General features: G+C 70.8%; 46 protein-coding genes, 1 tRNA gene and 1 pseudogene (1 of these 48 cut by a window edge). 24 read left to right on the plus strand and 24 right to left on the minus strand.

What is annotated here, in order from left to right:
* On the plus strand, positions 1-795 hold the 3' portion of the coding sequence (locus ACFYQ6_RS27435) for a 4-(cytidine 5'-diphospho)-2-C-methyl-D-erythritol kinase (RefSeq protein WP_361575304.1). The gene continues 105 nt to the left of window position 1, outside the view; 795 of the gene's 900 nt are visible here — the last part of the coding sequence; the start codon falls outside the window, past its left edge; the stop codon is at positions 793-795.
* A gap of 73 nt (positions 796-868) precedes the next feature.
* Positions 869-2182 carry an acyltransferase gene (locus ACFYQ6_RS27440; protein ID WP_388765429.1) on the plus strand — a complete coding sequence of 438 codons (1314 nt, stop codon included), beginning with the start codon at positions 869-871 and terminating at the stop codon, positions 2180-2182.
* Positions 2183-2197: 15 nt separating this feature from the next.
* On the opposite strand, the gene ACFYQ6_RS27445 is transcribed toward ACFYQ6_RS27440, so the two are convergent.
* Positions 2198-2851, minus strand: a complete 654-nt coding sequence (locus ACFYQ6_RS27445) for a lipoprotein (RefSeq protein WP_388765432.1) — start codon at positions 2849-2851, stop codon at positions 2198-2200.
* Between the two features lie 147 nt (positions 2852-2998).
* On the opposite strand from ACFYQ6_RS27445, the gene ACFYQ6_RS27450 reads away from it, so the two are divergent.
* The 5 genes from ACFYQ6_RS27450 to ACFYQ6_RS27470 all read left to right on the plus strand — a co-directional run bounded on the left by ACFYQ6_RS27450 (position 2999) and on the right by ACFYQ6_RS27470 (position 11787).
* The gene (locus ACFYQ6_RS27450) at positions 2999-4816 is read left to right on the plus strand and encodes an ABC-F family ATP-binding cassette domain-containing protein (RefSeq protein ID WP_388765433.1); all 1818 of its coding nucleotides are present in this window, start codon (positions 2999-3001) and stop codon (positions 4814-4816) included.
* Positions 4817-4878: 62 nt separating this feature from the next.
* Complete coding sequence (locus tag ACFYQ6_RS27455) at positions 4879-6735, plus strand: PQQ-binding-like beta-propeller repeat protein (protein ID WP_361575292.1); 1857 nt, start codon at positions 4879-4881, stop codon at positions 6733-6735.
* Positions 6736-7069: 334 nt separating this feature from the next.
* The gene (locus ACFYQ6_RS27460; RefSeq protein WP_361575289.1) at positions 7070-8887 is read left to right on the plus strand and encodes a PQQ-binding-like beta-propeller repeat protein; all 1818 of its coding nucleotides are present in this window, start codon (positions 7070-7072) and stop codon (positions 8885-8887) included.
* Positions 8888-8945: 58 nt separating this feature from the next.
* Positions 8946-10847, plus strand: a complete 1902-nt coding sequence (locus ACFYQ6_RS27465; RefSeq protein WP_361575286.1) for a PQQ-binding-like beta-propeller repeat protein — start codon at positions 8946-8948, stop codon at positions 10845-10847.
* A 247-nt stretch (positions 10848-11094) separates the two neighbouring features.
* Complete coding sequence (locus tag ACFYQ6_RS27470; RefSeq protein ID WP_361575283.1) at positions 11095-11787, plus strand: LuxR C-terminal-related transcriptional regulator; 693 nt, start codon at positions 11095-11097, stop codon at positions 11785-11787.
* A gap of 53 nt (positions 11788-11840) precedes the next feature.
* Here the strand turns inward: ACFYQ6_RS27470 and ACFYQ6_RS27475 are convergent, their stop codons facing one another.
* Both ACFYQ6_RS27475 and ACFYQ6_RS27480 read right to left on the minus strand, forming a co-directional pair.
* On the minus strand, positions 11841-12128 hold the full coding sequence (locus ACFYQ6_RS27475; RefSeq protein WP_361575280.1) for a hypothetical protein: 288 nt from the start codon (positions 12126-12128) through the stop codon (positions 11841-11843).
* Positions 12129-12142: 14 nt separating this feature from the next.
* Positions 12143-13813 carry a sodium:solute symporter family protein gene (locus tag ACFYQ6_RS27480; protein WP_361575277.1) on the minus strand — a complete coding sequence of 557 codons (1671 nt, stop codon included), beginning with the start codon at positions 13811-13813 and terminating at the stop codon, positions 12143-12145.
* 237 nt (positions 13814-14050) lie between these two features.
* Here ACFYQ6_RS27480 and galT point away from each other — a divergent pair, with 237 nt between their 5' ends.
* Genes galT through galK form a run of 3 tightly spaced genes read left to right on the plus strand, consistent with a single transcriptional unit; the run spans position 14051 to position 17246 of the window.
* On the plus strand, positions 14051-15094 hold the full coding sequence (gene galT / locus ACFYQ6_RS27485; RefSeq protein WP_361575274.1) for a galactose-1-phosphate uridylyltransferase: 1044 nt from the start codon (positions 14051-14053) through the stop codon (positions 15092-15094).
* The gene (gene galE, locus ACFYQ6_RS27490) at positions 15091-16074 is read left to right on the plus strand and encodes a UDP-glucose 4-epimerase GalE (protein ID WP_388765436.1); all 984 of its coding nucleotides are present in this window, start codon (positions 15091-15093) and stop codon (positions 16072-16074) included. The genes galT and galE overlap by 4 nt, the downstream gene beginning before the upstream one ends.
* The gene (gene galK, locus ACFYQ6_RS27495) at positions 16071-17246 is read left to right on the plus strand and encodes a galactokinase (protein WP_361575268.1); all 1176 of its coding nucleotides are present in this window, start codon (positions 16071-16073) and stop codon (positions 17244-17246) included. The genes galE and galK overlap by 4 nt, the downstream gene beginning before the upstream one ends.
* Here galK and ACFYQ6_RS27500 read toward each other — a convergent pair.
* A pseudogene (locus ACFYQ6_RS27500) lies at positions 17236-17685 on the minus strand (GNAT family N-acetyltransferase); the annotation flags it as partial. The gene galK and the pseudogene ACFYQ6_RS27500 overlap by 11 nt on opposite strands.
* A gap of 267 nt (positions 17686-17952) precedes the next feature.
* Between ACFYQ6_RS27500 and ACFYQ6_RS27505 the strand changes: the two are divergent.
* Positions 17953-18750, plus strand: coding sequence for a LuxR C-terminal-related transcriptional regulator (locus ACFYQ6_RS27505; protein ID WP_388765439.1), 798 nt, complete (start codon positions 17953-17955; stop codon positions 18748-18750).
* On the opposite strand, the gene ACFYQ6_RS27510 is transcribed toward ACFYQ6_RS27505, so the two are convergent.
* Positions 18709-19206: a MarR family transcriptional regulator gene (locus tag ACFYQ6_RS27510; RefSeq protein WP_356742348.1), complete on the minus strand. Its 498-nt coding sequence runs from the start codon at positions 19204-19206 to the stop codon at positions 18709-18711. The two genes, ACFYQ6_RS27505 and ACFYQ6_RS27510, sit on opposite strands and share 42 nt — an antisense overlap.
* Before the next feature lie 88 nt (positions 19207-19294).
* Between ACFYQ6_RS27510 and ACFYQ6_RS27515 the strand changes: the two genes are divergently transcribed.
* Positions 19295-20095: a trans-aconitate 2-methyltransferase gene (locus tag ACFYQ6_RS27515; RefSeq protein ID WP_361575261.1), complete on the plus strand. Its 801-nt coding sequence runs from the start codon at positions 19295-19297 to the stop codon at positions 20093-20095.
* Positions 20096-20111: 16 nt separating this feature from the next.
* On the opposite strand, the gene ACFYQ6_RS27520 is transcribed toward ACFYQ6_RS27515, so the two are convergent.
* From ACFYQ6_RS27520 to ACFYQ6_RS27530, 3 genes are all read right to left on the minus strand, one after another.
* On the minus strand, positions 20112-20714 hold the full coding sequence (locus ACFYQ6_RS27520) for a Uma2 family endonuclease (protein WP_361575781.1): 603 nt from the start codon (positions 20712-20714) through the stop codon (positions 20112-20114).
* 103 nt (positions 20715-20817) lie between these two features.
* A complete protein-coding gene (locus ACFYQ6_RS27525) occupies positions 20818-21504 on the minus strand; it encodes a TetR/AcrR family transcriptional regulator (protein ID WP_361575258.1) in 687 nt (228 codons plus the stop codon).
* Positions 21501-22487, minus strand: coding sequence for an acyl-CoA desaturase (locus tag ACFYQ6_RS27530; RefSeq protein WP_388765441.1), 987 nt, complete (start codon positions 22485-22487; stop codon positions 21501-21503). The genes ACFYQ6_RS27525 and ACFYQ6_RS27530 overlap by 4 nt, the downstream gene beginning before the upstream one ends.
* Positions 22488-22802: 315 nt before the next feature.
* Between ACFYQ6_RS27530 and ppc the strand changes: the two genes are divergently transcribed.
* Positions 22803-25532, plus strand: a complete 2730-nt coding sequence (ppc, locus tag ACFYQ6_RS27535) for a phosphoenolpyruvate carboxylase (RefSeq protein WP_361575253.1) — start codon at positions 22803-22805, stop codon at positions 25530-25532.
* Positions 25533-25559: 27 nt separating this feature from the next.
* Here ppc and ACFYQ6_RS27540 read toward each other — a convergent pair whose 3' ends face one another.
* From ACFYQ6_RS27540 to ACFYQ6_RS27570, 7 genes are all read right to left on the minus strand, one after another.
* Positions 25560-26030: a hypothetical protein gene (locus ACFYQ6_RS27540; protein WP_388765443.1), complete on the minus strand. Its 471-nt coding sequence runs from the start codon at positions 26028-26030 to the stop codon at positions 25560-25562.
* A 75-nt stretch (positions 26031-26105) separates the two neighbouring features.
* Entirely contained in the window at positions 26106-26699 is a 594-nt protein-coding gene (pth, locus tag ACFYQ6_RS27545) for an aminoacyl-tRNA hydrolase (protein ID WP_361575247.1), read from the minus strand.
* Between the two features lie 111 nt (positions 26700-26810).
* Positions 26811-27398, minus strand: coding sequence for a 50S ribosomal protein L25/general stress protein Ctc (locus ACFYQ6_RS27550; RefSeq protein ID WP_361575244.1), 588 nt, complete (start codon positions 27396-27398; stop codon positions 26811-26813).
* A 259-nt stretch (positions 27399-27657) separates the two neighbouring features.
* The gene (locus ACFYQ6_RS27555) at positions 27658-28635 is read right to left on the minus strand and encodes a ribose-phosphate diphosphokinase (RefSeq protein ID WP_145809032.1); all 978 of its coding nucleotides are present in this window, start codon (positions 28633-28635) and stop codon (positions 27658-27660) included.
* Positions 28636-28753: 118 nt separating this feature from the next.
* Positions 28754-30202 (minus strand): bifunctional UDP-N-acetylglucosamine diphosphorylase/glucosamine-1-phosphate N-acetyltransferase GlmU, encoded by a 1449-nt coding sequence (gene glmU / locus ACFYQ6_RS27560; RefSeq protein WP_361575241.1) that lies wholly within the window; start codon positions 30200-30202, stop codon positions 28754-28756.
* A gap of 107 nt (positions 30203-30309) precedes the next feature.
* Positions 30310-30381: transfer RNA gene (locus ACFYQ6_RS27565), tRNA-Gln, on the minus strand.
* 15 nt (positions 30382-30396) lie between these two features.
* The gene (locus tag ACFYQ6_RS27570; RefSeq protein WP_388765445.1) at positions 30397-31260 is read right to left on the minus strand and encodes a hypothetical protein; all 864 of its coding nucleotides are present in this window, start codon (positions 31258-31260) and stop codon (positions 30397-30399) included.
* Between the two features lie 155 nt (positions 31261-31415).
* Here ACFYQ6_RS27570 and ACFYQ6_RS27575 point away from each other — a divergent pair, with 155 nt between their 5' ends.
* Positions 31416-32732 (plus strand): sensor histidine kinase, encoded by a 1317-nt coding sequence (locus ACFYQ6_RS27575; protein WP_388765447.1) that lies wholly within the window; start codon positions 31416-31418, stop codon positions 32730-32732.
* A gap of 147 nt (positions 32733-32879) precedes the next feature.
* Here ACFYQ6_RS27575 and ACFYQ6_RS27580 read toward each other — a convergent pair whose 3' ends face one another.
* Together ACFYQ6_RS27580 and ACFYQ6_RS27585 are read right to left on the minus strand one after the other, a co-directional pair.
* Entirely contained in the window at positions 32880-33398 is a 519-nt protein-coding gene (locus ACFYQ6_RS27580; protein WP_388765449.1) for an SUKH-3 domain-containing protein, read from the minus strand.
* Between the two features lie 10 nt (positions 33399-33408).
* Entirely contained in the window at positions 33409-33930 is a 522-nt protein-coding gene (locus ACFYQ6_RS27585; RefSeq protein WP_388765450.1) for a YwqJ-related putative deaminase, read from the minus strand.
* Between the two features lie 238 nt (positions 33931-34168).
* Here ACFYQ6_RS27585 and ACFYQ6_RS27590 point away from each other — a divergent pair, with 238 nt between their 5' ends.
* The 3 genes from ACFYQ6_RS27590 to ACFYQ6_RS27600 all read left to right on the plus strand — a co-directional run bounded on the left by ACFYQ6_RS27590 (position 34169) and on the right by ACFYQ6_RS27600 (position 38772).
* Positions 34169-35146 (plus strand): SMI1/KNR4 family protein, encoded by a 978-nt coding sequence (locus ACFYQ6_RS27590; protein WP_388765556.1) that lies wholly within the window; start codon positions 34169-34171, stop codon positions 35144-35146.
* Between the two features lie 5 nt (positions 35147-35151).
* On the plus strand, positions 35152-37686 hold the full coding sequence (locus tag ACFYQ6_RS27595) for an SUKH-4 family immunity protein (RefSeq protein ID WP_388765558.1): 2535 nt from the start codon (positions 35152-35154) through the stop codon (positions 37684-37686).
* A 189-nt stretch (positions 37687-37875) separates the two neighbouring features.
* Positions 37876-38772, plus strand: coding sequence for a cellulose-binding protein (locus ACFYQ6_RS27600; RefSeq protein ID WP_361575225.1), 897 nt, complete (start codon positions 37876-37878; stop codon positions 38770-38772).
* A 174-nt stretch (positions 38773-38946) separates the two neighbouring features.
* Here the strand turns inward: ACFYQ6_RS27600 and ACFYQ6_RS27605 are convergent, their stop codons facing one another.
* Complete coding sequence (locus ACFYQ6_RS27605; protein WP_361575223.1) at positions 38947-40392, minus strand: NCS2 family permease; 1446 nt, start codon at positions 40390-40392, stop codon at positions 38947-38949.
* Positions 40393-40723: 331 nt separating this feature from the next.
* On the opposite strand from ACFYQ6_RS27605, the gene ACFYQ6_RS27610 reads away from it, so the two are divergent.
* Positions 40724-41338, plus strand: a complete 615-nt coding sequence (locus tag ACFYQ6_RS27610) for a helix-turn-helix transcriptional regulator (protein ID WP_361575220.1) — start codon at positions 40724-40726, stop codon at positions 41336-41338.
* 25 nt (positions 41339-41363) lie between these two features.
* Here the strand turns inward: ACFYQ6_RS27610 and ACFYQ6_RS27615 are convergent, their stop codons facing one another.
* Positions 41364-42980, minus strand: a complete 1617-nt coding sequence (locus ACFYQ6_RS27615) for an MFS transporter (RefSeq protein ID WP_361575217.1) — start codon at positions 42978-42980, stop codon at positions 41364-41366.
* A 339-nt stretch (positions 42981-43319) separates the two neighbouring features.
* Between ACFYQ6_RS27615 and ACFYQ6_RS27620 the strand changes: the two genes are divergently transcribed.
* The gene (locus ACFYQ6_RS27620) at positions 43320-44108 is read left to right on the plus strand and encodes an ABC transporter ATP-binding protein (protein ID WP_361575214.1); all 789 of its coding nucleotides are present in this window, start codon (positions 43320-43322) and stop codon (positions 44106-44108) included.
* Complete coding sequence (locus tag ACFYQ6_RS27625; RefSeq protein WP_361575211.1) at positions 44105-46687, plus strand: FtsX-like permease family protein; 2583 nt, start codon at positions 44105-44107, stop codon at positions 46685-46687. Before ACFYQ6_RS27620 ends, ACFYQ6_RS27625 begins: the two co-directional genes overlap by 4 nt.
* Before the next feature lie 83 nt (positions 46688-46770).
* Here the strand turns inward: ACFYQ6_RS27625 and ACFYQ6_RS27630 are convergent, their stop codons facing one another.
* On the minus strand, positions 46771-47145 hold the full coding sequence (locus ACFYQ6_RS27630) for a type II toxin-antitoxin system VapC family toxin (protein ID WP_388765453.1): 375 nt from the start codon (positions 47143-47145) through the stop codon (positions 46771-46773).
* A complete protein-coding gene (locus tag ACFYQ6_RS27635; RefSeq protein ID WP_361575205.1) occupies positions 47145-47387 on the minus strand; it encodes a type II toxin-antitoxin system prevent-host-death family antitoxin in 243 nt (80 codons plus the stop codon). The genes ACFYQ6_RS27630 and ACFYQ6_RS27635 overlap by 1 nt, the downstream gene beginning before the upstream one ends.
* A 181-nt stretch (positions 47388-47568) precedes the next feature.
* Between ACFYQ6_RS27635 and mfd the strand changes: the two genes are divergently transcribed.
* Positions 47569-51099, plus strand: a complete 3531-nt coding sequence (mfd, locus tag ACFYQ6_RS27640; RefSeq protein WP_361575202.1) for a transcription-repair coupling factor — start codon at positions 47569-47571, stop codon at positions 51097-51099.
* On the opposite strand, the gene ACFYQ6_RS27645 is transcribed toward mfd, so the two are convergent.
* On the minus strand, positions 51077-51682 hold the full coding sequence (locus ACFYQ6_RS27645) for a TetR/AcrR family transcriptional regulator (RefSeq protein WP_361575199.1): 606 nt from the start codon (positions 51680-51682) through the stop codon (positions 51077-51079). The genes mfd and ACFYQ6_RS27645 overlap by 23 nt on opposite strands.
* A gap of 102 nt (positions 51683-51784) precedes the next feature.
* On the opposite strand from ACFYQ6_RS27645, the gene ACFYQ6_RS27650 reads away from it, so the two are divergent.
* A complete protein-coding gene (locus ACFYQ6_RS27650) occupies positions 51785-52651 on the plus strand; it encodes a hypothetical protein (protein WP_388765455.1) in 867 nt (288 codons plus the stop codon).
* A gap of 262 nt (positions 52652-52913) precedes the next feature.
* Here ACFYQ6_RS27650 and ACFYQ6_RS27655 read toward each other — a convergent pair whose 3' ends face one another.
* Entirely contained in the window at positions 52914-53645 is a 732-nt protein-coding gene (locus ACFYQ6_RS27655; protein WP_356742526.1) for an HNH endonuclease family protein, read from the minus strand.
* A 176-nt stretch (positions 53646-53821) separates the two neighbouring features.
* On the opposite strand from ACFYQ6_RS27655, the gene ACFYQ6_RS27660 reads away from it, so the two are divergent.
* Entirely contained in the window at positions 53822-54148 is a 327-nt protein-coding gene (locus ACFYQ6_RS27660) for a hypothetical protein (protein WP_361575776.1), read from the plus strand.
* A gap of 120 nt (positions 54149-54268) precedes the next feature.
* Entirely contained in the window at positions 54269-55021 is a 753-nt protein-coding gene (locus tag ACFYQ6_RS27665) for an N-acetyltransferase (protein WP_388765457.1), read from the plus strand.
* Positions 55022-55217: 196 nt separating this feature from the next.
* Here the strand turns inward: ACFYQ6_RS27665 and ACFYQ6_RS27670 are convergent, their stop codons facing one another.
* Positions 55218-56030, minus strand: a complete 813-nt coding sequence (locus tag ACFYQ6_RS27670; protein ID WP_361575190.1) for a DUF4190 domain-containing protein — start codon at positions 56028-56030, stop codon at positions 55218-55220.
* Between the last annotated feature and the right edge of the window lie 209 nt (positions 56031-56239).

Consider the following 56239-nt stretch of genomic DNA (forward strand, 5'->3'; position numbering starts at 1 on the left):
GCCGTCGGCCTGTACGACGAGGTCACCGTCACCCCCGCCGACGAGCTGCGCGTCACCTGCTCGGGGCCGGACGCGGACCAGGTCCCGCTGGACACCACGAACCTCGCCGCCCGCGCCGCGATCGCCCTGGCCGCCCGGCACGGCATCGAACCCGCCGTGCACATCCACATCGCCAAGGACATCCCCGTCGCGGGCGGCATGGCGGGCGGCAGCGCCGACGGCGCCGGAGCCCTGCTGGCCTGCGACGCCCTGTGGTCCACCGGCGCCACGCAGGACGAACTCCTCGCGATCTGCGCCGAGCTGGGCAGCGACGTGCCGTTCAGCCTCGTCGGCGGAGCCGCACTCGGGGTCGGCCGCGGCGAGCAGCTGACCCCCCTGGAGGTCGGCGGCACCTTCCACTGGGTCTTCGCCGTCGCCGACGGCGGACTCTCCACCCCGGCGGTCTACGGCGAGTTCGACCGCCTCACCGCGGGGACCGACGTCCCCGAACCCGCCCCGTCCACCGCCCTCCTGGCCGCCCTGCGCTCCGGCGACACCACCGCGCTCGCGGACGCCCTCGCCAACGACCTCCAGCCGGCCGCGCTCTCCCTGCGCCCCTCGCTGGCCGGCACCCTCGCCGCGGGCACCGCGGCCGGGGCCCTGGCCGCACTCGTCTCGGGATCCGGGCCGACCACGGCGTTCCTGGTGTCCGACGCCGAGTCCGCGCACAAGGTCGCCGACGCGCTGCTCACCTCCGGCACCTGCCGCGAGGCACGCACCGCCGTGTCCCCGGCACCGGGCGCCACCCTCGTCTGACCGCCGGTACTCAGACGGGAATTGAGTACGGTCGCGCTGCCGCCCTCCGGGGGTCCGGCGCGACCGTGGGCTCATGGGATCACCTGTTCGTGAACTGGCCGAGGCCACGCCCGCCACCCGGGACCGCTACATCGATCTGCTGCGCGTCGCCTCGCTCGGCACGGTCGTCCTCGGCCACTGGCTGATGGCCGCCGTCACCACCGAGGGCGTCGGCAACCTCCTCGCGGTCGTACCGGGGCTCCAACTCCTCACCTGGGCCCTCCAGATCATGCCGGTGTTCTTCTTCGTCGGCGGCTTCTCCCACGCGCTGTCCTACCGCTCCCTGCTCCGCAGGCGGCCGGAGGGCTCCACGGGGTCCGTGTACCCGTCCTTCCTGCGGGCCCGGCTGCAACGGCTCCTGCGGCCGACCATGGTCTTCGTCCTGGTGTGGGGCGCCGCCGCGCTCACCGTCCAGCTCCTCGGCGGTGGCGGCGGACTGACCGGGGTGACCCTGCGGCTGGTGACCCAGCCCCTCTGGTTCATCGGGATCTACCTGGCGATGGTCGCGTTCACCCCCGCCCTGCTGAAGCTGCACGACCGCTACGGCTGGGGCGCGTTCGCCGCGCTCGCGGGCGCCGCGGCCGCCGTGGACCTGCTGCGCTTCGCCGCGGGTGTCCCGTACGTCGAGTTCCTCAACTTCGCCTTCGTCTGGCTCGCGGTGCACCAGCTCGGGTTCCTGCGCGCCGACGCGCGCATCCGCAGGCCCGCGCTCCTCGCCGGGGCCGGCCTGGCCGCCGCCGTCGCGCTGGTGGCCCTCGGCCCGTATCCGCTGTCCATGGTCGGCATGCCGGGCGAGCGGATCAGCAACATGGCACCTCCCACGCTCGCCCTGCTCGGGCACGGCCTGTGGCTGGTGGGCGCGGTCGAGCTGCTGCGGGCCCCCGGCGCCCGGCTGGTCGCCCGGCCCCGCGTCTGGCGCGCGGTCGTGGCCGCCAACGGCCTGGCGATGACCGCGTTCCTCTGGCACCTCACCGCGATGCTCGGCGTGTACGGCGCGATGATCGCCCTCGGTCTGCCCCTGCCCGAACCGGCCACCGGCGCCTGGTGGGCGCAGGTGCCGGTGCGGATCGTGGCCGCGGTGGCGCTCACCGCGGCCCTGGTCGCGGCCTTCCGTACGTTCGAGCGGCCCGTCAGGGTCGTCCCCGGCCGGGCCGCGATCGGCGCGGGTGCCGTCTCGGCGATCGGCGTGACCCTCGCCCTGTTCGGCGTGCTGGGCCTGTCGATGGTCGGATACGCGGGCCTGCTGGAGGGCCGCACGGCCCTGTTGATCGCCGTGCATGTCAGCGCCCCCGCGGCCGTGGCCATGGCACTCGGCGGCTGGCTGCTGGTGGAGCGGGCGGGACGGTGACCGGTCGCGTGCTCCTCAGCCCAGCTTCAGCGTCTTCCTCGCCAGCTCGTACGCCGGGAGCATCTCCTCGTGCTCCTGGGAGTCCATCCCGCCCAGGTGCACCACGACCGGGCCGTCAGGGGTCGCCACGGCGAAGGCCCGCTCCGTCTTCCGCTCGTCCAGGAGTTCGATTTCCACCGTGTAGGTGACCTCCGCCGCCGCCACCGACCCCGCTTCGGTCTCCTCGTACGAGGCCCCGGTCGCGTTCGGGTCGCCCGCCACGAAGTCCTCCAGTGCCGCACGAGGGGCCGTGCCGGAGCCCTTGTCCTGCCAGACGCGCAGGTAGCCGAGGTTCCCCGCCGGCTTGGCGTCGATCTCGCAGACCATCGTGGCCGAGCCCTGCTGCCCCAGCTCCGCGAGCTCGGATCCGGGATCCACCTCCACGGCCTGCGGCTTCCAGTCCGCCGCCAGGTCGAAGGTCACCGGCAGCTCGCAGGCCGAACCGGGGGCGCCGATCGTGACGCCCTTCTCCGGAGCCGTGCCCTCCGCGGCCTGCGAAGGGGCGCTGTCCCCGTTCTTGGCGGTGTCCGTGCCGGTGTCCGTGCCCTCGCCGGACGACGAGGAGCAGCCGGTCAGCACCGCCGCCGCCAGGACCGCCGGGACCAGAGTCCGTATCGCGTGCCGCATCATGAAGTCCCCACCCCGTACATGTTCCGAACCGCTCCGACCTGGGGTTACTCCCCATGATCGATCGCCGCACGTTATCGCACCCCACGCGGCGACTACTCTGGGACGTCGAGCGGTCCCCGACGCAGGGATCCCCGAGGCAGGAGTGAAATGGCCGTCAATCTGGTCAATGTCGAGCAGGTCAGCAAGGTGTACGGCACCCGTGCCCTGCTCGACGGTGTATCCCTCGGGGTGTCCGAGGGCGACCGGATCGGCGTCGTCGGCCGCAACGGCGACGGCAAGACGACGCTCATCCGGATGCTGGCCAAGCTGGAGGAGGCCGACACCGGCCGGGTCACCCACAACGGCGGGCTGCGCCTCGGCGTCCTCACCCAGCACGACTCGCTGGACCCGGAGGCCACGATCCGGCACGAGGTGATCGGCGACCTCGAGGACCACGAGTGGGCGGGCAGCGCCAAGATCCGCGATGTGCTGACCGGCCTCTTCGGCGGCCTCGCGCTCCCCGGCTTCGAGCACGGCCTCGACACCGTCATCGCCCCGCTCTCCGGCGGCGAGCGGCGCCGGATCGCGCTGGCGAAGCTCCTGATCGCCGAGCAGGACCTGATCGTGCTCGACGAGCCGACCAACCACCTCGACGTCGAGGGCATCTCCTGGCTGGCCGGGCACCTGCGCGCCCGGCGCTCCGCACTCGTCTGCGTCACCCACGACCGGTGGTTCCTGGACCAGGTCTGCACCCGCATGTGGGACGTCCAGCGGGGCAGCGTCCATGAGTACGAGGGCGGCTACAGCGACTACGTGTTCGCGCGGGCCGAGCGGGAGCGCATCGCCGCCACCGAGGAGTCCAAGCGGCAGAACCTGATGCGCAAGGAGCTGGCCTGGCTGCGGCGCGGTGCCCCCGCCCGTACGTCCAAGCCGCGCTACCGCATCGAGGCCGCCAACGAGCTGATCGCCGACGTGCCGCCCCCGCGCGACACCAGCGAGCTGATGAAGTTCGCCAACGCCCGGCTCGGCAAGACCGTCTTCGACCTGGAGGGCGTGACCGTCCAGGCCGGCCCCAAGACCCTGCTCACGCACCTCACCTGGCAGCTCGGCCCCGGCGACCGCATCGGCCTCGTCGGCGTCAACGGAGCGGGCAAGACCTCGCTGCTGAGGGCGCTCGCGGAGGCGTCCCGAAGCCAGGGCGACGTACAGCCGGCCGACGGGAAGATCGTCGTCGGCAAGACCGTCAAGCTCGCCTACCTCTCCCAGGAGGTCGCCGAGCTCGACAAGAACCTCCGGGTCCTCGAAGCCGTCCAGCAGGTGCGCGACCGGGTCGACCTCGGCAAGGGCCGCGAGATGACGGCCGGCCAGCTGTGCGAGCAGTTCGGCTTCGCCAAGGAGAAGCAGTGGACCCCGGTCGGTGACCTCTCCGGTGGCGAGCGGCGCCGGCTCCAGATCCTGCGTCTGCTGATGGACGAGCCCAACGTCCTCTTCCTCGACGAGCCCACCAACGACCTGGACATCGAGACCCTGACCCAGCTGGAGGACCTCCTCGACGGCTGGCCCGGATCGATGATCGTGATCTCCCACGACCGGTTCTTCATCGAGCGCACCACGGACAAGGTGATGGCGCTCCTCGGCGACCGCGCGCTGCGGATGCTGCCGCGTGGCATCGACGAGTACATCGAGCGCAGGCAGCGCATGGAGGAGACGGCCACCCCCGCCTCCGCCGCGGCGGCCTCCGCGCCGAAGGCCGCTCCCGCCGAGTCCGTCTCGCCGCAGGCGGCGCGTGCGGCGAAGAAGGAGCTGCAGAAGGTCGAGCGGCAGCTCGACAAGATGTCGACGAAGGAGACGTCGCTGCACGCGCAGATCGCCGACAACGCCACCGACTTCGAGAAGGTCGCCAAGCTCGACGCCGAACTGCGCGAACTGGTGGCCGAGCGCGACGTGTTGGAGATGCGCTGGCTGGAGCTGGCCGAGGACGCGTGATCCGCGTGAAGTGATCGCTGCCCGCAGGGAGTGATCGCTGTTGTCCGTGGGGCGGGTGGTGCATGGGTGGTACAAAGAAGCCCTGCCCGCTCCAGGGCACCGGACGCGAACGCACGAAGGGGGACGTGCTGATGACCCAGCCGCCCGGCCAGCAGCAACCGCCGCGGGGAGGCTTCGGGGCTCCGTACGATCCCCCGCCGGGCACGCAGCCGCCTCCCCCTCCGCAGCCCGGCAACGGCCCGCAGTCCCAGCCGAACGGGCCCTGGACGCAGCCGGATCCGCAGCAGCCCGGTCCGTACGGACAGCAGCCCGGCCCGTACACCCCGGCGTATCCGCAGCAGCCCGGACCGTACGCACAGCAGCCGCAGCAGCCCCAGCCGTACCCGCAGCAACCCGGCCCGTACGGACAGCAGGCGGGTTACGGCTACCCGCCCCAGCCGCCGACCGTCGCGGCGCCCCCGGCCACGGGAGGGCCCGGCAGCGGCGGGGGCCGCCGCAAGGGCAGAGCCCGCGTGCTCATCGGCGCCGCCCTCGCCGTGCTGCTGCTCGCCGGCGGCGGGATCTGGCTGGCCACAGGCGACGGCGGCGGCGGGAAGAAGCCCGTCGCGGGTCCGAGCGACGACGGGAAGAAGCCCACCGCCTCACCCACATCCGACGACGAGACGTTCGCCGGGCCGACCGCCGCCGAGCTCAACGCCGGGCGCAAGCCGGGCGAGGCGAAGGTGGCCTGGATCCAGGAGAACGGGGTCGACCTCCCGCAGTACGGCGAGGAGACGCACGGCCCCTGGTTCGCCGGGGACGTCATCGCCAAGGGCATGTACCGCAAGGTGAGCGGCTACGCGGTGGACGACGGGGCCGAGCAGTGGAGCCTGCGGCTGCCCACCGACCTCTGCGCCTCACCCACCGCCCCCACGGCCGACGGCAAGGTCGTCGTCGGCATCGAGGACAACGTCTCGGAGTCGGAGGCGTCCTGCTCCGTCCTGCAGATGATCGACCTGCGCACCGGCAAGGCGGGCTGGAAGAAGACCGTCGACCGTTCCGCCCTGCAGGACGGGCTCTCGCACGTCGCCATGTCCATCAGCGGTGACACGGTCACCTTCGGGCGCGACACCGCGTCGAACGCCTTCCGGGTCAGCGACGGCAAGGAACTCTTCGGCAAGCGTGAAGGCGTCTGCCAGCCCTTCGCGTTCACCGGCGGCGAGCGGATGCTCGCGGCCGTCAGCTGCCAGGCCGAACCCGCCGACCCGGTCCGCCAGCAGGTCCAGGAGGTCGACCCGGTCACCGGAGCGCCGAAATGGACGTACGAGCTGAAGTCCGGCTGGTCGGTCGCGCACATCTACTCCACGAGCCCGCCCGTCATCTCGATCAAGCAGCCGGAGAAATGGGCCGTCGTCGTCCTGAACGACAACGGGACCTACCGCTCGCAGCTGGTGGGCGAGGAGAACTACGGCGTCCGGTGCGGTGAGGAGTCCGTGCAGACCGGCAGCAACCTGGACGGCTGCGCGGGCGTCGCCGCGGACGCGAGCAGGCTCTATCTGTCGACCCTCCCCGAGGACGGCTCGAAGACCCAGACGAACAAGGTGGTCGCGTTCGACCTGGCCACCGGCAAGTCGGCGTGGAAGGCGCCCGCACCGGCCGGCCGGCTCATGTTCCCCCTGCGCATGGAGGGCGGGAAGGTCCTGGTCCACGTGCAGTCCGTGTACCGCGAGGGCGGCGAGATCGGCACCCTGGCCCCGTCCGCCGGGACCTACGCGACCCTGCTGAAGCACCCCGCGTCGGCGGCCGAGACGGAGAATTCGCTCTTCGTGCCGAGGGTCGCCTACCGCGACGGCCGTTCCTACCTGCTCCCGCAAAGAATCAGCCAGGACGAGGACGAGGAGGAGAAGGCGGCGACCGCCGTGCTCGTCTACGGCGAATAGTGCCCGGACCGGGGGGATCCCGTGAAAACCGCCCCCGTGGGACGGACTTGACGGACCATCGGCCTGACCGGCCGCCACGCCCCCCGGGCAGGTGCGTAACGAGGGCATCACGGGCCGGTTCTCCCTTGGGAACAGGGGATGGACCGAGCCTGTGCCCCTCCGGTGCGGGTGGTAGAAAGAAGCCCCGCTCGACTGTCTTGAAGCCGCGGAAGCCATGCCCGATTCGCTCCTTTCCGGGGGGAATTCAGAGTCGTCTCGCACCTGACCTCTGAACCCAGCGGAATCGCGGGGGAGACCGGACCGGGCACCGGACCGCACGAAGGGGGACGTGCTGATGACCCAGCCGCCCAGCCAGCAACCGCCGCAGGGGGGCTTCGGAGCTCCGCAGGAACCGCAGGGCTCTCCTCAGCCGCCCCAGCAGCCGCCGTCACCACCGGCGGCCCCGCCGCAGATGCCGCCCACGCCCCCGCCCACGCAGCCCGGTTACGGCTATCCGCAGGCACCCGGGGCGCAGCCCGGCTACGGCTACCCGCAGGCACCCGGCCAGGCAGCCCCGGGCCCGTACGCCCAGCAGCCCGGGCCCTACGGCGCCCCGGCCGGTCCGTACACCCAGCAGCCCGGTCCGTACGCCCAGCAGCCGACCGTCGGTTACGGCTATCCGCAGCAGCAGTACCCCGGCGCCCCCACCCCCGGCGGCTCCGGCGGCGGGCCCTTCAAGGGCAAGCCCGTGCTCGTCATCGGCGCGGCGCTCGCCGCCCTCCTCGTCGTCGGCGGCGGCATCTTCGCCCTCACGAGCGGCAGCGACGAGGTGAAGAAGCCGGTCGCCAGGACGAGCAGCGGCGCCCCGGCTCCCAGCGGCTCGCCCACCGTCGACCAGGGAGACGGCAAGGGCGACGGCCGCGAGGCGAACGACGACCTCAACGCCGGGCGCAAGGCGGGTGAGGCCAAGGTCCTCTGGCTGACCACGAACGACGTCGACCTGCCGCGCAACGGCGCCGACGTCTACGGCCCCTGGATCGTCGGGGACACCCTCGTCAAGGGCATGTACCGCTCGGTCACCGGCTACTCGGTGGCCGACGGCAAGGAGAAGTGGACCCTGGCGCTGCCCGCCGACATGTGCGCGGCACCCGCCACGGCCACCGCCGACGGCAAGATCGTCATCGGCGTGAAGAACGGCACCACGGACAAGGCCGACTGCGCCGACCTCCAGATGATCGACCTCAACACCGGCAAGGCCGGCTGGAAGAAGTCGGTCACCAAGAACGGCACCTGGGACCTGCTCTCGGACATCGGTCTGGCCATCAGCGGCGACACCGTGACCGTCGGCCGCACCAGCAACTCCAACGCCTACCGGGTCACCGACGGCAAGGAACTGTTCGGCAAGCCCTCGGGCAACTGCCAGCCGTTCGCCTTCGCCGGCGGGCCCAAGCTGATCGCCGCGTCCAGCTGCCGCACGGCCGACGTGGACAACCCGCAGCACCAGATCCAGGAGGTCGACCCCACCACGGGGAAGCCCAAGTGGACGTACAAGCCGAAGCAGGGCTGGGAGGTCGACAAGGTCTACTCGGTGAGCCCGCTCGTCGTCTCGCTGACCCAGTCCGAGGAGAAGAAGTGGTCCATCCTCGCGCTCAAGGAGAACGGAACGCTCCGTTCCCAGCTGGTCGGTGACAAGGAGGACAAGTTCTCCGTCGACTGCGGCCACGACTTCGCCATCTTCGGCCAGCAGCTCGAAGGGTGCAGCGGCCTCGCCGCCGACGCCAACACCTTCTACATGATGACCGAGGACGACACCAGCGGCACCGGCCGCACCAACAAGGTCATCGCCTTCGACCTGAACACCGGCAAGCCCAAGTGGAAGGCCGCGGCCCCCGCCGAGCGCACCATGAAGCCGCTGCGCATGGAGGGCGGCAACGTCCTGGTCTACCTGGAGCCCTCCTACGACAAGGGCGGGGCGATCGCCACGATCGCACCGACCGGCGGCGCGCCCAAGGTGCTGCTCCAGCACCCGGACTCGACGACGCAGATCGAGAACTTCTTCTCCTCCAAGATCGCGTACGCGGGCGGCCGGTCCTTCATCGTCAGCGAACGCGTCAGCGCGAGCAACGACGAGGAGGAGAAAGAGCAGACGACCATGATGGCCTTCGGCAAGTGACGGCCGAGCCCGGTAACCGCAGCCCCTCCTTCTCAGACCCCGCAGAGGTACGTACGCCATGAGCCAGCCGCCCAGCGAACCGCCCCAGGGTGGATTCGGCGCCCCCCAGGACCCGCCGCCCGGCGGATTCGGCGCGCCGACCCCGCCTCCCGCCGACCCGCTCGGCAAGCAGCCCCCGGCCACCCCGCCGACCCCTCCGGCCGGTGGCTACGGCACGCCGCCGCTCCCTCCGGCCGGTGGCTACGGCAGCCCGACGCCCCCGCCCGGCCAGCCGCAGCAGAGCCCGGCCTACGGCTACCCGCAGGCGCCGCCTCCCGGGCAGCCGCACACCCAGCCCGGCTACGGCTTCCCGCAGGCGCCGCCCCCGGGCCAGCCGCCCACGCAGCCCGGCTACGGCTTCCCGCAGGGCCCGCCCCCCGGCCAGCACGGCATGCAGCAGGGGTACGGCTACCCGACCGCTCCCATGCAGCCGCAGTACGGCGCCCCGCAGCCGAGCGGCAACAAGAAGTTCAGCACCCAGATGCAGATCATCGTCGCCGCGGTCGTCGCCGTGGTGCTGATCGTCGGCGGCGGAGTCATCTACGCCTCCGGCGGCAGTGACGAGGGAAAGCAGGACGAGGCCTCGTCCGCGGGGTCCACCGGCGGCGAGGGCAAGGGCGGCGAGGGCGATGGCCTGAGCGGCGGCAGCGAGAAGGCTCCCGCCGACACCGCGTCCAAGGTCGGCTTCCAGCTCCCGCACCCGAAGGTCACCGACACCACGACCGTCGACGGCTCCTGGGTCACCGACAAGGCGTACGTGAAGACCGGCGTGTACGAGATCGTCGGCTACGACCTCGCCAAGGGCACCAAGCTCTGGTCCATCCCGCTGGCCGGCCAGGTCTGCGCGGCGTCCCGGCACATGAGCAAGGACTACAGGACCGCCGTGGTCTTCGAGGAGGGCAAGGCGACCGCGGCCGACAAGTACCCCTCCTGCAACAAGGTCGGCGCGCTCGACCTGGCCACCGGCAAGCTGCTGTGGAGCAAGTCGGTCACCTCCGCGTCCAACGGCGACGAGCCCATCCGGTTCAGCGAGGTCACGCTCAGCGGCAGCACGGTCGCCGCGGGCGGCACCAGCGGCGGCGCGGCGTTCAACCTGGCCGACGGCGCCGAGCTCTGGAAGCCGCAGACCGACACCAACAACTGCTCGGACCGTGGATACGGCGGCGGCGAAGCCCTCGCCGTCGTCCGCAGGTGCGGCAGCTACGACGAACCGCAGCTCACCATCCAGGCGCTGAACCCGACCACCGGCGCACCGCTCTCCTCGTACGAGATGCCGGCGGGTGTCGAGTACGCGGGCATCGTCTCCACCAAGCCGCTCGTCGTCGCGGCCGACGTCGGTGACACCGCCGGTGACGGCAGCGGCATCTCGGACTTCTTCTCCATCGACGCGGCGACCGGAAAGCTCCTCGTCCGGATCTCCGCCGACGCGGACAAGTACGCCGCCGAGTGCGGCTCCACCGAGGTCGAGACCTGCAGCTCCGTGGCCGTCGGCAACAACAGGCTCTACGTGCCGACCGAGGAGCACGAGGGCGGCGGCGAGTACGGCGACACCAACGAGATCGTGGCCTTCGACCTCACCACGGGCAAGCTCGTCGGCGGCAAGGCCGACGCGGGTGACCGTTACACGCTGACCCCCCTGCGCATGGACGGCTCCAACGTCATCGCGTACAAGCGGCCCCCGTACGACAAGGGCGGCCAGATCGTCTCCATCGACGGCAACTCCTTCAAGGAGACCGTGCTGATGGTCAACCCGGACGACGAGACGGTCCGTGACGCGGAGACCAGCTTCTCCACCGACTACGCGGAGTTCATCTACGAGAAGGGCCGGCTGTTCATCTCCGAGAAGATGATCAGCGAGCCCAGCAAGTCCAGTTCGCTGGACGACAAGCAGTACCTCGTCGTCTCGTTCACCACCGTCTGACCCCGCCCCCCCGTTCGCGGGACAGCGGTCACGGCCCTGCCGGTCGATCTTCCGACCGGCAGGGCCGATCGTTTTCTGTCGTGCAAGTAGCCCTGAATGCAGCAGAATTCGGCATTCTGGGGGGCTTCTGCCCGGTAGAGGGCGCGCGACGTCGAACAAGCGTGTAACTTGCCGGGTCAGAGGGGCCGGGGGGCCTGATCAGGTTCGCGCAGCGGTACGGCGCTGTACACATGGGGGCTATCTCGAGATGGGCGTGCGGCTCATGGTGGTCGACGACCACCGACTGCTCGCCGAGGCACTGGCCTCGGCACTGAAACTGCGTGGTCACCGGGTGCTCGCCGCTGCCGCGCCGACGTCCGGGTCGGCGGAACTCGTCGTCAGCAGGGCACCCGAGGTCTGCCTGTTCGGCACGGCGGCGCCCTCGCAACCCGGAGTGTTCGACCCGATCGCGCGGATCGGCCGGGAGCGTCCTCAGGTGGCCGTGGTGGTACTCGGCCCGGTGCCGAGCCCGCGCGGGATCGCCGCCGCCTTCGCCGCCGGAGCGGCCGGCTACGTGCGGCACGACGAACGCATCGAAGGCGTCGAGCGCGCGATGGTCAAGGCCCGCGCCGGTGAGGCCGCGGTCGCCCCGCAGCTGCTGCGGGGGGCTTTCGCCGAGCTCCTCCATCCCGCGGTCCAGCCGGACGACGAGGGACAGCGGCTGCTGCGGATGCTCACCCCTCGCGAGGTCGAGGTGCTGGTGCGGGTCGCCGAGGGCGAGGACACCCGGCTGATCGCCGCGGGGATGGGCATCGCGCCGAGCACGGCGCGCACGCACGTCCAGCGGGTGCTGATGAAGCTGGGCGTCGGCTCCCGCCTGGAGGCCGCGGCGCTCGCGGCGCGGACGGGGCTGCTGGACAGGGCGGCGGGAACGGCGCGGGGGCCGGACGGCCTCGCGTGAACGCGTGACGGTCCGGCCCCCGTGGGCTCCCGGCCGGTACTCCGGCGTGCGGGTCAGCTCTCCGGCGTACCGGGAGCCTCTTCCGGCACCTGGGCCGGACGCAGCTTCATCCAGATGAGGAAGAACAGCCCGAGCGCCAGCATGGCCAGGCCGGTCCAGAGGTTGATGTGGACGCCCTCGGCCTTCTTCAGGTCGGCCTCGGACGGGTCGATCCCGGCGATGGTGACGATCACTCCGTAGACCACGAAGAGACCGCCGATGATCCGCCGGATGTCGAAGAGCCGGGCCGCGGTCGCGGACGTGCGCTCCAGTTCGGAGACTTCCTTGTGCAGGTCGGACATGGTGATGCCTCCGATCAGAGCGAGTAGGGCAGGTAGCAGAGGGTGGCGAGGACGATGGCGCCCCAGCCGAGCAGAGCGGGCTTGCGGTACCAGGCGTCGTCGCCCTGCTCCGGCGCCTCGTCGGCGTCCGGGGACTCCGTCCCGTAGACGAGACCGGCCAGTTCGGCCTCGGGCTTGGGAGCGGTGAAGAGAGTGACGGCGACCATGACGACCGCACCCGCCACGAATCCGACGATGGCGGACACGAAGTTGGCGCCCTGGTCGGACGGGATGTCGATGATCCCCTGCTTGTAGATCACGAAGTAGTTCACCATCGCGGCCGTGGTGCCCGCGACGAGGCCCCAGACCCCGGACTTCATCGAGGCGCGCTTCCAGAACATGCCGATGATGAAGACGACGAACATCGGGACGTTGAAGAACGAGAACAGCGTCTGGAGGTACGTCATGATGTTGGAGAAGCTGGCGGCGATGAACGCCGTGCCGATCGAGGCCAGCACACCCACCGCGGTGATCAGCCGCCCGAACTTCAGGTAGTACGCGTCCGGCTGGTCCTTCTTCACGTACCGCTGCCAGATGTCCGTGGTGAACACCGTGTTGAACGAGGACACGTTGGCGGCCATACCGGCCATGAACGCCGCCAGCAGACCCGTTACCGCGATGCCGAGCACACCGTTGGGCAGGAGCTCCTGCATCAGCAGCGGGATCGCGTCGTTGTAGGTGAGGTCCGAGCCGGCGGTGCCGATCCGGGGCACGACGGCGGCGGCGACCAGGCCCGGGATCATCACCGCGAAGACGATGAAGATCTTCGGGAAGGCGGCGATCAGCGGGGTGCGCTGGGCGGCCGACAGGTTCTTCGCGGACAGGGCGCGCTGCACCTCGGCGAAGTTGGTGGTCCAGTAGCCGAAGGAGAGGACGAAGCCGAGGCCGAGGATGATCGTCAGCCAGTTGGCGCCGAGCGGGTTGGCGTCACCGATGCCGGTGCCGCCCCAGGCGGACATGAAGTCCGTGCCGTGCTGCTTCTCCAGCGAGCCGCTGAGCCCGTCCCAGCCGCCGACACGCTTGAGGCCGAGCAGGGTCAGGGGTATCAGCGCGGCGAGGATGACGAAGAACTGCAGCACCTCGTTGTAGATCGCCGAGGAGAGACCGCCGATGGTGATGTAGACGAGGACGAAGAGCCCCGCGACGACGATCGCGACCCACTGCGGCCAGCCCAGCAGCGCCTCCACGACGATCGACAGGGCGTAGAGGTTCACGCCCGCGATCAGGATCGCCGCGAAGGCGAAGAGTATGGAGCTCAGCAGGTGCGCCGACTTGTCGAAGCGCTGGAGCAGGAACTCCGGCACGGAGCGGACCTTCGACCGGTAGTAGAAGGGCATCATCACCAGGCCGAGGAAGACCATGGCCGGGATGGCGCCGATCCAGTACCAGTGGACGACCGCGACGCCGTACTGCGCGCCCGTCGCCGCCATGCCGAGGATCTCGGTGGCCCCGAGGTTCGCCGCGACGAACGCCAGACCGGTCACCCAGGCGGGCAGGGACCGGCCGGAGAGGAAGAAGTCGAGACTCGTCTTCACGCTGGCCCGGGCGGCGAAGCCGATGCCGAGCACCACGACGAAGTAGATCGCCAGGATTGTGTAATCGAGCCCGTTCGTGGGGAGCCGGAGCCCTTCGGCCAGATATTGCATGGGGGGTACTCGCTTCGTTGCGCGAACTGAACCCGTCGGAACCTACGCCTTTGTGTTCAGAAAATGAACAGGTTGAGTGGCGTTCTTTGTTTGATCGTGATCGCAGGAGTGGAAATGTCCCTTTCTGGCCACCAAGGCGCCCAGCGTGTTCACAGGAGCCGACGGCATTGACGTGCCATGTTGACTTGTGATTTGTTATGTGCGGTTCTGTTTGAGGGCGTTACATGGAGGAGCCTGGTGAAGAAGACGGTCACGACCCTCGCCGACGGCCGGGAGCTGATCTACTACGACTCGGCCGACGACACCGTCCGCGACGCCGTCGACCTGCGGCCCCTGGACGCCGTCTCGACGTCCTCGGAGATCCGCCGCGACCCGCTGCTCGGCGACTCGGTGGCCATCGCCTCGCACCGGCAGGGGCGCACCTACCACCCGCCGGCCGACGAGTGCCCCCTCTGCCCCTCGCGCGAAGGGCGGCTCAGCGAGATCCCCGACACCGGCTACGACGTCGCCGTCTTCGAGAACCGCTTCCCCTCCCTCGCCGGCGACTCCGGGCGCTGCGAGGTCGTCTGCTTCACCTCCGACCACGACGTGTCCTTCGCCGGGCTCACCGAGGAACAGGCCGCCCTGGTCCTTGAAGCGTGGACCGACCGCACCGCCGACCTCGCCGAGCTCCCGCAGGTCGCCCAGGTCTTCTGCTTCGAGAACCGGGGCGCCGAGATCGGCGTGACCCTCGGCCACCCGCACGGACAGATCTACGGCTACCCCTTCGTCACCCCGCGCACCGAGCAGATGCTCCGCTCGATGGAGAGCCACCGCGCCGAGACCGGCCGCAACCTCTTCGACGACGTCGTCGCCCGTGAGCTCGCCGACGGCGAACGCGTCGTCCTGGAGAGCGAGCACTGGGTCGCCTTCGTGCCCTACGCCGCCCACTGGCCGTACGAGGTGCACCTCCACCCGCGCCGCCGCGTGCCCGACCTGCGGGAGCTCGACGAGGGCGCCCGCACAGAGTTCCCACAGATCTATCTGGAACTCTTGAGGCGATTCGACCGGATCTTCGGCCCCGGCGAGCCGCCGACCCCGTACATCTCGGCCTGGCACCAGGCTCCCTTCAGGGCACCCGGCCGCGAGGGGTTCGCGCTGCACCTGGAGCTTTTCACCATCAGGCGGACCTCCGGCAAGCTGAAGTTCCTCGCGGGCTCCGAGTCCGGCATGGGCGCGTTCATCAACGACGTGCCGCCGGAGGCCGCGGCCCAGCGACTGCGAGAGGTAGCGAGCGAATGAGCAGCAGCACCGGCAAGAAGTACCTGGTGACGGGCGGCGCGGGATACGTCGGCAGTGTCGTCGCCGCGCACCTGCTGGAGGCCGGCCACACCGTGACCGTCCTGGACGACCTGTCGACCGGCTTCCGCGAAGGCGTCCCCGAGGGCGCCGAGTTCATCGAGGGCCGCATCCAGGACGCCGCCAAATGGCTCGACGCCTCCTACGACGGGGTGCTGCACTTCGCGGCGTACTCCCAGGTCGGCGAGTCCGTCGTCGACCCGGAGAAGTACTGGGTCAACAACGTCGGCGGGACGACGGCCCTGCTCGCGGCGATGCGTGACGCCGGGGTCCGTACCCTGGTCTTCTCCTCCACCGCGGCGACCTACGGCGAGCCGGTCTCCAGCCCCATCACGGAGTCCGACCCCACCGCGCCCACCAGCCCCTACGGCGCCTCCAAGCTCGCCGTCGACCACATGATCAGCGGCGAGGCGACCGCCCACGGCCTGGCCGCCGTCTCCCTGCGCTACTTCAACGTCGCGGGCGCCTACGGCAGCTGCGGCGAGCGCCACAGCCCCGAGTCACACCTCATCCCGCTGGTCCTCCAGGTCGCGCTCGGGCAGCGCGAGTCGATCTCCGTCTACGGCGACGACTACCCGACCCCGGACGGCACCTGCGTACGCGACTACATCCACGTCGCCGACCTCGCCGAGGCCCACCTTCTCGCCCTGGAGGCGGCCACCCCGGGTGACCACCTCATCTGCAACCTCGGCAACGGCAACGGCTTCTCCGTGCGCGAGGTCATCGAGACCGTCCGCCAGGTCACCGGCCACCCGGTCCCCGAGACCGCCGCACCCAGGCGCGGCGGCGACCCCGCCGTCCTCGTCGCCTCCGCAGCCACCGCCAGGGAGCGGCTCGGCTGGCAGCCGTCGCGCGCCGACCTGGCCGCCATCGTCGCCGACGCGTGGACGTTCGCCCGCCGAGAGGAGCCCACCGCACCATGACCGACAACGCCGAGCTCACCGCTTCCTTCACCGCGCTCTACGGAAGCGCACCCGAGGGAATCTGGGCGGCACCCGGACGAGTGAACCTGATCGGTGAGTACACCGACTTCAACGACGGCTTCGTCATGCCGCTCGCCCTCCCGCATCACGCCCGGGCCGCCGTCGCCCGCCGCACCGACGGGCAGCTGCGCCTGCACTCCACCGACGTGCCGGGCGGGGTCGTCTCCCTGCGCGTCGACGAGCTGGTCCCGCACTCCGGCCACGGCTGGGCCGCCTACCCGGCAGGCGTCGTCTGGGCGCTCCGCGAGGCCGGCCACGAGATCACCGGTGCGGACATCCAGCTCACCTCGACCGTGCCCGTCGGCGCCGGCCTCTCCTCCTCCGCCGCCCTGGAGGTCGTCACGGCGCTCGCCCTGAACGACCTCTTCGAGCTGGGCCTGAGCGCACCCGAGATCGCCGTGCTCGGCCAGCGCGCCGAGAACGCCTTCGTCGGCGTGCCCTGCGGCGTCATGGACCAGATGGCCTCCGCCTGCTGCACCGAGGGCCACGCCCTGTACCTCGACACCCGTGACCTGACCGTGCGCCAGGTCCCCTTCGACCTGGCCGCACACGGGCTGCAGCTGCTGGTCGTCGACACCCGCGTCAAGCACGCCCTGGGCGACGGCGCCTACGCGGAGCGCCGCGCCGGCTGCGAGGCGGGCGCCCGGGCGCTCGGCATCGGCACCCTCCGTGACCTCCCGTACGAGGGGCTGGAAGCGGCGCTGGAGACTCTGCGGGCCGCGGGCGAGGACGAGTCGGTCGTGCGTTACGTCCGCCACGTGGTGAGCGACAACCACCGGGTGGAGCAGGTCATCGCCCTGCTCGACGCGGGGGACGTACGGGCCGCGGGCCCCGTGCTCGACGCGGGACACGTCTCGCTCCGCGACGATCTGCGGGTCTCCTGCGCCGAGTTGGACCTCGTGGTCTCGGCGGCGACCGCGGCCGGGGCGCTCGGCGCCAGGATGACCGGGGGCGGCTTCGGCGGCTCGGCGATCGTGCTGGTGGAGGAGGCGGTCGCGGACACCGTCGCCAAGGCCGTGACGGAGGCGTTCACCTCCGCCGGCCACGCCACCCCGGGAATCTTCCCCGCCGTTCCCTCGGCGGGCGGGCGGCGGCTTTCCCCAGCTGCTTGACCAGGATGAACTCCACGACGCCCGGCGGGTAGTCCTCGACCGCGCCGACCACCTCGTACCCCTGCTTCCGGTAGAAGGCCGGGGCCTGGAAGTCCCAGGTCTCCAGCCGGGAGCGGACGCAGGAGCGGTCGTCGCGGGCGAGGCGCTCCGCCTCGGCGAGCAGCCGCGCACCGTGGCCCTGGCCGCGGTGGCGGTCGTCCACCCAGAGCAGGTCCACGTGGAGCCAGTGGGCCCAGGTCCGTCCGCTCAGTCCGCCGGCCAGTGCCCCCTGGTCGTCCAGCAGCCACACCTCCAGCGGGACCTCGTGTTCGGCCGGGGTGCCGTGCAGGGCGCGCAGCCCCGGTGATCCTTCCCAGTTGTCCTCGTGCAGCCGGCGGCCAAGCAGAATACGACGTTCCTTGTCTACTTCTGTCTCAACTTCTGTCTCAAGACGGAACATGCACAACACCCTAAACACGTCGTGCGGTCAGTTCTGCGAATCGCCTTCCGCCGCCCACCGCCCGCCGTACGCTGTGCACAACACCGGTGGGGGCCGGTGTCGTTTCAGGGGACGAGACAGTCGGACGCGACGCCCGGGGCGGGTGGCGGCCGGCACACGGCGGCGGCCGTGGCCGGCGGTCACCGGAGTGCTCCGGGCGTCGTGTCCGCCGTGATCCTGTCCTCGTCGGGGCAGACCACGCACGGGCGCCCCAGGAGCTCACACAGCATGGGGGTGTCTGTGGCGCGTATCCGGGTTCTGGTGGTCGACGACCACCGCATCTTTGCCGAGTCCCTCGCCGCGGCCCTGGCCGCCGAACCGGACGTCGACGTGTCGGCGGCGGGCAGCGGCCCCGCCGCCGTGCGGTGTCTGGAGCGCGCGGCCGCCGAGGGGCGCCGCTACGACGTGATGCTCGTCGACGCCGAACTGGGCATCCTCGCCGGGAACGGCGTGCGCACCGTGCCCGCGCCGCGCGAGGCCCCGGACGGCGGGTCCGGGGCGGGCGGTCCGGTCGACGGCATCTCGTTGGTGGCCGGGGTCCGTTCGGGGTACCCGCACATCCGGACGGTGGTGCTCGCCGAGAAGGACGACCCGCGCCGGGCGGCGGCGGCGCTCCAGGCCGGCGCCTCGGGGTGGGTCGCCAAGGACTGCTCGCTGCAACGGCTGCTGACCGTCATACGCGGCGTGCTGCGCGACGAGACGCATCTGCCGGCCGCGCTGCTGACCGGGGTCCTGCGGGAGCTGACCGCTGCCCGCAAGCACCGCACCGAGAGCGAGCAGCTCGTGGAGTCGCTGACGCCCCGCGAGCGTGAGGTGCTGCGCTGCATGGTGGCCGGCCTGGGCCGCAAGGCGGTCGCGGAGCGGCTCTTCCTGTCCCCGCACACCGTGCGCACACACATGCAGAACGTGCTGGGGAAGCTGGGTGTGCACTCGACGCTCGCCGCCGTGGCGCTCGCCCGGCGGGCCGGGGTGGGTCCGGCCCAGCTATCCGGGGACGTTGTCGAACGGGGCGGTCAACTGGCGTAGCAGCCCGGCCAGTTCGGATCGCTGCTGGGACGACAGCTCACCGAGGATGGCCCGCTCCTGGTCGAGCAGTCCGGCCAGCGACTGGTCGGCCTTGTCGCGGCCCCGCTCCGTCAGCCGGACGAGGACACCCCGGCGGTCGCTCGGGTCGGGAAGCCGTTCCACGAGGTTCTTCTTGGTCAGCCGGTCGATGCGGTTCGTCATCGTGCCCGAGGTGACCAGGGTCTGGGTGAGGAGCTGCCCGGGGGAGAGCTGGTACGGAGGGCCCGCGCGCCGCAGGGACGTCAGGACGTCGAATTCCCACGGCTCCAGCTCATGCTCCGCGAAGGCGATCCTCCGGGCCCGGTCCAGGTGCCGTGCCAGGCGGGAGACGCGGCTCAGCACCTCGAGTGGTTCCACGTCGAGGTCGGGGCGCTCACGGCGCCATGCAGCGACCAGTCGGTCGACCTCGTCCTCCATGACGATCAGTGTAGAGGGTCCCTCGACATGAAGTCTCTTGAATTCAAGTGTCTTGACATCAAGAGAACTACCTGGTGATCCTGAGCCCATGACCCCACCCACCTGGGACCCCCTCCAGTACCTCCGGCACGCGGACCACCGCACCCGCCCCTTCCACGACCTCCTGGCCAGGATCGGGCCCCTGCCCCACGAACCCGCACCCCGCATCGCCGACCTCGGCTGCGGTGCCGGCAACGTCACCGCCGTCCTCGCCGAACGCTGGCCGGACGCCCGCGTCACCGGCTACGACACCTCGCCCCAGATGCTCGAACGCGCCCGCACCACCCACGCCGGCCCCCGCCTCGACTTCACCGAGGCCGACGCCGCCACCTGGACCCCCACCGAGACCTACGACCTCATCGTCTCCAACGCACTGCTCCAGTGGGTCCCCGGCCACACCGACCGCTTCCCCCACTGGCTCGACGCACTCACCCCTGGCGGCACCCTCGCCTTCCAGATCCCCGGCAACTTCGGCGCCCCCAGCCACACCCTCATGCGCGAACTCGCCGAATCCCCCCGCTGGCACGACCGCCTCGGCGGCCTCCTGCGCCACGAGGACGCCGTACACAGCCCCGCCGCCTACCTGGAGCACCTCACCGCACCCGGCCGCACCGTCGACGTCTGGGAGACCACCTACCTGCACCTGCTCCAGGGCGAGGACCCCGTACTCGACTGGGTCAAGGGCACCGGTCTGCGCCCCCTCCTCGACGCCCTCACCGACGACCCCGGAGCGCGGGACGCCTTCCTCGCCGAGTACCGCGACCTGCTGCGCACCGCCTACCCGGCGGGCCGCCACGGCACGGTCTTCCCGTTCCACCGGATCTTCGCGGTGACCAGGACCGCCGGGTGACCCGGACGGCCGCGCCTCACAGCGCGTCGAGAGCCTCCGGCGAGATGTCCAGATCGAGAGGGAACGGGACGCCTGTCTTCAGCCGGTCGTGATGGATTCCCGTCAGGGCGTACGTCTTGTTCACCGGGTCCAGCTCGTAGACCCGCACGACCGGGTGCTTGTCGCTGCCGGCCATCTCGACCAGCCAGAAGTTCGGGACGCCCGCCGCGGCGTACTTCTGCGGCTTGGCGTCACGGTCCCGGGCCTCCGAATCGGGGGAGACCACCTCGACGGCGAGAACCACGTCGGCCGCCTCGAAACGGGTCAGCTCCCTCCCGGTGACCGCCTCGGCCCGCACGACGCAGACGTCCGGCTCGGGGGCGTTGCGCCGGTCGAGGACGACCGTCATCTCCCTGACGACTTTCAGCTCGCGTGGCGCACTGCCACGCAACCCGTACGTCAGCATGTCGATCATCCGGCTGTGAAAGATGCGCTGCGGACTCACAAAGACCAGGCTCCCGTCGAGCAATTCCGTGTGCGGCGGGAGATCAGGCAGCGTGAACAGGTCGTCCACGGTGTATCCGTCCTGCGGGGGCACCGGCCAGCGGCTGCTGTGCCCGGTGATCGGCTCGGCGGTCATGGTTCCTCCCATGGACGGGATTCTGGCCCTGCCCCACCACAGTAAGGTCCGGTTCGCGACCCCGTCATCACAACGAGTGATCACACGCGCACCGCGGCCGGGCTCAGTTCTTCCTGTGGCCTATCAGCCGTGGCTTCGACTCCAGGTTCTCCAGCCCGTGCCACGCCAGATTCACCAGATGGGCGGCGACCTCGGCCTTCTTCGGCTTCCGCACGTCCAGCCACCACTGACCGGTCAGCGCCACCATCCCCACCAGCGCCTGCGCGTACAGCGGCGCCAGCTTCGGATCGAAGCCCCGGGCCTTGAACTCCAGGCCCAGGATGTCCTCGACCTGCGTCGCGATGTCACTGATCAGCGACGCGAACGTCCCCGTCGACTGCGCGACCGGGGAGTCACGGACCAGGATCCGGAAACCGTCCGTGTACGTCTCGATGTAGTCCAGCAGCGCGAACGCCGCCTGCTCCAGCAGCTCCCGGGGATGCCCCGCCGTGAGCGCACCCGTCACCAGGTCCAGCAACTGGCGCATCTCACGGTCGACCACCACGGCGTAGAGCCCCTCCTTGCCGCCGAAGTGCTCGTACACCACCGGCTTGGAGACCCCGGCACGCGCCGCGATCTCCTCCACCGAGGTGCCCTCGAAACCCTTGTCGGCGAACAGGGTGCGGCCGATGTCCAGGAGCTGCTCGCGGCGCTCCTTACCCGTCATACGGACCCGCCTGACCCGCCGGGCGGGGACAGGCATGCTCTTCTCGCCGCTGGTGCTTCCGTCGGTCGCCACGTCGTCAATCATGCCGGGTCGACGGCCGCGGACTTGCGGCGGGAGGCGATACGAGAGGCATCCGGCCACCGCACGTCGTGCGCCCAGCCCGCCATCTCGAACCAGCGGATCAGCCGTGCGCTGGAATCGATCTGCCCCTTCATCACCCCGTGCCGCGCGCTCGTCGGATCCGCGTGGTGCAGGTTGTGCCAGGACTCACCGCACGAGAGCACCGCCAGCCACCACACGTTCCCCGACCGGTCACGCGACTTGAAGGGGCGCTTGCCGACCGCGTGACAGATCGAGTTGATCGACCACGTCACGTGGTGCAGCAGCGCGACCCGCACCAGCGAGCCCCAGAAGAACGCCGTGAACGCACCCCACCAGGACCACGTCACCAGCCCACCGACCAGCGGCGGGATCGCCAGCGAGAGGATCGTGAAGCTGAGGAAGTGACGCGAGATCGCACGGATCGCCGGGTCCCTGACCAGGTCGGGGGCGTACTTCTGCTGCGGTGTCTGCTCCTCGTTGAACATCCAGCCGATGTGCGCCCACCACAGACCCTTCATGAGCGCCGGCAGGTTCTCGCCGAACCGCCACGGCGAATGCGGGTCGCCCTCCGCGTCGGAGAACCGGTGGTGCTTGCGGTGGTCGGCCACCCACCGCACGAGCGGACCCTCCACCGCCATCGAACCCGCGACGGCCAGAGCGATACGGAGCGGACGCTTCGCCTTGAACGAACCGTGCGTGAAGTAGCGGTGGAAACCGATCGTCACGCCGTGGCAGCCCCAGTAGTACATGGCCACCAGGAGGCCGAGGTCGAGCCAGCTGACACCACGGCCCCAGGCCAGCGGCACCGCCGCGACCAGAGCCGCGAACGGCACCACGATGAACAGCAGCAGCGCGATCTGCTCGATCGAACGCTTCTTGTCGCCACCGAGCGTGGCCGAGGCGGATGCGCGACCGCCTGCCTCCGTCGGCAGGCCGTCGTCGATCACATCAGGACTGGTGGGCATGGCGAGTCCCCCGTGGGGTGAGGAGATATGACGAAATGAGCGGGCTACGCTTCCGTAACCTACGGCAACGTAAGTATGGCAGCGACGAGCCCCGCGACACGAGAGCGCCGCCGTCACAACCCTTGGGGGAACCGGCCCGCGGCACCGCCACGGACCACCCCCCAGGGCAACGAGCACGCCCGCCCCCAGGACACCTATCCTGGGGGCGTCGGACAGCGCGGTCCGCACTCTGCATATCCGGGGTGCCCCGTCAGCACCGCGAGCGCCCCGGCCCCCCTGACAGACGTGCTCAACCACTGCAAGGAGCCGCACACTGTGAGCAGTGCCGACCAGACCCCTGCCGCCAGCGCCGAACTGCGGGCCGACATCCGCCGCCTCGGCGACCTGCTGGGCGAGACCCTCGTACGACAGGAGGGCCAGGACCTCCTCGACCTCGTCGAGCGCGTCCGCGCCCTGACCCGCACCGACGGCGAGGCAGCAGCAGAGCTCCTCGGCGACACGGACCTGGAGACCGCCGCACAGCTCGTGCGCGCCTTCTCCACCTACTTCCACCTCGCCAACGTCACCGAGCAGGTCCACCGCGCCCACGAGATGCGCGACCGCCGGTCAGCCGAAGGCGGACTCCTCGCCCGCACCGCCGACCGCCTCAAGGACGCCGACCCCGAGCACCTGCGCGAGACGGTCAAGAACCTCAACGTCCGGCCCGTCTTCACCGCACACCCCACCGAAGCCGCACGCCGCTCCGTACTCAACAAGCTCCGCCGGATCGCCGAACTGCTCGAAACCCCCGTCATCGAGGCCGACCGCCGCCGCCAGGACATCCGCCTGGCCGAGAACATCGACCTCATCTGGCAGACCGACGAACTCCGCGTCGTCCGCCCGGAGCCCGCGGACGAGGCCCGCAACGCCATCTACTACCTCGACGAACTCCACGCCAACGCCGTGGGCGACGTCCTGGAGGACCTGGCCGCAGAACTGGAGCGCGTCGGCGTCGAACTGCCCGCCGGCACCCGCCCCCTCACCTTCGGCACCTGGATCGGAGGCGACCGCGACGGCAACCCCAACGTCACGCCCGCCGTCACCTGGGACGTCCTCATCCTCCAGCACGAGCACGGCATCACCGACGCCCTCGAACTCGTCGACCAGCTGCGCGGTCTCCTCTCCAACTCCATCCGCTACACCGGAGCCACCGACGAGCTCCTCACCTCACTCCAGACCGACCTGGAGCGCCTCCCCGAGATCAGCCCCCGCTACAAGCGGCTGAACGCCGAGGAGCCCTACCGGCTCAAGGCCACCTGCATCCGCCAGAAGCTCGTCAACACCCGCGAGCGCCTCGCCAAGGGCACCCCCCACCGCCCCGGCTGCGACTACCTCGGCACCGCCGAACTCATCGCCGACCTGGTCCTCATCCAGACCTCCCTGCGCGAACACCGCGGCGGACTCTTCGCCGACGGCCGCATGGACCGCACCATCCGCACCCTCACCGCGTTCGGCCTCCAGCTCGCCACCATGGACGTCCGCGAACACGCCGACGCCCACCACCACACCCTCGGCCAGCTCTTCGACCGGCTCGGCGAGGAGTCCTGGCGCTACGCCGACATGCCCCGCGACTACCGGCAGAAGCTCCTCGCCAAGGAACTCCGCTCCCGTCGCCCCCTCGCCCCGACCCCGGCCCCCCTGGACGCCGCGGGCGAGAAGACCCTCGGGGTCTTCCACACCATCAGCCAGGCATTCGAGCGCTTCGGCCCCGAGGTCATCGAGTCCTACATCATCTCGATGTGCCAGGGCGCCGACGACGTGTTCGCCGCCGCCGTCCTCGCCCGTGAGGCCGGCCTCATCGACCTCCACGGCGGCTGGGCCAAGATCGGCATCGTCCCGCTCCTGGAGACCACCGACGAGCTCAAGGCCGCCGACGTCATCCTCGACGAGATGCTCGCCGACCCCTCCTACCGCCTCCTCGTATCACTCCGCGGCGACGTCCAGGAGGTCATGCTCGGCTACTCCGACTCCTCCAAGTTCGGCGGCATCACCACCTCCCAGTGGGAGATCCACCGCGCCCAGCGCCGCCTCCGCGACGTCGCCCACCGCTACGGCGTACGCCTGCGCCTCTTCCACGGCCGCGGCGGCACCGTCGGCCGAGGCGGCGGCCCCTCCCACGACGCGATCCTCGCCCAGCCCTGGGGAACACTCGAGGGCGAGATCAAGGTGACCGAACAGGGCGAGGTCATCTCCGACAAGTACCTCATCCCCGCACTGGCACGGGAGAACCTGGAACTGACCGTCGCGGCCACCCTCCAGGCCTCCGCCCTGCACACCGCGCCCCGCCAGTCCGACGAAGCGCTCGCCCGCTGGGACGCCGCCATGGACACCGTCTCCGACGCTGCCCACGACGCCTACCGCAAGCTCGTCGAAGACCCCGACCTGCCCGCCTACTTCCTCGCCTCCACCCCGGTGGACCAGCTCGCCGACCTGCACCTCGGCTCCCGGCCCTCCCGCCGCCCCGGCTCAGGCGTATCGCTCGACGGCCTGCGCGCCATCCCGTGGGTCTTCGGCTGGACCCAGTCACGGCAGATCGTCCCCGGCTGGTTCGGCGTCGGCTCCGGCCTCAAGGCACTGCGCGAAGCCGGACTCGACACCGTCCTGGAAGAAATGCACGAACAGTGGCACTTCTTCCAGAACTTCCTCTCCAACGTCGAGATGACCCTCGCCAAGACCGACCTGCGCATCGCCCAGCACTACGTCGACACCCTCGTCCCCGACGAGCTCAAGCACGTCTTCGACGTCATCCGGGCCGAACACGAACTCACCGTGCAGGAAGTCCTCAAGGTCACCGGCAGCAAGGAACTCCTCGGCACCAGCCCGGTGCTCCAGCAGACCTTCGCCATCCGCGACGCCTACCTGGACCCGATCTCCTACCTCCAGGTGTCCCTGCTCGCCCGGCAGCGCCAGGCCGCCGAACGCGGCGAGGAAGCCGACCCGCTGCTCGCACGCGCCCTGCTGCTCACCGTCAACGGCGTCGCCGCGGGCCTGCGCAACACCGGCTGACCCGCACGGGAAGCGGGTGCGGACCTGTCACAGGGCGATGAACGTCGCCGTCAACAGGGCCGCACCCGCGATCCCCGTACCCCACGCCGTCCGCGTCAGCCGCATACCGCCGCCCATCACCAGGGCGGCCAGCACCAGCGCACCACCCAGCGGAACCCAGGCGTGCAGAAGGCCCGGGACCCCGGTACGCACCACGTCCCCGGTCCCGGGCTTCACCACGACGGGGAAACGCTCCCCCTTCTCCGCCGCGACGGACCGCTCGATCGTCACGGCCGACCGCTTCCGCGCATCCGCGTCCGGAGAGAACGACCCCGTGCAGGCGTCCTCACCGCACGACGTCACCGTCATCGTCCCGTGCTCGCGCCCCTTGGCCAGGACGATGTGGTGCGCACTGTCCCACGACGACCACACCCCGGCTGCCAGCAGCAACAGGACGACACAGCCCGCCGCGAACGTACGGCCATGGGCCATCAGCCGGTGGGAGGAACTCCGCTTCATGGGGGCCGATCCTTGGGCAGAGCCCTGCAGTCGGTCAACCTGTGGCCGGAAAACACCCAAGAAGCAGTAGAAATGTCAGGAGTTGTACGCGGACTGAGCCCGCTCCAGCCCCTCCGCCAGCAACGACTCCACCGCGTCAGCCGCACGGTCCACCAGATACGCCAGCTCCTTGCGCTCCGCCGACGAGAAATCCTTCAGCACGAAATCAGCGACCTGCATCCGCCCCGGCGGACGCCCGATCCCGAACCGCACCCGGTGGTACTCCGGACCCATCGCCTTCGTCATCGACTTCAGCCCGTTGTGCCCGTTGTCACCGCCACCCAGCTTCAGCCGCAGCATCCCGAAATCGATGTCCAGCTCGTCGTGCACCGCCACGACATGATCCGTGGGCACCTTGTAGAAGTCACGCAGCGCGGTGACCGGACCGCCCGACAGATTCATGTACGACATCGGCTTCGCCAGCACCACACGCCGGCTCAAAGGCCCGGGCGGACCGATCCGCCCCTCCAGCACCTGCGCCTGCGCCTTCTGCGCCCGCTTGAACTTCCCGCCGATCCGCTCCGCCAGCAGATCGGCCACCATGAAACCGACGTTGTGACGGTTCGCCGCGTAATCGGGGCCGGGATTACCGAGGCCCACGATCAGCCAGGGGTCGGTGGCGTCGGACATCAGAGCTCGGTCTCCTCGCGGTGCGTACGTACCGGTCGATACAGGGAAACGGGGCGGCGGAACCCCCGGAAGGGAACCGCCACCCCGTCAGTCAAGCAGGTGGAGCGAGGCTCAGGCCTCGGCACCCTCGGACTCGGCGCCCTCGGCGGCCGGCTCCTCGGCCTGCGCGGCGACGACCTGGAGCACCACGGCGTCCTCGTCGCCCGCCAGCACCGAACCCTTGGGGAGCGGGATGTCCTTGGCGAGGATCGAGTCACCGGCGTCCAGGCCCGCCACGGAAACCGTGACCGACTCGGGGATGTGGGTGGCCTCGGCCTCGACGAGCAGCGTGTTCTGCACGTACTCGAGCAGGTTGCCGCCCGGGGCCAGCTCGCCCTCGACGTGCACCGCGATCTCGACGTTGACCTTCTCGCCGCGCTTCACGGTCAGCAGGTCGACGTGCTCGATGTTGCCCTTGATGGCGTTGCGCTGAACGGCCTTCGGGATCACCAGGGCGTCCTTGCCGTCGATCTCCAGACCGATCAGGACGTTGGCGGTACGGAGCGCGAGAAGCAGCTCGTGACCCGGGAGGTTGATGTGAACCGGCTCGGCACCGTGGCCGTAGACGACTCCGGGAACCAGGTTGGCGCGACGGGTACGACGGGCAGCGCCCTTGCCGAACTCCGTGCGGACCGTTGCGTCGAGCTTGATCTCAGCCATGCTGCACTCCTCGTAAGGTGACGAAAAACCGATGGTCACCCGGCCCACGACAGGCCTGCTACGAAGAGCGCGTCGATAACGGACCACCGGACCCATGCCTGCGCATGAGAACGGCCTCCCTCGCCGAGCAACTCACTGAGTCTACCCGGCGGGGAGGCCGCACCCAAAGTCGATCACCCTGAGGTGATCCGCCCGGAGCCCGCAGGTCCCGTCGTGGAGCCCGCAGGTCCCGTCGTGGAGCCCACGGCCCCGGAAGGGATCAGCCCTGCTCCTCGAAGAGGCTCGTCACCGAACCGTCCTCGAACACCTCACGCACCGCACGCGCGATCGTCGGCGCGATCGAGAGCACCGTGATCTTGTCGATCTCCAGCTCACCCGGCGTCGGCAGCGTGTCCGTGAACACGAACTCGCTCACCTTCGAGTTCTTCAGCCGGTCCGCCGCCGGACCCGACAGCACACCGTGCGTCGCGGTCACTATGACGTCCTCGGCGCCGTGCGCGAACAGGGCGTCCGCAGCGGCGCAGATCGTGCCACCCGTGTCGATCATGTCGTCGACCAGGACACACACGCGGCCCTCGACGTTACCGACGACCTCGTGCACGCTCACCTGGTTCGGCACGTCCTTGTCGCGGCGCTTGTGCACGATCGCCAGCGGGGCGTCCAGACGGTCGCACCAGCGGTCGGCGACCCGCACACGGCCGGCGTCCGGAGACACCACCGTCAGCTTGGACCGGTCGACCTTCGCGCCCACGTAGTCCGCGAGGATCGGCAGAGCGAACAGGTGGTCCACCGGGCCGTCGAAGAAGCCCTGGATCTGGTCCGTGTGCAGGTCCACCGTGAGGACACGGTCCGCACCCGCCGTCTTCATCAGGTCCGCCACCAGGCGGGCCGAGATCGGCTCACGGCCGCGGTGCTTCTTGTCCTGACGGGCATAGCCGTAGAACGGCAGGATCACCGTCACCGACCGCGCCGACGCGCGCTTCAGCGCGTCCAGCATGATCAGCTGCTCCATGATCCACTTGTTGATCGGAGCCGTGTGGCTCTGGATCAGGAAGCAGTCGGCGCCACGGGCCGACTCCTGGAAGCGGACGTAGATCTCACCGTTGGCGAAATCGAAGGCCTTCGTCGGCACGAGACCGACACCCAGCTGGTGTGCGACCTCCTCGGCCAGCTCGGGGTGGGCGCGGCCGGAGAAGAGCATCAGTTTCTTCTCGCCGGTCGTCTTGATCCCGGTCACAGCACAGTCTCCTCAGACGTGTATCTGGCGCCGCGCGCATGTGTCCGATGAGCGACGAGCCAGCCGAAATGGGTGAGCATCTATCACGGTACGCCGCCTTTGGCGCACCTGTTTCCGGTCAGCTTTCGCCGTCGGTCTCCTGCACGGCGGCCTGAGCGGCCTGCGCCGCCGCGCTCCCGGGGCGCTTCCGGGCGACCCAGCCCTCGATATTCCGCTGCTGGCCCCGGGCGACGGCCAGCGAACCGGCCGGTACGTCCTTGGTGATGACCGAACCCGCTGCCGTGTAAACGCCGTCCCCGACCGTGACAGGCGCCACAAACATATTGTCCGACCCGGTCCGGCAGTGGGACCCGATCGTGGTGTGGTGCTTGGCCACCCCGTCGTAGTTCACGAAGACGCTGGCCGCACCGATGTTGGTGTGGTCGCCGATCGTCGCGTCCCCGACGTAGCTCAGGTGCGGCACCTTCGTGCCCTCACCGATCGTCGCGTTCTTCATCTCGACGTACGTACCGGCCTTCGCCTTCGCTCCCAGCCGGGTACCCGGCCGCAGGTAGGCGAAGGGGCCCACGGTCGCTCCGGGGCCCACCTCGGCGCCGTCCGAGACGGTGTTGTCCACCCGCGCGCCCGCGTGGACGACGGTGTCCTTCAGCCGCGAGTTCGGGCCCACCTCGGCGTCCTCCGCGAGGTGCGTGGTCCCGAGCAGCTGCGTGCCCGGGTGCACGACCGCGTCACGCTCGTACGTCACCGTCGCGTCGATCAGCGTCGACGCCGGGTCCACGACCGTCACGCCGGCCAGCATCGCCCGCTCCAGCAGCCGCTCGTTGAGCAGCCGACGGGCCTCGGCCAGCTGGAGCCGGTTGTTGATGCCCAGGATCTCCCGGTGGTCGCCCGCGACCGAGGCGCCGACGCGGTGACCCGCCTCGCGCAGGATCGACAGCACGTCGGTGAGGTACTCCTCGCCCTGGCTGTTGTCCGTGCGGACCTTGCCGAGCGCGTCGCTCAGCAGCCGGCCGTCGAAGGCGAAGACGCCGGAGTTGATCTCCCGGATGCCGCGCTGGGCGTCGGTGGCGTCCTTGTGCTCGACGATCTCGGTGACGGCGCCGGTGGCCGCGTCCCGGACGATCCGGCCGTAGCCGGTCGAGTCCGGGACCTCGGCGGTCAGGACGGTGACGGCGTTCGCGTCGGCCGCGTGGGTGGCGGCGAGCGCGGAGAGCGTCTCACCGGACAGCAGCGGGGTGTCCCCGCAGACGACGATCACGGTGCCGTCGACCGTGCCGCCGAGCTCCTCCAGGCCCATCCGGACCGCGTGGCCCGTGCCGTTCTGCTCGGCCTGGTAGGCGGTGCGCACGGGGGTGTCCCCGGCGGAGAGGTGCGCGGTGACCTGCTCGCTGGCGTGGCCGACGACCACGACGAGGTGCTGCGGGTCGAGCTCACGGGAAGCGGCGACGACATGTCCGACGAGCGAGCGCCCGGAGATCTCGTGCAGGACCTTGGGGGTCTTCGACTTCATGCGGGTGCCCTCACCCGCTGCGAGGACGACGACGGCTGCCGGGCTGATGGCGCTCACGGATGTGCCCTTCGGCTTCGGGTGGTGGACATCCGCAGGATACCGGGGGCGTATATGCCCGAAACGAGCGCGGGCCCCGACCGTGAGGTCGGGGCCCGAAGCGTGGGCTCCGCCGGCTGGATTCGAACCAGCGTCTCAAGGCTCCAAAGGCCTGCGGGATGCCGCTACCCCACGGCGGATCACTGCGTCAGACCCTACCTGAGGTGGAGTTGGGCCTGCTCCACGATTCCGCGCCACCAGCCCTCAACTCGACGGTACAACTCCGCACCTTGGGAAACCCGGATCACCAGACATCCGTGATAGGAGTCGCCGGTGTTCTTTCGCACGGTCTTGGGGTTGTGCTTCTTCAGCGTGGTCCTCTGGAGGGCTGAGGCGTCGATGCCCACGAGCTCCGCCCAGTATCGTTCGGCGGCCTCGACCTCTGCTGCCTCGTGGATCATGACCCGGAAGCAGATGCGGTCAGGCGTGACCCCCACTGCGGCCAGCCAGGCCAGATAGGTCTCGATCATGCCCGGGTCGCTATTGACGAATGTCAGGTTCTCTCGTCGGTCGTACGGTTTGTCCTTCGCTCCCTCGGACCAGTAGAGCCCTACGCCGATGAGGAGAAGCTCCCGGTTCGTGAGGTCGCCGATCTCTGCCTGAGCATCGGCCTTCGTCCGCTGCCGCTCCTTGTCGCGCACGGCCAGTTCGTGCTCCCAGCGCAGGCGTCCGGCAAGCCGGGCCTGTTCGATGTCACTTCGGCTGCGGACCGGCTTCGGCAGGTCCCGCACCCACAAGGAGATCGAGCTCTTCGAGCACCCCAGCTCCACCTGGATCTGGTCGTAGGTCATGCCCTGGAGCCGTAGCTCCCGGGCTTTCTCCCGCAGGTCGTCCTTGGCGTTGGGGCGTTTCGTCCACTCGGGGGCGGGCTCGCCTTGCAGTAGTCGGTTGAGGAGGTCGTTGTTGTGGATGTACAGCCGATCGCGGATCTGGCGCCGGCTCAGCCCCTCCCGCCGCAGCGCGACCGCCTGCTCCCGTAGCCCCTCGAAGTCCGCGTACTTGCCAGTGGCATGTGTCATAGGAACAGCGTTGTCCGGAATGCGGACGTCCGGGTCGAAAGCGTGCGCGGTTCGCCGGATCGGGCGATCTGCCTGCGTTCATGGCACGACCGGTCACTTTCTGTGCTGTCGGAGTCTCCGGAAAATGAGATGCGTGCGCCCGTACGCTGGATGCCATGACCGCAACGGGGGCAGACCAGGAAGCGGCGGGGCCGACCACCCGCGGCTACTGGTGGTGGGAGCGGCGGCGCGGTGTCGCCCTGGACGTGGGGCTGGCGCTGGTTTCGGCGCTGGAGTGTGCGCTGGAAGGGGTGACGTTCGCCGGGGACACCGGGCTGCCGGTGCCGATCGGGGTGCTCTTCGGGCTGCTGGCGGGTTCGGTGCTCGTGCTGCGCAGGCGCTGGCCGATCGCGGTGGTGCTGGTGTCGATAGCGACGACGCCGGCCGAGATGGGCTTCCTGATGGGGATCGTCGGGCTGTACACGCTGGCGGCGTCGGAGGTGCCGCGCAGGATCACGGTGGTGCTGACGGGGATGACGCTCGTCGGTACGTTCATCGTGTCGTACGTGCGGCTGCGGCAGAGCGTGAGCGGGGACACGGATTTCGGGCCGGGTGACTGGTACGTCCCGGGGGTGTCCCTCTTCATGTCGCTGGGGCTGACGGCGCCCTCGGTGCTCTTCGGTCTCTACATCGGGGCCAGGCGCAGGCTGATGGAGAGCCTGCGGGAGCGCGCGGATTCGCTGGAGCGGGAGTTGTCCCTGCTCGCGGACCGGGCGGAGGAGCGGGCCGAGTGGGCGCGTACGGAGGAGCGGACCAGGATCGCGCGGGAGATGCACGACGTGGTGGCGCACCGGGTGAGTCTGATGGTGGTGCACGCGGCGGCGTTGCAGGCGGTGGCTCCGAAGGATCCGGCGAAGGCGGTGCGTAACGCGGCGCTGGTGGGGGACATGGGGCGGCAGGCGCTGACGGAGTTGCGGGAGATGCTCGGGGTGCTGCGGAGCGGGGACGCGCTGGTGTCTCCGCCGGCGGGCCGGGTGCCGCTGGCTTCGGTGGGGCGGGTGGCGGCTGCCGCGGCGGCCGCCGTGGTGGAGGACGGGCCGCGGTTGCGTGAGGTGGAGGCGCTGGTCGCTCAGTCGCGCGAGGCGGGGATGACGGTGGAGCTGTCGGTGGAGGGGGAGCTGCGTCCGTATGCGCCGGAGGTGGAACAGACGGCGTACCGGGTGGTGCAGGAGGCGTTGACGAACGTGCACAAGCACGCGGCGGGCGCGAAGACGTGGGTGCGGCTCGCGCATCGGGGGGCCGAGGTGGCGATGCAGGTGGAGAACGGTCCGTCGGACGGTGCGACGGCGGACGCGGGGCTGCCGAGCGGGGGGAACGGTCTGGTGGGGATGCGGGAGCGGGTGCTGGGGCTCGGTGGTGTGTTCGTGTCGGGGCCGACGGACGCGGGGGGTTTCCGGGTGTCGGCGGTGCTGCCGGACGGTGACGCGGCCTGAGCCGGCCGTGCGGGGTTCCCGCCCGTGCCGTGGGGAGGCCTGCGCGGGGGCGGTGGGGAGGCGGACCGCGCCGGGTCCGGAGGTGGACTGTGCCTGGTCCGGAGGCCGGCCGTGCCGGGCCCGGAGGGAGGCGTGCCGCTCCGGGGTTCAGCCGGAGGTGAGGCGGGCGGGCTGTACGCCGGTCATGAGGGTTTCGAGGGCGCGGTCGATGTCGGCGCCGAGGTACCAGTCTCCGGTGTGGTCGATGCAGTAGACGCGTCCTTCGCTGTCGATGGCGAGGACGGCCTGCCCGTCGGCTTCCTCTCCGAGTGGGGCGACCTCGGTCTCGAGTGCGCGTCCGAGGTCGCCGAGGGTGCGTGCCAGGTGGAGGCCGCTGAGGGGGTCGATGCGCACGGTGGCGGTGGCGATCTGCCGACCGGGTGCGGTCGAGGTGATGCGGAGTCCGCCGAATTCGGCCCAGGCCTCGACCGCCGCGGGGAAGACGGCGTGCTGGTGTCCGGCGGGGGAGGCGTGGAGGCGGAGGGCGTCGGCCCATTCCTCGGCCTGGCGGATGTCCCAGCGTCCGGGCCGCCATCCGGCGTCGCGGAGCGCGGCGTCGACGGCGACGGGGAAGCGGGTGGTGGAGGTGCGGTCCTGCTGGGCGGGTACGTCGGGTCGTCCGTGCATGGTGCTGTGCTCAGCCCTTCTCGGCTGTGGTCGCCGTACCGGTGGTGAGGTCGACGGGGCGTACGCCGAAGTGGGCGAGCATCTCCGTGCAGGAGCGGCAGGGGGGCGCGTAGCTGCCGTGGAGGGGGTCGCCGTCCTCGCGGATGCGGCGGGCGGTGAGGCGGGCGTGCTTGAGGGCGCGGCGGGCTTCACCGTTGGTGAGGGGCTTGCGCTGGGCGCGTTTGGAGCGGCTCGCGTCGGCCGCGATGAGCTGGCGTGACAGGAGTATGGCTTCGGGGCAGCGTCCGGTGAAGCGTTCGCGCTGGTTGCTGGTGAGGGTGTCGAGGAAGTCCTGTACGAGGGGGTGGAGGACGGGCGGCTGGTCGCCTTTGCCCGCGGTGCAGGTGAGTGTCTCTCCGCGTACGGACAGGGCTGCGGCCACGGCGGGCAGGATGCCGTCGCGGCGGTGGTGGAGCTGGGGTGGGCGGTTGGGCTCGGTGGTGCTCCAACTGAGTCGAGGATCTCCGGATGTGACTGGCTGTGCTGTGTGCATGGCGCTGGTGTCCCTCCCTGCAATCCCCCGAGTTGCGGGGGACAGCCTGCCAAATATGCAGGGTGGTCGGGAAGCTGGGTGGGTGAAACGGGGGCGCGTGTCGCGGTGGGGTGGCCTGGTTGTCGCGCGTCCGTCACGCGCCGGTGACGTTCGGTGAGTGGTGGTGCGGGGGCGGGGGGCCTTGTTGCGTCACCGCATAGGCTGTGCGGAACACCAGACGCAGCAGGGGGCAACCGCCATGACGACAGGTCGGCTCGGGCAGCAAGCCGCGCCACCGAACGCGGCCTATGCCGGGCAGGTCGTGCATTTCCCGGATCCCGTCCGGGCGTCCCGCCACCCCAGGGGTGTGCATGTGGACGGCAACGGCTTTCCGGTGCTTTCGCCGTACGCGCGTGCCGCCGCGGAGATCGCCGATCCTCCTCCGGGTTTCGGGATCGACGAGCTGCGGCTGACGGACTACGTGTCGGCGAACGCGGCGCTGGCGGCGAGTGGTCATGAGCTGTGGGACACGATTCCCGCGGTGGCGACCCCGCACGGCTGGACGTGGCATCACGTGGCGGGTGGCCGGCGGATGGAGCTGGTTCCGGTCGAGGTGAAGGCGCTGCTGCGTCATCACGGTGGTCTGGCGACGACGCCGGTGGATCAGCACCGCCGGGGGACGCGTCCGTTGCAGGAGACGCGTCCGGCTCATTTCCGGCTGCCGAAGGGCGCTGTGGCGGTGGGCGAGGAGCAGATTCTCGGGGTCGAGGAGGATCTGGGGTACCGGCTTCCCGGTGCGTACCGGTCGTTCCTGAAGGCTGCGGGTGGTTCGGCTCCGGTGGGTGCCGCGCTGGACGCCGAGCTGGGTCTGCTGGTGGATCAGCCGTTCTTCACGGTGCGTGAGGAAGCGGCGATGAACGACCTGGTGTACGTCAACAAGTGTCTGCGTGATCACTTCACGAAGGATTACCTGGGTGTGGCTTTTGTCCAGGGCGGGATCCTGGCGGTGAAGGTGCGGGGTGCCGACGTGGGGTCGGTGTGGTTCTGCGCGTACGACGACGCGCGGGATCAGGACGGCTGGGGTGTGCAGGAGCGGGTGGACCGGCTCCTGCTGCCGTGCGGTGAGGACTTCGATGCTTTCCTCCAGCGGCTCGCGGGTAATCCGCCGGAGCTGGAGACGGTGGCGAACCTGATGGTGGACGGTGGCTTCGCGCGGGCCGTCCCGGTGGAGGGGTGAGCGCGGTGGTGACGTTCGCGCAGGCGCAGGAGCGTGCGGATGAGTGGGTCAACGGTGGTGTGCCCGCGTATCAGCACCGTGAGGTCCGGGTCCGTGAGTTCGAGCTGGGTTTCGTGGTGTGGGCGGAGGACCGTGCCGAGGGCCCGGTTTCGGACGGTGGCCGTCAGCGGCTGGTGATCGCCCGTGACAGCGGTGAGGCCACGTTGTGGCCGGGGCTGCCGGTGGGTGAGGTGATACGGCGGTACGAGGAGGAGTACGGGGCGCCTGCGGATGCGGCGCCCGCTCCGGAGCCGCCGCAGCGTATCGATCTGAATCAGACGTCGTTCCTGCTGAGTCCGCCGGAGTGGCTTCAGGAGGCGGCGGACAAGCTGGGTATTCCGGACCGTCGTGCGGCGTCGGAGGAGTCGTCCTCCGACGACGCCGGTCCTGCTCCGGCTCCGTCCGCTCCGTCCGCTGCTCCTGTTCCCTCCGCGCCGTCTGTTCCCGCGCCGGCTGCTGTGGACGACTGGCCTGCCGCTGCTCCCGCTCGTGCGGACGACTGGCCGGCTGCCGGCGGGCAGACGGATCATGAGCCGACGGCGTCGGACGGGGTGCCTGCCGGGGGGACTCCCTGGGCGGGTACGGACACGAACGCGGGCGTGGACGAGGGCAGTGTGCCTCTTCCGGCGACGGTCTTCGCTCCGCCGCTCTCGGGTTCGGACGACGACGGGGCGCCGCCGCCGGTGGTCTCGGCGGAGGCTCCGACGGCGCTGATGTCGGGCGGGAGCCAGCTGCCGCCGACGGCGCTGGTTCCCGGGCTCGACCCGCATGCGCCGCCGCCCGGGCCTCGCGGTCCCGGGCCGGCTGCTCCCGCAGCGCCGGCCGGCCCCGGTGGGGGCGACATCGCGGACGCGGCGACGAGCAAGGCCGCCGTGTCGCCGAGGGGTGGCCGGGGGACGGGTCCGACGACTCCGCCGCCGCCCGGTGCGCCGGGTACGCCTGGGGTGCGTCCGGGTGCGACCCCGCCGCCTTCGGGCCCGGGTGGGCCGGGTGCGCCGGCCGGTGGGTACGTGCCGACGCAGATGGTCTCGCAGCTCGGCCCTCCGGGTGCTCCGGGTGTCCCCGGCCCTCCTGGTGCTCCGGGTGCGACGCCGCCTCCGGGTGTGCCGCAGCCGCCTGCTCCTCCGGGACCTCCTGGTTCCACGCCGCCTCCGGGTGGTGGGATGCACCAGGCGGCGACGATGTTCGCCGATGCGAGCATCGGCGGTCCGAACGCGCCGCGTCCTCCGGGCCCGCCCGGTCCTCCTGGTGCTCCGGGTGCTCCTGGGGCGACGCCGCCCCCGCCCGGCTCCACGCCGCCTCCCGGCCCACCCGGTCCGCCCGGTCCTCCTGGTCCGCCCGGACCTCCTCCGGGTGCGACGCCGCCTCCGGCCGGTGGGGTGCACCACGCGGCCACGATGCTCGCGGGCCCTGGGCAGATGGGGCCGGGGGCCATGCCGCCTCCCGGTCCTCCGGGTCCTCCCGGTGTGCCGGGGCCGCACACTCCGCCGCCTCCCGGTGCGTACGGGTATCCGCAGCAGCCGCAGGGGCAGCCGACGGTCGGTCCGGGGTACCAGGCCGTGCTGCGCTTCCGTGCGGCCGACGGCAGTGAGCAGCAGCTGATCCGGCGTTCGGCGCCGGGTACGCCGCATCCGGAGTGGCAGATGCTGCACGAGCTGCGTGCGATGAACGTGCCGCCGCAGCAGGTGATCGAGCTGCACACGGAGCTGGAGTCGTGTGAGCTGCCCGGTGGTTACTGTGCGCGGATGATCCGGGAGACCTGGCCGCAGGTCCGGATCACGAGTGTGGCTCCGTACGGCACCGATCACGCGAGCCGGCAGCAGGGCATGCAGCATCTGCTGACGCATCAGGGTGAGCTGCACCAGGTGGCGGACGGTCCGGCGCGGCCGGCTCCGGTGCGGGCGCCGTTGCCGCAGATGCCGCCTGCGATGGCGGTGCCTCCGGAGGCGCTGGCGGAGGAGCTGCACGGGGCTTTCGGTCCGGGTGTGCTGCGGTTCGACCAGCGGGCGGTGTCCCGTCAGGGTGTGCCGGAGGTCGTGGCGCAGACGTTGGTGTGGGCGGGGCTGCCGGCTGATTTCGGGCCGTTCTTCTGGGCGCAGCCGGGTCATCCGGTGGTGCCGACGCTGGCGGAGCTGGCGGCGCAGCGGCAGGTGCAGCCGGCGTCGGACGCGGGTTCGTATCTGGTGATGGGTTCGGACTTCGGCCGGGCGATCTGTGTGCAGTACGGGACGGCGAACATCGTTGCCGTGCCGGTGGAGGCGGGTCCGGGTGGCCAGCCGGTGCCGCCGCAGTTCGTGAACACGGGTCTGCCGGAGTTCGTGCGGTCGATGGCGTTGCTGGGCCGGATGTGGCGGCTGCGGTTCGGGCTGAATCCTGAGCAGGCGGGTCGCTGGACGGTCGATTTCCAGGCGCAGCTGGTGGCGATCGATCCGGCGGCGCTGGCGTCGCCGGAGAGCTGGTGGTCGGTTCTGCTGGAGCAGATGTGGGACGGTCTGCTCTGATCCGGCCGGGTGTGTGCGAGAGGCGTCCGTTCCCTGTGGGGGCGGGCGCCTTTTGTGTGGGCTGCTGTGATGCGGAACGCTTCCGTCCTGAAAGCGGCTGATCGATTCCGACTTCCGTGCCAATTACCGCATCCTTGACGTAATGCGTCAGGGTCGGGGTGTCGGAGAGCGGGAAAGAGGGCTTCAGGGATGAGTGGTGGACCGGTGTCCGGGCTCGGCTTCGTCGGTGTGCGGGGGCGTGGGTATCGCCCTGAGCAGGTGGACCGGGTGGTGGCCGGGCTGTCCGCCGAGCGGGACGAGGCTCTGGAGCGGCTGTCGCGGCTGACGGACCTGGCCGGTGAGCTGGCTGTGGAGTCGGCGCGGCTGGGTGAGGTGGTGGCTTCTCTCGCGCCGCAGACGTATCAGTCGCTGGGGGAGCGGGCGCGGCAGATCCTGGCTCTGGCGGAGGCCGAGGCGGAGTCGGTGCGGGGGGCGGCGCTGGAGGAGGGGCAGGCGCTGCGGGACGCGGCGGACGTGGCGGGCCGGGAGCTGCGTGAGGCGGCGCGTGAGGACGCGGGGGCGGTGCGGGCGGCTGCGGATGCCCGTGCGGAGGAGTTGCTGGCCGAGGCGCGGGACGCGGCCGGTGCTCTGCTGGAGGAGGCGCGTGCGGAGGCTGCAGGGCTGCGGGGGGCGGCGGAGGCGGAGATGGCGCAGACGCGTCGCCGTACGGCGGGTGTGCTGGCGCAGCAGGAGCAGGAGCACGGTGAGCGGGGCAAGGCCGCGGAGGCTGAGTTCGCCGCGGCTCAGGCGGCCGTGGCGGAGCGTGAGGCGGAGCTGACGGCCCGGGGTGAGGCGTTGCTCGCGCAGGCGCGGCGGGAGCTCGCGGAGGCGGAGGAGGCGGCCCGGCACGGCCAGGAGGACGCGGAGGCGCGGGCGGCGGAGCTGCTGGCGGGGGCGAGGGTGGCGGAGGAGCGGGTGGTGCGGGAGACGGAGCGGATCCTGCGGGAGCACGAGGAGGGCCGCGAGGAGGTGCAGGCGCACATGGCGCACGTGCGTCATTCGCTGGCGGCGCTGACGGGGCGTGCGGCTGTGGGGCCGGCGGAGTAGTGCGCGCCTGACGCGGCGGTCTGCCGGGCGGGCTGTGGCCGGGGGTGACCGGTGGGGGCGGGCGGTCCCGGCCGGTTCCCGTGGGCGGCCGGCCGGGGCCTCATGGAGGCGGGCCCCCGGGGGACGGCGCGGTGCGCGTACCTCCGGGGGCCCGTTTCGTGCTGGTCGGCCGGGTTACTTCAGGCCGAGGATCTGTTCCAGCGGGTCGATGGCGAAGTAGACGAGGAAGAGCACCGCGGTGCCCCAGAGCAGCCAGTGGACCTCGCGGGCCTTGCCCAGGCAGGCCTTGATGACCACGTAGGCGATGAAGCCGGCGCCGATGCCGTTGGTGATGGAGTAGGTGAACGGCATGACGACGATGGTGAGGAATGCGGGGACCGCGAGTTCGTAGCGGTCCCAGTCGATGTGCTTGACCTGCGTCATCATCAGGAATCCGACCGCGACGAGCGCGGGGGACGCGGCCTGCATCGGCACGATGGTCAGGATCGGGGTGAAGAAGAGGGCCAGGGCGAACAGGCCACCGGTGACGAGGTTGGCGAAGCCGGTGCGTGCGCCCTCACCGACGCCCGCGGCGGACTCGATGTAGGTGGTGGCGGACGAGGAGGAGGCGGCGCCGCCGGCCACGGCCGCCGCGCCGTCGATGAGCAGGACACGGCCCAGGCCGGGGACCTGGCCCCGTTCGTCGAGGAGTCCGGCTTCGGCGGTGACGCCGACGACGGTGCCCATGGTGTCGAAGAAGTCCGACAGGATGAGGGTGAAGATCAGCAGGACGACGGTGAGGACGCTGATCTGGCCGAAGGAGCCGAGCAGGTCGAACTGGCCGAGCAGCCCGAAGTCGGGGGCGGCGACGGGCTTGTCGGGCAGGGTGGGGGCGGTCAGGCCCCAGGACGTGACCGTGGCGAGCTGGTTGACGACGATGGAGAGCACGGTCATCAGGACGATGCTGATGAGGATGGCGCCCTTGACCTTGCGGGCGAGGAGGACGACCGTCAGGATCACGCCGAGGCAGAACACGAACATGGGCCAGCCGGTGAGTGCGCCGGTGCCGAGCTGCACGGGCACGGTGGTGTTCGCGGCGTCCGGGATGCGGGTGACGAAGCCGGCGTCGACGAAGCCGATGAAGGCGATGAACAGGCCGATGCCGACGCTGATGGCTTGCTTGAGTGCCTGCGGGATGGCGGTCATGATCGCCTCGCGCAGACCGGTCATGACCAGTACGCAGATCAGCAGGCCCTCGAGCACGATGAGGCCCATCGCGTCGTCCCAGGCCATCAGGGGGGCCACCTGGTAGGCCACGACGGCGTTGATGCCCAGTCCGGCGGCCAGGGCGAGCGGCAGGTTACCGCCCACGCCCATGATCAGGGTCATCACCGCGGCCACCAGGGCGGTGGCGGTGACCAGCTGGACGGGGTCCAGCTGCTCGCCGAACTTGTCCTTCGCGCCACCGAGGATGATGGGGTTGAGCACGAGGATGTACGCCATGGTGAAGAAGGTGGCGAAGCCACCGCGTACTTCCCGGCCATAGGTCGATCCGCGCTCGGTGATGCGGAAGAACCGGTCGAGAGCACCACCTGATCTGTTCGGTGGTATGTCCGCGGCCGGGCTGGTGCTGGGGTGCATGACGGTTTCTCCTGGGCCTGCGATCGATGGAAATCAGGGAACCGCCACTGCCCGACAGGCGGCAGGCAGTTGTGCGAACACACATGCGGCGGCTTGCGAGCGGATCATATGTGCACCGGGGCTGTCCGCAAGTCCCTTGCGGTTGCAGGAAGTTGCCGTGGGAGCAGTTCTGTCGGTTCCTACGGAATCGGCGGTGATCTATCCCTCCAAACCGCCATGCAGGCGACAGCGCCCATGGATTTTCGCGTCACGCTCCCCTTACGTTCTGTGCGTGCACCCTCCACTCCCCTTCAATGCGCGTGCTGCCCGAGCCCTGCGTGAAAAGCTCGGGATGGCACACGGTCACGTCGCCTACGGCATGCGGGCCTCCTTCGGGATGACCCACGTCGGTCCCGAGCACGTCGAGGCCTGGGAGCGCGGCTCGGCGATGCCCGATCCGAACGAACTCGCGGCGCTCGCGGGGGCGTTGTGGTGTCACCCGCGCGAACTCATGGGCCGCCCGCGCACGTTGCGCGAGCACCGCATCGCGCAGGGGATCGCGCCCGAGGACGTCGCCCGGGGCACGGGTCTGTCCCTGGACGCCTACCTCCGTATGGAGGAGGCAGGTCAGTGGTCGGGGGACAGCCGGCAGTCGGCGAAGCTCGGCAGTGTGCTCAGGCTCCCTCCGCGTGACTTCGTCGCCGTCACCGGGCTCGAGGGCGAGCTCGCCCGGCTGCTCACCGAGGCCGTCACCACCCGGTGGCAGGCGCACGCCCGCGCCATCGCCAAGCTCCTGTCCGTGGACCGCAAGGAACTGCACAAGCCGCTGGACAGCATGTACCAGGAGTACCAGGCGCTCATGGCGGCCACGCTCAGCCGGGCCGGTGGCACCACCGCCTCCGGCGAGGACGGACGGCGTTACCTGGAGGAGATCGTCGACCACTTCTGGGCACGCATCCCCGAGTAGCCGTGCCAGGCCGGGAAGGGGCGGCTCAGCCCTGGGAGGCCGGGGCGGTGTCCTCGTGCTCGTCCAGCACCGGGAAGCGGCGCGGGGCGACGAACACCACGACCAGCAGGGCCAGTCCGGCCGCCACGCCCGCGCCGACGAAGACGTGGTCGACGGCGGTGTCGACGGCGCGTCGCAGGTAGTCGGTCGCCTCCGCCGTCAGCCCTCCTGGTTCCTCCAGGGCGTGGGACATGCCGTCGAGGTCACCGGGGAGGCCGGTGACGGGGGCGTCAGCCAGCCGTGAGGCGAGCGTGGCGTTGGCCACCGCCCCGAAGAGCGCCGCCCCCAGGCTCTGGCCGACCTGGCGGCAGAACAGCACGGACGCCGTCGTCGTGCCCCGCTCCGTCCAGCCGACCGTCGACTGGACGCCGACGATCAGCGGGAGCTGGAAGAGGCCGAGCGTCGCGCCGAGCAGCAGCATGAGCAGGGCGGGCTGCCAGGCGGCGCCGGGGTAGGGCAGCAGGGGGAAGCAGAGCAGGACCAGCAGGGTGCCGGACATGCCGGTCATCGCCGTGCGGCGGAAGCCGATGCGGTTGTAGACGCGGTCGGAGAGGGCCGCGGCGACCGGCCAGCTCAGGGTCATCACCGAGAGGACGAAACCGGCGGCGATCGGGCCCAGCCCGAGGACGGACTGGGCGTAGGTCGGCAGGAAGACGGTCGGGGCGACCATGAGCAGCCCCATCGCGCCGAGGGCGAGGTTGACCGAGGCGATGGTGCGGCGCCGCCAGACCCAGCCGGGGATGACCGGTTCGGCGGCGCGGCGCTCGATGACGACGGTCAGCGCGGCCGTCGCGGCGCTCGCCCCCAGCAGTCCGAGCGAGGGGGCCGAGAGCCACGGCCAGGCGACGCCGCCCTGGACGAGCGCGGTCAGCAGGAGCGCGCCGGTGGCGAAGATCGCGAGGGCGCCCGCCCAGTCGACTCGGGGGCGGACGGCGGGGCGTGGCCGGGCCGGCTCGTGGAGGTGACGGACCACCAGCCAGAGGGCGACGGCGCCGACCGGCAGGTTGATCAGGAAGATCCAGCGCCAGTCGGCGTACGCGGCGAGCAGTCCGCCCACCGCGGGGCCCGCCACGGCCGATGTGGCCCAGACGGTGGAGAGTTTGGCCTGGATCTTCGGGCGTTCCCGCAGCGGGTACAGGTCGGCGGCGATGGTCTGCACCGTGCCCTGGAGCGCGCCGCCGCCCAGGCCCTGCACGACGCGGAAGGCGATGAGGGCGGCCATGTTCCAGGCGGCGGCGCACAGCACGGAACCGGCCAGGAAGAGGATGATGCCGGCGACCAGGACGGGCTTGCGGCCGAAGGTGTCGGAGAGCTTTCCGTACACCGGGAGCGTGACGGTCACGGCGAGCAGGTAGCCGGAGAACAGCCAGGAGAAGACGGCGAAACCGCCGAGGTCGCCGACGATCTGGGGTACGGCCGTGGCGACGATGGTCCCGTCGATGGCGGCGAGGCCCATGCCGAGCATGAGGGCCGCGGCGACGGGCCGGCGTCCCCGTGCGGTGTCCTGCGCCGCCTCGGGGGTGGCCGCCCCGTGCACCGCTCCCGTGCTGTCCGTGCCGCCGGTCCGGTCCTTGCTGCCCACAGAGGTCCCTTCCCTATGCATCTATTTTCTGGAGGCCACTGTCTCACCGCCGGTGGATCCGCGGGAGTCGTAGGCCGAAAGCGTGGGTCCCCTACTCAGGTCTCGTCCTGGGGGCCCGGACCCCTAGGGGGAGCTACGTAGTTGTGTCCAGGGGCCGTTCCTCCCGGCGGAGGACGAGAGAGGGGGGCTCTGTTCCTTAACGTGTTCCTACATCGCTGATGTGGCCCGCCGCAGGGGGAGGGGTGGGGAAAACCCCACATGAAGACTGCGCCGGGCACCAGCGCGCCGGACCCCCTTCACGATTCAGACTCGGAACGTACCCAGAGACGTCCGCGCATCGACCGACATAGGAGACTTACCGTGACAACGGCTGTGACCATTCCCAGGCACGGGGACACTGGAGGGCGTACGGCCGTCGCCGCGCGAGCTCGGCAGGTCGTCAAGGCGTACGGCGCGGGGGAGACCCGGGTCGTGGCGCTCGACCACGTCGATGTGGACATCGCCCGCGGGCAGTTCACGGCGATCATGGGCCCCTCCGGGTCCGGCAAGTCGACGCTGATGCACTGCCTGGCCGGCCTGGACACCGTGACCTCGGGGCAGATCCACCTCGCCGACACCGAGATCACCGGGCTCAAGGACAAGAAGCTCACGCAGCTGCGCCGGGACCGCATCGGTTTCATCTTCCAGGCGTTCAACCTGCTTCCCACGCTGAACGCGCTCGAGAACATCACGCTGCCGATGGACATCGCGGGCCGTAAGCCCGACGCCGGCTGGCTGCGGCAGGTCGTGGAGACCGTCGGCCTCTCCGAGCGCCTCAAGCACCGGCCCACCCAGCTCTCCGGCGGTCAGCAGCAGCGCGTCGCGGTGGCCCGGGCGCTCGCCGCCCGCCCCGAGATCATCTTCGGTGACGAGCCGACCGGGAACCTGGACTCCCGTGCCGGCGCCGAGGTGCTGTCCTTCCTGCGGAAGTCGGTCGACGAGCTCGGCCAGACCATCGTCATGGTCACCCACGACCCGGTGGCCGCCTCCTACGCGGACCGGGTGCTCTACCTCGCCGACGGCTCCATCGTCGACGAGATGCAGAACCCGACGGCCGAGCAGGTGCTGGACCGGATGAAGGACTTCGACGCGCGCGGGCGGACCTCATGACCGTGTGGAAGACCTCGATGCGCAACTTCCTCGCGCACAAGGGGCGGATGGCGCTCTCCGCCGTCGCGGTCCTGCTGTCGGTGGCGTTCGTCTGCGGCACGCTCGTCTTCACCGACACGATGAACACCACCTTCGACAAGCTCTTCGCGGCGACCTCCGCCGACGTGACGGTCAGCCCGAAGGCGGCGGCCGGCGCCGACGACGTCCCGGAGAACGGCAAGCCCGAGGCGCTCCCCGCCTCCGTCGTGGCCGAGGTGGCCGGCGCCGACGGCGTGAAGAGAGCCGAGGGCGCGGTCACGAGCATGGCCGTCACCCTCGTCGACAGCCACAACAAGAACCTCGGGTCCGACACCGGTGCCCCGACGATCGCGGGCAACTGGACCGAGAACGACCTGCGGTCGATGGAGATCACCTCCGGTCACGCCCCGCGCGGTCCCACCGAGGCCATGATCGACGCCGACACCGCACGGAAGCACCACCTGAAGCTCGGCGACGAGGTGCGCACCATCGCCGTCACCGGTGACATCAGGGCCACGGTCAGCGGTATCGCCTCGTTCACCGTGACCAACCCCGGCGCGGCCGTCGTCTACCTCGACACCGCCACCGCGCAGCAGAAGCTGCTGGGTGCCCCCGGCGTGTTCACTCACATCTCGGTCACGGCCGAACCCGGTGTCGGCGACACCGAGTTGAAGCGGAACGTCGCCACGGCCCTGGGCGGCTCGGGCGCGTACAAGCTCCAGACCCAGAAGGAGGCCGCGGCGGCCGGCAAGGACTCGATGGGCTCCTTCCTGGACGTCATGAAGTACGCCATGCTCGGCTTCGCCGGGATCGCGTTCCTCGTCGGCATCTTCCTGATCGTCAACACCTTCTCGATGCTGGTCGCCCAGCGCACCCGCGAGATCGGCCTGATGCGGGCCATCGGGTCCAGCCGCAAGCAGGTCAACCGTTCCGTGCTGGTCGAGGCGGTGCTCCTGGGCATCGTCGGGTCGGTCCTGGGCGTCGGGGCCGGCATCGGGCTCGCCGTCGGGCTGATGAAGCTGATGGGCGCGATGGGCATGGAGCTGTCCACGAAGGACCTCACCATCGCCTGGACGACACCGGTGACCGGGCTGGCGCTCGGCATCGTCGTCACGGTCCTCGCCGCGTACGTCCCGGCCCGGCGGGCCGGGAAGGTCTCGCCGATGGCCGCCCTGCGCGACGCCGGTACCCCGGCGGACACCCGGTCCGGCTGGGTACGGGCCGCACTCGGCCTGGTCCTCACCGGCGCCGGAGCGGCCGCGCTGTGGGCGACGGCCCAGGTGGACGAGGCGAGCGAGGGTTCGCTCTACCTCGGCCTGGGCGTGGTCCTCACCCTCGTCGGCTTCATCGTGATCGGTCCGCTGCTGGCGGGCGTCGTGGTCCGGGCGCTGGGCGCGGTCGTCCTGCGGCTGTTCGGCCCGGTGGGCCGGCTGGCCGAGCGCAACGCGCTGCGCAACCCGCGGCGTACGGGAGCGACCGGCGCGGCCCTGATGATCGGCCTGGCGCTGGTGGCCTGTCTGTCGGTCGTCGGCTCGTCCATGGTCGCCTCGGCCACCGACGAGCTCGACAAGTCGGTCGGCACCGACTTCATCGTCCAGTCGAACACCGGTCAGCTCATCGTGCCGCAGGCCGCCGAAGCCATCGAGAAGGTGCCGGGCATCGAGTACGTCACGGACTACAAGGTGCTGGCGGCGAAGTTCACCAATCCCGACGGCTCCACCGCCGACGAGCACGTGACCGCGGCGGATCCGACGTACCCGCGGGACCTGCGGCGCACGACCGTCTCCGGTGACCTGGCGAAGGCCTACGGCGCGAACGCCATGTCCGTGGGGTCCGACTACGCCACGCTGCACAAGATCGAGGTCGGTGACGAGATCACCGTCGACTTCAAGGCCGGCGACACCGCGAAGCTGAAGGTCGCCGCGATCACGTCGGACGACACCAACGTGGACCAGGGGGCGATGTACACCAACGTCACCACCGCCGAGCGTTACGTCGACGCCGACAGCATGCCCAAGAACATGATCATGTTCGCCTCGGCGGAGGACGGCAAGGAGAAGGAGGCCTACGCGGCACTCAAGAGCTCGCTCGCCGCGTACCCGCAGTACAAGGTGCAGAACCAGGCCGACTTCAAGGAGGACCTGAAGGACCAGATCGGCCAGCTGCTGAACATCGTGTACGGCCTGCTCGCCCTCGCGATCATCGTCGCGGTGCTCGGTGTGGTGAACACCCTGGCCCTGTCGGTCGTCGAGCGGACCCGCGAGATCGGCCTGATGCGGGCGATCGGCCTCTCCCGCCGCCAGCTGCGCAGGATGATCCGGCTGGAGTCCGTGGTCATCGCCCTGTTCGGCGCGCTGCTCGGACTCGGCCTGGGCATGGGCTGGGGCACCTCCGCCCAGAAGCTGCTGGCGCTGGAAGGGCTCGGGGTCCTGGAGATCCCGTGGCCGACGATTCTCACGGTCTTCGTCGCCTCGGCCTTCGTCGGACTGTTCGCCGCCCTGGTCCCGGCCTTCCGGGCGGGCCGCATGAACGTCCTGAACGCGATCGCCACCGACGGGTGACGGCGGCGGACGTAGGATGACTGAACCGGCCCCGGGGCGTTCCTCCAAACGCCCCGGGGCCGGTTCGCGTCCGGCTTCCGTCCTCAGGCGTGCATGACCGGCACGCCGTACTGGGGGATCCACTTGTCGCGGGTGACGATCGTCAGCCCCTCCGTCTGGGCCTGGGCGACGAGGATGCGGTCGAACGGGTCGCGGTGGAGCGGGGGGAGGCGGCCGGCCTTGACGCCGTGCCCTGCGGTGATGGCGAGGCTGGTCAGCTGGCAGTCGCGGACCCGCTCGGCCAGATCATCGGGCCCTGCCAGCTTTCCGGCTGACTGCTTGATGGCGATTTCCCACGGGGTCGCGGCACTGAGATAGACGGCGGGCTCCGTGTCGATGAGGTCCTTCAGCTCGTCAGAGAGCTCTGAGGAGTCGTCGAGCCACCACAGGGCGACATGGGTGTCGAGCAGAAGGCGCATCAGCGCATCCCGAAGGCGTCGGCGATGTCGTCCGGGAGCTCGTCGAAGTCGTCGGGGATGTGGACCTGTCCTCGGAGAGACCCACGACCGGTCCGGCGTACCTTCGGGTGCAGGGGCACGACCTTCGCGATGGGCTCCCCTGCCCGGCTGATCACGACTTCCTCGCCGGTCTCGACCTGCTGCAGTATGCGCGAGAAGTGGGTCTTGGCCTCGTGCACGTTGTACTGCCGGGCTGCTGCCATGACGCCTCGCTCGGGCCAGAAGTGGACTAGATGCCGGACTAAGGCTAGCCCCGCTGCCGCCGACCGGACAACGGCGTTCCCTCGCGCGGGTGACACACCGGCGTCGTACGCTGGAGGCCCCGGCCCGTCCCACGTGTCGGGCCCTTCGCGTTGCTCACTCGCCACACCGGACGGAACCTTCATGAGCCTGCACGGTCTGCTGGACGTCGTCGTCACCGACCCGGCGCTCTCCGAAGCGGTGAAGGCCGCGACCGACGGCCACCGGCCCCAGGTCGACCTGGTCGGCCCGCCCGCCGCGCGCCCCTTCGCCGTGGCCGCGCTGGCCCGCGAGGCCGGGCGCACGGTGCTGGCCGTCACCGCGACCGGCCGCGAGGCCGAGGACCTGGCGGCGGCGCTGCGGACCCTGCTGCCCCCGGACACCGTGGCGGAGTTCCCCTCCTGGGAGACCCTGCCCCACGAGCGGCTCTCGCCCCGCTCGGACACCGTGGGCCGTCGTCTCGCCGTGCTGCGCAGGCTCGCGCACCCCCGGCCGGACGACCCGGAGACCGGGCCGGTGAAGGTGGTCGTCGCACCGGTCCGCTCGGTGCTCCAGCCGCAGGTCAAGGGCCTCGGCGACCTGGAGCCCGTGGCGCTGAGCAGTGGGCAGACCGCTGACCTGGGCGGGGTCGTGGACGCGCTCGCGGCAGCGGCGTACGCCCGGGTGGAGCTGGTCGAGAAGCGCGGCGAGTTCGCGGTGCGCGGCGGGATCCTGGACGTGTTCCCGCCGACCGAGGAGCACCCCCTGCGGGTGGAGTTCTGGGGCGACGACGTCGAGGAGATCCGGTACTTCAAGATCGCCGACCAGCGCTCGCTGGAGGTCGCCGAACACGGACTGTGGGCCCCGCCCTGCCGTGAGCTGTTGCTCACCGAGGACGTACGAGGCCGGGCGGCGGCGCTGGCCGAGGAGCACCCGGAGCTGGGTGAGCTGCTGGGGAAGATCGCGGAGGGCATCGCCGTCGAGGGCATGGAGTCCCTCGCCCCGGTCCTCGTCGACGAGATGGAGCTGCTGCTCGACGTCCTGCCGAAGGGCTCGATGGCGGTGGTCTGCGACCCCGAGCGGGTGCGGACCCGGGCGGCGGACCTGGTCGCGACGAGCCAGGAGTTCCTCCAGGCGTCCTGGGCGGCCACCGCGGGCGGCGGCGAGGCGCCGATCGACGTCGGCGCGGCCTCGCTGTGGGGCATCGCCGACGTCCGGGACCGGGCGCGTGAGCTGGGCATGCTGTGGTGGTCGGTCTCGCCGTTCGCCGCGGACGACGAGCTGGACGACGACACCCTGAAGCTCGGGATGCACGCCCCGGAGGCGTACCGGGGCGACACCGCCCGCGCGCTGGCGGACACCAAGGGGTGGCTGGCCGAGGGCTGGCGCACGGTGTACGTCACCGAGGGGCAGGGGCCCGCCTCGCGTACGGTCGAGGTACTCGGCGGCGAGGGCATCGCGGCCCGGCTCGACCCTGACCTCGGCGAGATCACACCGTCGCTCGTCCACGTCTCGTGCGGCGCCGTCGACCACGGCTTCGTCGACCCGGGCCTGAAGCTCGCCGTGCTGACGGAGACGGACCTGACGGGCCAGCGCACGGCCAGCAAGGACCTGGGCCGGATGCCGGCCCGCCGCCGTAAGTCCATCGACCCGCTGACCCTCCAGGCGGGCGACTTCATCGTCCACGAGCAGCACGGTGTCGGCCGCTACATCGAGATGGTCCAGCGCACCGTGCAGGGCGCGACGCGCGAGTACCTCCTCGTCGAGTACGCCCCCGCCAAGCGCGGCCAGCCCGGCGACCGCCTCTACATCCCGACCGACCAGCTGGAGCAGGTCACCAAGTACGTCGGTGGCGAGGCCCCGACCCTGCACCGGCTGGGCGGCGCCGACTGGACGAAGACGAAGCAGCGCGCCAAGAAGGCGGTCAAGGAGATCGCCGCCGACCTGATCAAGCTGTACTCGGCGCGGATGGCGGCCCCGGGGCATGCCTTCGGCCCGGACACCCCGTGGCAGCGTGAGCTGGAGGACGCCTTCCCGTACGCGGAGACGCCCGACCAGCTGTCCACGATCGCCGAGGTCAAGGAGGACATGGAGAAGTCCGTCCCGATGGACCGGCTGATCTGCGGCGACGTCGGTTACGGCAAGACGGAGATCGCGGTGCGGGCCGCGTTCAAGGCGGTCCAGGACGGCAAGCAGGTCGCGGTGCTCGTGCCGACGACGCTCCTGGTGCAGCAGCACTACGGCACGTTCACCGAGCGGTACGCCCAGTTCCCCGTCAACGTGCGGGCGCTGAGCCGCTTCCAGTCGGACACCGAGTCGAAAGCGACGCTGGAGGGGCTCAAGGACGGGTCCGTGGACCTGGTCATCGGCACGCACCGGCTGTTCTCGTCGGAGACGAAGTTCAAGGACCTGGGTCTCGTCATCGTCGACGAGGAGCAGCGCTTCGGCGTCGAGCACAAGGAGCAGCTGAAGAAGCTCCGGGCCAACGTGGACGTGCTCACCATGTCGGCGACCCCCATCCCCCGTACGCTCGAGATGGCCGTCACGGGCATCCGCGAGATGTCGACGATCACGACGCCCCCGGAGGAGCGCCACCCCGTCCTCACGTTCGTCGGGCCGTACGAGGAGAAGCAGATCGGCGCGGCGGTGCGGCGTGAACTCCTGCGTGAGGGCCAGGTGTTCTACATCCACAACCGGGTCGAGTCGATCGACCGGGCGGCGGCGCGGCTGCGCGAGATCGTGCCCGAGGCGCGGATCGCGACGGCGCACGGGCAGATGGGGGAGAGCCAGCTGGAGCAGGTCGTCGTCGACTTCTGGGAGAAGCGGTTCGACGTCCTGGTCTCCACGACGATCGTCGAGTCCGGCATCGACATCTCCAACGCCAACACGCTGATCGTGGAGCGCGGCGACAACTTCGGTCTCTCCCAGCTGCACCAGCTGCGCGGCCGTGTCGGCCGTGGCCGGGACCGGGGCTACTCCTACTTCCTGTATCCGCCGGAGAAGCCGCTGACGGAGACCGCGCACGAGAGGCTGGCGACGATCGCCCAGCACACCGAGATGGGCGCGGGCATGTACGTGGCGATGAAGGACCTGGAGATCCGTGGCGCCGGAAACCTGCTCGGGGGCGAGCAGTCCGGCCATATCGCGGGGGTCGGCTTCGACCTGTACATCCGGATGGTCGGCGAGGCGGTGGCGGACTACCGGGCGGCCGTGGACGGCGGGGTCGAGGAGGAGCCGCCGCTCGAGGTCAAGATCGAGCTCCCGGTCGACGCGCACGTCCCGCACGACTACGCCCCGGGGGAGCGGCTGCGCCTCCAGGCGTACCGCGCCATCGCCTCCGCGAATTCGGAGGAGGACATCCGGGCGGTGCGCGAGGAGCTCACCGACCGCTACGGCAAGCTGCCGGAGCCGGTGGAGAACCTGCTGCTGGTGGCGGGGCTGCGGATGCTCGCCCGGGCCTGCGGGGTGGGCGAGATCGTGCTCCAGGGCCCGAACATCCGGTTCGCTCCGGTGGAGCTGCGGGAGTCGCAGGAGCTGCGGCTGAAGCGGCTGCACCCGAAGACGATCTTCAAGCCGGCCGCACACCAGATCCTGGTGCCCCGGCCGACGGCGGGGCGCATCGGCGGCAAACCGGTGGTCGGCCGTGAACTCCTGTCGTGGACCGGGGAGTTCCTCACGACGATTCTGGGGTCGTAGGGCCGTCGAGGGCGGCGGGTCGGCCGCTGAAGAGGAACCCGGTCAGGTGATGGAACACCTCTCCGGGGTCTCGGCCGCCGACCGGTTCGTCCAGGTTGCCGCTGAGCAGCAGCGTCGCGAAGCCGTGGGCCAGGGACCACGCGGCGATGCCGGCGAGGCGGGCGTCGTCGCCGTGGGCGTTGTGCGGGAGTTCGCTGATCCCGGCGCGCAGTTCCTCGGTGGCGCGGGACTTGGCGGCGAGCAGGGCGGGGTCGTCGGTGCGGAGGAGCTCCGGGCGGAACATCACCTGGAAGTGCGCGGGGTGGGCGGAGGCGAACCGGACGTAGGCGACGCCTCGCTCCCGTAGGCCCGGTGCCTCCGCCAGGGCGGCGGCGAAGAGTGTGTAGCCCTCGGCGGCGACCGCCGTGAGCAGGCCGGTGCGGTCCTTGAAGTGGTGGGCCGGTGCCGCGTGCGAGACGCCCGCCCGCCTGGCCAGGTCGCGCAGGGACAGGGCGTCGGGGCCGTCGGCCTCGATGACGTCGAGGGCGGCGGTGAGGACGGCCCGCCGCAGGTCGCCGTGGTGATAGGTGCGCTCACTGGTCATGGGACGTACGGTACGCGGAATCTAGGCATTGACAAGTTTGCGGAGCGGGCCCACGCTGGAGATCTAGTCACTGACAAGATGTGGTCGAGCGGGAGGTTGGACATGTCCGACGATCTGGGTTCCGTGCGCCGGATGTGGCACCTGCTGGAGCCGCTGCACGCCGTCGTCTACTACGCGCCGGAGGCGTTCGAGGAGGCCGGCGCGCTCGGCTACGCCACGGACGAGCGGTGGCCGAGCTACTTCGCGTGGCGTGCCGCCCCGCTCGGTGCGGCGGGGGCGGAGCAGGTGACCGCCACCTTCCACAGTTTCAGCCCCGCGATGATCGGGGCCCACGTCCCCGCGGGCTGGTCGGTGGCCGCCCCGGACGCGGTGCTCGCGGCGCGGAGCCGGGCGGTGGACCGGGCCTACCGGGCGCTGTTCGGTGACCGGGTCGAGGGGCCGGAGCTCGCCGAGGCCGCCGCGCTCGTGCGGCGTGCGGCACAGGCCGCGGACGTGACAGGGCGCCCGCTCGCCGCTGCCAACGCCGCGCTGCCGTGGCCCGACGCACCGCACCTGACGCTCTGGCAGGCGTCGACGGTCCTGCGGGAGCACCGGGGTGACGGCCACGTCGCGGCGCTGATCGCGGCGGGCCTGGATCCGGTGGAGTCGCTGGTCTCCTTCGCGGCCATCGGCGCCGCACGACCGGAGGTGTTCGCGAGCCGGGGGTGGAGCGCGCAGGAGTGGGAGGCGGCCCGTGGCCGGCTGGCCGGGCGAGGGCTGCTGGAGGCGGACGGTACGGCGACGGACGCGGGGCGTGAGCTGCGCGCGGAGGTCGAACGGCGTACGGACGAGGCCGCGTCGGGTCCCTGGGGGGCGCTCGGTACCGAGGAGCGGGAGAGACTGGCCGAGCTTCTCGGGCCGCTGTGGATCGAGGTGATCGGCTCGGGACTGCTGCCGTCCGAGAACACGCTGGGCATCGGAAAGGTCTGAGGGGCCGGGCGGCCCGTCAGTCGCGGCGCGGGCCGGTGTCGCATCGGCCGGGCCGTGTCAGCCGGCGGGCCGCCTCAGCCGTCGTGCTGCCCGGCGCCGCGCCGTGCCAGCCCGCCGCCGCGCTGCCCGATGTCGCGTCAGCCGGGCCGTGTCAGCCGGCGGGCCGCCTCAGCCGCCGCGCTGCCCGGCACCGGGCCGTGTCAGCCGCTGCCGCGCTGTCCGGTGTCGCGTCAGTCGGCGCGCTGCCCGGCGCCACGCCGTGTCAGCCGCCGCACTGCGTCAGCATCGCCTGCTTGTCCGCGCTCGTCACGGCCAGTTCGTACTTCCGGGCGACCTGCGCGAACCGCACGGCGTAGGAGCAGCGGATCGCCTTGTCCGGTGGCAGCCAGGACGCCGGTCCGGAGTCGCCCTTGGCGCTGTTGGCGCGGCCCTCGACCGGCAGGAGGTTGAGCACGTCGTTCGCGAGTTGCTTGCGCTTGCTCTCGGGCCAGCGGGCCGCGCCCATCTGCCACGCGTACGACAGCGGCACCACGTGGTCTATCTGAACCTCCGAGGCGTCCGCCTTCTTCCAGGCGATGTCCTTGCCCGTGTAAGGGTCGTGGAGGGTCATCGAGACGATCACACAGTCGGATCCGGAGCGGAACTCGATCTTCTGGCCGTCGCGCTTGAGCAGGTCGTTGCGGGTGTCGCAGCCGTTCCTCGCAAGGGGGACGCCGTCCGCCGTGTCCATCCACGCGTAGCCGAACTTGTCTCGTTCGTAACCCGTTTTGGGGCCGCGTCCCTTGGTGGACAGCTCCTCGATGAGGTCGCGGCCCTTCGCCTCGTCCCCCTCGGAGGAGATCGCCGCCAGGCCCGGCTTCGTGCCGTCCGGGTCGTCCAGTGGGCTGGTCCCCTGCGCGCCGGAGGCCGCCGAGGAGACCCCGCCGCCGGGAAGACCGCTGCCGTCGGGGAGTCCGGTCCCGTCACACCCGGTCAGCAGCGCCCCGAGCGCCAGGGCGGCACAGCCGGCGGCCCGGCCTCGGGCGAGCCGGAGGGAGCGCCCTGCGGGGCGGCGGGACTGGGGCGTTGCGCGGAGACGGGTCACGAGGCATCAGGGTAGGCGCAGGGGGCGGGCGGCCGGGAGGGTGCCTCGGCACGCAGGGCGACGGTGCGCGTGTGAATACTGAGCCCATGGTGATGTGGCGGCTGACGGCCGTGGGCGTGAACTTGCTGCTCGGGGTGCCGGGCGTCGTTCCCGCGTGGCTGGTGTGGTACTTCCTGGCGAACGGTCCGCTCGCGGATGCGGGCTGGACCTCACGGGAGCCCACGGAGAACGACGGCATGACGCTCTGGCTGATCATCGTCGTACCGGTGGTCGCGGTGTTCTGGATCATCTGGTGGCTCGTCAACGAGCCGATGGGCCGCAGGGCGGCGATGGACCCGCGGCTGTACTGGCCGCTCTGCGTCTCGCTGAGCCTTCTGCCGACGGGTGCGCTCATCGTCGGCAGCTTTCTGTGAACCGGTGACGGTGCACGGAGTGCGCGCCTGTCCTCGCCTGTCCGGGGGTTGAACCCAGCACCCTTCCGGGCCATTCCGAATCCGGTTGGCGACGGGGCGCGGCCTGTCTACCGTGGCCGGATGGATGTAAAGATCACCACGCTCGCGGAGCGGCCCGAACTCGCCGGGGCGCTGGACGACATGCCCGACACCTGGCCCGCCTTCGTCCTGGAGGACCTGGTGGGCTGGGCGAACTTTCCCCGCATAGCCGTGGAGTTCCCCGAGTTCGTACTCGTCGCCACCGATGCCGACGGTGCCGTCGCTGCCAGGGGTTACAGCGTGCCGTTCGCCCTCGGGGCGCCCGGGCGCGGGGAGTTGCCCGAGGGCGGCTGGGACCAGGCGCTGCTGTGGGCCTTCTCCGACCTGCGGCACGGGCGTACCCCGGACACCGTGAGCGCGATCGAGATCACGGTCGCCGCGGGGCGGCTCGGCGAGGGCATCTCCGGGCAGATGGTGGCCGCGATGCGGGAGAACACGCGACGCCTCGGATTCGCGAACCTCGTGGCTCCGGTCAGGCCGAGCGCGAAGCACGCCGAGGCCTCCGTGCCGCTGGAGGAGTACGCCCGGCGCACGCGACCGGACGACGGGCTGCCCGTCGACCCCTGGCTGCGGGTGCATGTACGGGCGGGCGGTGTGATCGAGAGGGTCGCACCGGTCTCGATGACGGTGAGCGGGTCGCTGGAGCGCTGGCGGGCGTGGACCGGGCTGCCGTTCGACACGGAGGGGCCGGTGGAGGTCCCGGGAGCACTGGTTCCGGTGCTCTGCTCGCCCGCGCACGGATACGCGGTGTACGTCGAGCCGAACGTCTGGGTGCGGCACTCCACCCGCGGCTAGCGGGAACGGCACGGCTCCCGCCCGGGGGCGGGAGCCGAGCCGACAACGTTCCGGGGGCGGGAGCGGAGCCGACAACGTTCCGGGGGCGGGGGCCGAGCCGACAACGCTTCAGGGACGGGAGCCGAGCCGGTCACATCCGAAGGCGCCCCTCCGATGAGCGGTGGAGGGGCGTCTTCGGATGTGGCCCGCTGTCATGTCAGAGCTTCAGGTCCCACTGGTCGGCGTCCCAGTCGAAGCCGGGGGAGACCTCCACGGTCAGGTTCTCGGCGTCGGCCGGGGCGTCGAAGGCGTACTGGGCCGTGATCTTCTTGCCCGGCAGGACCGTGCCGCTGAAGCCTTCGCCGACCTTGCCGTCGAAGATCTGCTCGGCGTCCACACCGTCCTGTCCCGCGCGGGCGTCGACGGAGGCGAGCGTCGCGTCGAACTTCTCCTTGCCCTTGTTCTCGATGACGACCGAGACCGTGTAGGCCTTGTTGCCCTTGGTGTGCCCGATTGCGAACTCGTCGGCGGTGTAGGCGGTGGGGTCGCTGACGGTGACCTCCAGGCCGTCCTCGTAGACAGCCGTGTCTCCTGCTTCCAGGGTCTCGCCCACGCCCTTGGCGTCGTCCTTGGCCGCGTCGCCCCCGGACTCCGCCGGCTTCGCCGCCGCGCTGGCAGGGGCCGAATCGTTGATCTCGTCCACCACGTCGTCCACGGCCTTGAAGGTGAGGACGGCGCCGACCACCGACAGGATCAGCGCCACCAGGCCGAGCACCGCGCCGAACGTGGCCACACCCTTGTTGGTGGCCTCGCCCCGCTTGGCCCGCCCGCGCCCGGAGAGTCCCAGGATCAGGGCGATGACGCCGAGGATGCCCGCGAGCCAGAAGAACAGCGGGATGAGACCCGAGACCGTCCCGATGATGCCGAGGACCAGGGCGGCGATACCGAGGCCGTTACGGGCGGGACGCGCGCCGGGAGCCTGCGCCGGTGCGTACGGCTGCTGAGGCTGCGGCTGCGTGAACTGGGACATGGGTGTGCCCTCCGAGGAAGAACGGGAAGTGTGAGCGGTGCCGCACAACCCTGCGGTGTGCTGTGGGTCAATAAGAACAGTTGCTGTGAACCAAGTCAACACTGTTCACGGTCGCTTCGGTCCGTATCGGGTGTGAACCGATGAGTGGAACGCGATCGGTATGCTCATCCACACAGCAGGGGACACCGACGTGGGCGGAACGGGAGACA

Origin of the sequence: Streptomyces sp. NPDC005494, assembly GCF_042872025.1 — a bacterium.
Classification (GTDB): domain Bacteria; phylum Actinomycetota; class Actinomycetes; order Streptomycetales; family Streptomycetaceae; genus Streptomyces.

What these genes read in the sequence shown, in the direction of transcription:
- ACFYQ6_RS27550 (WP_361575244.1), bottom strand. Translation starts at nt 27,398, where the DNA reads ATGGCTGAGATCAAGCTCGACGCAACGGTCCGCACGGAGTTCGGCAAG.
- ACFYQ6_RS27460 (WP_361575289.1), top strand. Translation starts at nt 7,070, where the DNA reads ATGACCCAGCCGCCCAGCCAGCAACCGCCGCAGGGGGGCTTCGGAGCT.
- pth (WP_361575247.1), bottom strand. Translation starts at nt 26,699, where the DNA reads ATGTCCGACGCCACCGACCCCTGGCTGATCGTGGGCCTCGGTAATCCC.
- ACFYQ6_RS27575 (WP_388765447.1), top strand. Translation starts at nt 31,416, where the DNA reads ATGACCGCAACGGGGGCAGACCAGGAAGCGGCGGGGCCGACCACCCGC.
- ACFYQ6_RS27525 (WP_361575258.1), bottom strand. Translation starts at nt 21,504, where the DNA reads ATGATTGACGACGTGGCGACCGACGGAAGCACCAGCGGCGAGAAGAGC.
- ACFYQ6_RS27650 (WP_388765455.1), top strand. Translation starts at nt 51,785, where the DNA reads ATGTCCGACGATCTGGGTTCCGTGCGCCGGATGTGGCACCTGCTGGAG.
- ACFYQ6_RS27590 (WP_388765556.1), top strand. Translation starts at nt 34,169, where the DNA reads ATGACGACAGGTCGGCTCGGGCAGCAAGCCGCGCCACCGAACGCGGCC.
- ACFYQ6_RS27605 (WP_361575223.1), bottom strand. Translation starts at nt 40,392, where the DNA reads ATGCACCCCAGCACCAGCCCGGCCGCGGACATACCACCGAACAGATCA.
- mfd (WP_361575202.1), top strand. Translation starts at nt 47,569, where the DNA reads ATGAGCCTGCACGGTCTGCTGGACGTCGTCGTCACCGACCCGGCGCTC.
- ACFYQ6_RS27610 (WP_361575220.1), top strand. Translation starts at nt 40,724, where the DNA reads ATGGCACACGGTCACGTCGCCTACGGCATGCGGGCCTCCTTCGGGATG.
- ACFYQ6_RS27635 (WP_361575205.1), bottom strand. Translation starts at nt 47,387, where the DNA reads ATGGCAGCAGCCCGGCAGTACAACGTGCACGAGGCCAAGACCCACTTC.
- ACFYQ6_RS27670 (WP_361575190.1), bottom strand. Translation starts at nt 56,030, where the DNA reads ATGTCCCAGTTCACGCAGCCGCAGCCTCAGCAGCCGTACGCACCGGCG.
- ACFYQ6_RS27585 (WP_388765450.1), bottom strand. Translation starts at nt 33,930, where the DNA reads ATGCACACAGCACAGCCAGTCACATCCGGAGATCCTCGACTCAGTTGG.
- ACFYQ6_RS27455 (WP_361575292.1), top strand. Translation starts at nt 4,879, where the DNA reads ATGGGTGGTACAAAGAAGCCCTGCCCGCTCCAGGGCACCGGACGCGAA.
- galE (WP_388765436.1), top strand. Translation starts at nt 15,091, where the DNA reads ATGAGCAGCAGCACCGGCAAGAAGTACCTGGTGACGGGCGGCGCGGGA.
- ACFYQ6_RS27660 (WP_361575776.1), top strand. Translation starts at nt 53,822, where the DNA reads ATGGTGATGTGGCGGCTGACGGCCGTGGGCGTGAACTTGCTGCTCGGG.
- ACFYQ6_RS27480 (WP_361575277.1), bottom strand. Translation starts at nt 13,813, where the DNA reads ATGCAATATCTGGCCGAAGGGCTCCGGCTCCCCACGAACGGGCTCGAT.
- ACFYQ6_RS27540 (WP_388765443.1), bottom strand. Translation starts at nt 26,030, where the DNA reads ATGAAGCGGAGTTCCTCCCACCGGCTGATGGCCCATGGCCGTACGTTC.
- ACFYQ6_RS27530 (WP_388765441.1), bottom strand. Translation starts at nt 22,487, where the DNA reads ATGCCCACCAGTCCTGATGTGATCGACGACGGCCTGCCGACGGAGGCA.
- ACFYQ6_RS27515 (WP_361575261.1), top strand. Translation starts at nt 19,295, where the DNA reads ATGACCCCACCCACCTGGGACCCCCTCCAGTACCTCCGGCACGCGGAC.
- ACFYQ6_RS27520 (WP_361575781.1), bottom strand. Translation starts at nt 20,714, where the DNA reads ATGACCGCCGAGCCGATCACCGGGCACAGCAGCCGCTGGCCGGTGCCC.
- ACFYQ6_RS27625 (WP_361575211.1), top strand. Translation starts at nt 44,105, where the DNA reads ATGACCGTGTGGAAGACCTCGATGCGCAACTTCCTCGCGCACAAGGGG.
- ACFYQ6_RS27645 (WP_361575199.1), bottom strand. Translation starts at nt 51,682, where the DNA reads ATGACCAGTGAGCGCACCTATCACCACGGCGACCTGCGGCGGGCCGTC.
- ACFYQ6_RS27570 (WP_388765445.1), bottom strand. Translation starts at nt 31,260, where the DNA reads ATGACACATGCCACTGGCAAGTACGCGGACTTCGAGGGGCTACGGGAG.
- ACFYQ6_RS27450 (WP_388765433.1), top strand. Translation starts at nt 2,999, where the DNA reads ATGGCCGTCAATCTGGTCAATGTCGAGCAGGTCAGCAAGGTGTACGGC.
- ACFYQ6_RS27510 (WP_356742348.1), bottom strand. Translation starts at nt 19,206, where the DNA reads ATGGAGGACGAGGTCGACCGACTGGTCGCTGCATGGCGCCGTGAGCGC.
- ACFYQ6_RS27470 (WP_361575283.1), top strand. Translation starts at nt 11,095, where the DNA reads ATGGGCGTGCGGCTCATGGTGGTCGACGACCACCGACTGCTCGCCGAG.
- ACFYQ6_RS27665 (WP_388765457.1), top strand. Translation starts at nt 54,269, where the DNA reads ATGGATGTAAAGATCACCACGCTCGCGGAGCGGCCCGAACTCGCCGGG.
- ACFYQ6_RS27580 (WP_388765449.1), bottom strand. Translation starts at nt 33,398, where the DNA reads ATGCACGGACGACCCGACGTACCCGCCCAGCAGGACCGCACCTCCACC.
- ACFYQ6_RS27615 (WP_361575217.1), bottom strand. Translation starts at nt 42,980, where the DNA reads ATGCATAGGGAAGGGACCTCTGTGGGCAGCAAGGACCGGACCGGCGGC.
- ACFYQ6_RS27475 (WP_361575280.1), bottom strand. Translation starts at nt 12,128, where the DNA reads ATGTCCGACCTGCACAAGGAAGTCTCCGAACTGGAGCGCACGTCCGCG.
- ACFYQ6_RS27445 (WP_388765432.1), bottom strand. Translation starts at nt 2,851, where the DNA reads ATGATGCGGCACGCGATACGGACTCTGGTCCCGGCGGTCCTGGCGGCG.
- ACFYQ6_RS27465 (WP_361575286.1), top strand. Translation starts at nt 8,946, where the DNA reads ATGAGCCAGCCGCCCAGCGAACCGCCCCAGGGTGGATTCGGCGCCCCC.
- ACFYQ6_RS27505 (WP_388765439.1), top strand. Translation starts at nt 17,953, where the DNA reads ATGGGGGTGTCTGTGGCGCGTATCCGGGTTCTGGTGGTCGACGACCAC.
- galK (WP_361575268.1), top strand. Translation starts at nt 16,071, where the DNA reads ATGACCGACAACGCCGAGCTCACCGCTTCCTTCACCGCGCTCTACGGA.
- ACFYQ6_RS27600 (WP_361575225.1), top strand. Translation starts at nt 37,876, where the DNA reads ATGAGTGGTGGACCGGTGTCCGGGCTCGGCTTCGTCGGTGTGCGGGGG.
- ACFYQ6_RS27440 (WP_388765429.1), top strand. Translation starts at nt 869, where the DNA reads ATGGGATCACCTGTTCGTGAACTGGCCGAGGCCACGCCCGCCACCCGG.
- ACFYQ6_RS27630 (WP_388765453.1), bottom strand. Translation starts at nt 47,145, where the DNA reads ATGCGCCTTCTGCTCGACACCCATGTCGCCCTGTGGTGGCTCGACGAC.